Origin of the sequence: Cyanobium sp. ATX 6A2 (assembly GCF_024346355.1) — a bacterium.
Taxonomy (GTDB): Bacteria; Cyanobacteriota; Cyanobacteriia; order PCC-6307; family Cyanobiaceae; genus NIES-981.
The window spans coordinates 165,111-218,616 of record NZ_JAGQCU010000003.1 but is presented as its reverse complement, the minus strand read 5'-3'; the positions used below and the strand labels follow the sequence as shown (position 1 = coordinate 218,616).

The following is a 53,506-nucleotide window of genomic DNA, read 5'->3' as shown; positions in this document are numbered from 1 at the left end:
GTTGCTGACCACCAGCAGCAGCTGGGCGAGGACTTCCATGGCTTGGTGGGACGCGGGGAGAATGGGATGGAACGGATTGAACTCTATGCAGCCCGCGATGGCTGCGTCTGCATCTCCTCGGCCCGGACGGCGAAGGTGCGGTGGAACTTCTCGCTCAGATTCAGCCAGTAGGAGCGGCCCGCACTCTGGCGCCGGCGCTCGATGAAGTTCTGGGCCAGCAGCTCCTTGATGTGCTCGTAGGCACCGGAGCCGCGCAACTCCACCAGCTCCGACTGGAGGATGCGCTTGCGCAGGGCGATGGTGGCCAAGGTGCGCAGGGTTGCGGTGGAGAGGTCCACCGGCAGCAGGTTCTGAACCAGCCCCGCCAGTCCGTCGCGCAGCTGCAGGCTGTAGCGGCGGCCCTCCTGGCGCACCTCCAGGGCGGTGTCGCGATGGGCGTAGTCGGCCATCAGCGTGATCAGCCCCAGCTCCGCCACGTCCCGGTCCACCCCGGCCAGCTCGGCCAGCTCGGCCAGGCTCAGGGGCCTGCCCTTGAGATAGAGGATCGCCTCAAGCCGGGCCGGCAGTGAGAGGCCGTCTGCAGGGTTGGTGTCGCTTGGGGGGCTGCTCAAGGGACTGCGCATCAGGCCGAGCCGGAGCTCAGGATCAGATAAGCAGCCCCGGGCCCGGGCTTCAACCCAGGAACAGCCGGTAGGCCGGATTGGCGCTCTCTTCCCAGTGCCGGTAGTCCAGTCCGTCCAGAAACGCCTGCCACTGCTGCCGCTCCGCCGGCGGCACCTGCACTCCCACCACGATCCGGCCCACATCGGCGCCATGGTTCCGGTAATGGAAGATGCTGATGTTCCAGCTGGCCTGAAGGGCGTTCACAAAGGCCATCAGGGCGCCCGGCTTCTCCGGAAACTCGAAGCGATACAGCAGTTCCTCTCCCTGTTTGAGGGCCGGAGCGGCACTGGCCGGCAGCCGGCCGCCCACCATGTGGCGCAGATGCAGCTTGGCGAGCTCGTTGGCGCTCAGATCCAGGCAGGGGAAGCCGGCGCTCTTCAGTCGGGCCATCAGGCCTTCGGTGTCGTTGCGGTCGCGGATCTGAACGCCCACGAAAATGTGGGCCAGCCGTGGATCGGCGAGGCGGTAGCTGAACTCGGTGAGGCTGCGCTCGCCCAGGGCCGCGCAGAACCGGCGCAGGCTGCCGGGCTGCTCGGGGATCTCCACCGCCAGCATCGCTTCGCGTTCCTCCCCCAGCTCGGCCCGCTCGGCCACGAAGCGCAGCCGGGCGAAATTCATGTTGGCGCCGCAGGCCACCGCCACCAGGCAGCGGTTGCGCAGCTCGCGGTTGGCCACATCGATCTTCATGCCCGCCACCGCCAGGGCGCCGGCGGGCTCGAGGATCGAGCGGGTGTCCTCGAACACGTCCTTGATGGCGGCGCAGATCTCATCGGTGGTCACGGTGACCATCCGGTCCACATGGCGCTGGGCCAGGGCGAAGGTGTGCACGCCCACCTGGCGCACGGCCACCCCGTCGGCGAACAGGCCCACCTGCTCCAACCGCACCCGCTCGCCGCAGGCCAGGGAGCGGGCCATGGCGTCGGCATCCACCGGCTCCACGCCAATGATCTCCACCTGCGGCCAGAGCGCCTTCACGTAGGTGGCGATGCCGGCGATCAGGCCGCCGCCGCCCACGGCCACGTAGATGGCATCGGGTGGAGTGGAGCACTGGCGCAGGATCTCCAGAGCGATGGTGCCCTGGCCGGCGATCACCTCGGGATCGTCGAACGGATGGATGAAGCTCAGCCCGCGCTCGGCGGCCAGGCGGGTGGCTTCGGCGCAGGCGGCGTCGTAGTTGTCGCCGTGCAGCACCACCTCCGCTCCGCGGGCCGCCACCGCCCTCACCTTCATCTCCGGCGTGGTCACGGGCATCACGATCACGGCCCGGCAGCCCAGCCGCTGGGCGCTGAGCGCCACGCCCTGGGCATGGTTGCCGGCGCTGGCGGCGATCACGCCCCGCTCCAGTTCCGCCGGGCTGAGGCCGGCCATCTTGTTGTAGGCGCCGCGCAGCTTGAAGCTGAACACCGGCTGCAGGTCCTCACGTTTGAGCAGCACCCGGTTGTGCAGCCGGGCGGAGAGGTTGGGCGCCTCATCGAGGGGCGACTCGATCGCCACGTCGTAGACCCGGGCCCGCAGGATCCGCTGCAGGTAACCGTCGTTGGCTGGAAGCTCACCCATGGCGCCCAGTGTTGCAATCGGCACCGGCCCTCCGGAAGCCCCCCCTAGATTGCACCTCACTACAAGGGTCGGAATGCATCTCAGCGAGCTGAGCCACCCCAACCAGCTGCACGGCCTCAGCGTCACCGAACTCGAAGCGATCGCCCGCCAGATCCGCGAGCGCCATCTGGAGGTGGTGAGCACCAGCGGCGGTCACCTCGGGCCTGGCCTGGGGGTGGTGGAGCTCACCCTGGCTCTCTACCAGACCCTCGATCTCGACCACGACAAGGTGGTGTGGGACGTGGGCCACCAGGCCTACCCCCACAAGCTGATCACCGGCCGCTACCACAACTTTGACAGCCTGCGCCAGCAGGGCGGTGTGGCGGGTTATCTCAAGCGCGGCGAGAGCCGCTTCGACCACTTCGGCGCCGGCCACGCCAGCACCTCCATCTCGGCGGCCCTGGGCATGGCCCTGGCCCGCGATCGCCGTGCTGAGGACTTCAAGTGCGTGGCGGTGATCGGCGACGGTGCCCTCACCGGCGGCATGGCCCTGGAGGCCATCAACCACGCCGGTCACCTGCCCCACACCCGCCTGCTGGTGGTGCTGAACGACAACGACATGTCGATCAGTCCGCCGGTGGGGGCGCTCTCCACCCACCTCAACCGCATGCGGCACAGCCCGCCCCTGCAGTTCCTGCAGGACAACGCCGAGGAGGCGATCAAGCATCTGCCGTTCATGCACGGCGAACTGCCCCCCGAGCTCAAGAACCTCAAGGAGAGCATGAAGCGCCTGGCGGTGCCCAAGCTTGGCGCCGTGTTCGAGGAACTCGGCTTCACCTACATGGGCCCGATCGATGGCCACGACATCGCCGGCATGGTGAAGGTGTTCGAGCAGGCCCACGCCCACGACGGCCCGGTGTTGGTGCATGTGGCCACCACCAAGGGCAAGGGCTATCCCTACGCCGAAGCCGATCAGGTGGGCTACCACGCCCAGGGTGCCTTCGACCTCACCACCGGCAAGGCCCATCCCTCCAGCAAGCCCAAGCCGCCCAGCTACAGCAAGGTGTTCGGCCAGACGCTGGTGAAGCTGTGCGAGCAGGACCCCACCGTGGTGGGCATCACCGCGGCGATGGCCACCGGCACCGGCCTCGATCTGCTGGAGAAGGCGCTGCCGGATCAGTATTTCGATGTGGGCATTGCCGAGCAGCACGCCGTGACCATGGCCGCCGGCATGGCCTGTGAGGGTCTGAAGCCGGTGGTGGCCATCTACAGCACCTTCCTGCAGCGCGCCTACGACCAGCTCATCCACGATGTGGGCATCCAGAAGCTGCCGGTCACCTTCGTGCTCGACCGGGCCGGCATCGTCGGCGCCGATGGCCCTACCCATCAGGGCCAGTACGACATCAGCTACCTGCGGGCCGTGCCCAACTTCACGGTGATGGCCCCCAAGGATGAGTCCGAACTGCAACGCATGCTGGTGACGGCCATTCAGCACCACGGGCCCTGTGCCCTGCGCATTCCACGGGGTGAGGGCGAGGGCATGCCCCTGGCCGAGGAGGGCTTTGAACCGTTGCAGATCGGCCGCGGCGAACTGCTCACCAACGGCGACGACCTGCTGATCGTGGCCTACGGCGCCATGGTCCATCCGGCCCTGGCCACCGCCGGGCTGCTGCAGGAACAGGGCGTGCGGGCCGCGGTGATCAACGCCCGCTTCCTGCGCCCCCTCGATGAGGCCCTGATCCTGCCCATGGCCCGCCGCATCGGCCGGATCGTGACCATGGAGGAGGGCGCTCTCCCGGGTGGTTTCGGTGCCGCTGTGGTGGAGAGCCTCAACGACCACGGCGTGACGGTGCCGGTGCTGCGGATCGGCATCCCCGATTTGCTGGTGGACCACGCCAGCCCCGACCAGAGCAAGCAGGCCCTGGGGCTCACCCCGGCCCAGATGGCCGAGCGCATCAGCGACCACTTCGGTCAGGTGCTGCGCATACCAGGCAGCGCCCAGCCGGCCGTCGTCTGACGGTCGTCGTGTGGATGGCGATCAAAAACCGCCGGATGGGGTCATCCGGCGGACTTGGCCGCTGAGCTCAGACCACCCCGCGGGAGGCCAGGCCGAGGATCGCGCCGATGCCGAGGATGTGGCCGAGGCTCAGGGTGCCGAGCATGGCCCCGTGGCTGAGGCCACCGAACAGAGCGGCATTGGGCAGCTGCAGACCCACATTGGGCTGCTTGATCGTGGCCTTGCCGATGGCGATGGCGATCACGTTGCACACGATCATCACCAGGGCCACTTTCGGCGACCAGGTGAGGGTGGCGGGGGCCATGGCGAGGGGCTGAACCAGGAGTGGGGCGAGCATGAAGCACAAGCCGGGGCTCCATCTTCCCGGCAGCGCTGGTTCACCGACGCAGCGCCGTAAGAGTTGTTCACCGCCCACTGCTTCACCGCCCACCGCTTCACCGGCCGCGCTGCTCGAGCAGGGCGCGGCTGAAGCCGATGGCCACCAGCAGGTTGGCCAGGGTGAGAAAGGCTTCGGCGCCACCGTGCAACACGTCCACGTCGGCGAGCTGCCGTCCGGTTGTCTGCAGGGCCACGATCGAGGCGACGATGGTGACGGCCACGAACAGCAGGGTGAGCTGGAACCCGCGCCGGGCGAGCACGGGAAAGCCCTCGATCCGCCCAGCCAGCCACAGAAAGGCCAGATAGGGCAGCAGGGAGAGCACAAAAAAGGGAGCCGGGTCGATGCCCCCCAGCCAGGCCAGCAGGCCGAGGCCGAGGTCCCCCTCAGCCACTGGTCACCTCCACCGCCGCGGCGGCGCTGCGCTGGCGGCGCAGGATGTGCCAGGCGGCCAGGGCCAGGGCCCCGTTGCCGGCGGTGGTGAGGGCGGCCTGAACCACCACCAGGCCCCGCAGCTCCGCGGGGTTGTCGAACAGGTGCCAGGTGCAGGCGCAGGTGGCGCTCACCAGGGCCGGCAGCATCGCCAGCGCCAGCCAGCGCCAGGCCCCTTCAGCGCGCGCTCCGGCCAGGCGCTGCACGGCGGCCATGGCCACCACCCACTCCAGCACCGAGGTGATGTGGATCCACCAGGTGGGCAGCGAGAGGGCGTGCATCGGGGCCGCATCCGGAGGGCCAACTCTATGGATAGGGTGCGGGGATGGCGATGGTGATGGCTCGGGGTCTGCGCAAGACCTTCCGCGTGGCCGACAAGCAGCCTGGCCTGATGGGCACGCTCCGCCACCTGGTGCGCCGCCGCTGGCGCTCCGTGGAGGCCGTGCGCGATGTGAGCTTCAGCATCGAGGCGGGCGAGGTGGTGGGCTTCCTCGGCCCCAACGGCGCCGGCAAGACCACCACCCTCAAGCTGCTCAGTGGCCTGATCCATCCCAGCGCCGGCGAGGTGGAGGTGGCGGGCCATCGGCCCTTCCGGCGCCAGCGCGCCTTTCTTGAGTCCATCACCCTGGTGATGGGGCAGAAGCAGCAGTTGATCTGGGATCTGCCGCCGCTGGATTCCCTGCGCGTCAATGCCGCCGTGTACGGCATCGACGACCTGGAGGCCCGCCGGCGGGTGGGGGAGCTGGCCGAGATGCTGGAACTGGGCGAGGAGCTCACCCGGCCGGTGCGCAAGCTCTCCCTGGGGCAGCGGATGAAGGCGGAACTGATGGCGGCGCTCCTGCACCGTCCTCAGGTGCTGTTCCTTGACGAGCCCACCCTGGGGCTGGATGTGAACGCCCAGGCGCGGGTGCGCCAGTTCCTGGCCGACTACAACCGCCGCACCGGTGCCACCGTGCTGCTCAGCAGCCACTACATGGCCGACATCACGGCCCTCTGCCCACGGGTGCTGCTGATCCATCAGGGCCGGCTGTTCCACGACGGCGCTCTGGCCGAGCTGAGTGAGCGGCTCGCCCCCTGGCGCCAGGTGCGCCTGGAGCTGGCCACACCCTTGCCGGTTCACCAGCTGGAGGCCTACGGGGAGATCGAGAGCCTGGAGGGCTGCGAGGTGCGGCTGCTGATCCCCCGCGAGCATCTCACCGCCATGGTGAGCCGGCTGCTGGGGCAGCTGCCGGTGCTCGACCTGGAGGTGAGCGATCCGCCGATCGAGGAGCTGATCGGCCGCCTGTTCCGCCAGGGATCGCTGGAGCCATGAGATGGAGGCTGGCGCGCACGCTGTGGCTGGTGCAGTTCGCCTACATGGCCGAATACCGGGCCGAGATCGCTCTCTGGGCCCTCTCGGGGGTGCTGCCATTCATCATGCTCGGACTCTGGAGTGCGGCCGCCGGCAGCGGCGCCGGCGGCGGCCTGGATCTGGGCCTCAGCCCCGCCGAGCTGGGCCGCTACTTCCTCTGCGTGTTCGTGGTGCGCCAGTTCAGCGTGGTGTGGGTGGTGTGGCAGTTCGAGGAGGACGCTCTGCAGGGCCGCCTGTCTCCCTACCTGCTGCAGCCGCTGCACCCGCTGTGGCGCTACGTGGCCGCCCACCAGGCCGAGCAGGCCACGCGCCTGCCCTTCGTGCTGCTGATCGCCTCGCTGTTCTTTCTGCTCCAGCCCCAGTCCTTCGCCTGGCCGGGGCCGGCACGGGTGCTGCTGGGGGTGCTGGCGGTGGGTCTGGCCTTCGCGATCAACTTCCTGCTGCAGAGCCTGATCGCCACCCTCTGCTTCTGGAGCGAGCGGGCCAGTGCCCTGGAGCGGCTGCTGTATGTGCCCACCGTGTTCCTCTCCGGCCTGGTGGCGCCCCTGCAGGCCTTCCCGCCGGAGCTGCGCCGGCTGGCCCTGCACACCCCCTTCCCCTATCTGATCGGCTTTCCCGCCCAGGTGCTGGCCGGCAACCCCATGGGTGAGGGGCAGCCCTTCGGCCTGGCGGCCGGCTTCGCGGCCATGGCCCTGTGGATCGCCCTGCTGCTGCCCCTGTTGGTGCTGCTCTGGCGGGCCGGGGTGCGGCGTTATTCGGCCATGGGAGCATGATGCGGCTGTCGCTGGCTCTGGCCCTGCGCTACGGGCGCACCCTGCGGCGCTTCTGGGGCACGGCCCTGGCCACCCAGCTGGAATACCAGCTCAACGCCCTGATCGAGCTGCTGGCGATGGCGGGCAACCTGGCCGGCAGCCTGCTGGTGCTCTGGCTCTTCTACCGCCAGGGGGTGGCGCTGGGCGGCTGGAGCTGGAACAGCGTGCTGGTGGTGCTGGGCGCCTACACCTGTCTGGATGGTCTCACCAGCACCCTGCTGCGGCCCAACCTCAGCCGCATCGTCAACCACGTGCAGGAGGGCACCCTCGATTTCGTGCTGCTCAAGCCGATCGACAGCCAGTTCTGGCTGTCGCTGCGCACCCTCAGCCCCGCCGGCCTGCCGGAGCTGGTGGTGGGGGTGGCCCTGATGCTCTGGGCCGGTCGGCGGGAACTCGGCACGTTGCCCCTCAGTGCCGTTCTGCTGGCGGCGCTGCTGCTGCTGGCGGCCGCCGTGACCCTCTATGCCCTCTGGTTCGTGCTGGCGGCCACCTCGATCTGGTTCGTGAAGACCTGGAACGCCACCGAGGTGCTGCGGGCGGCGCTCACCGCCGGCCGCTACCCGGTGAGCGCCTATCCCTCCGGTCTGCGCACCCTGTTCACCCTGGTGTTGCCGGTGGCCTTCCTCACCACCGTGCCGGCCGAGGCGCTGCTGGGCCGGCTCACCCTGGCCGGCGCCCTCACCAGCCTGCTGGTGGCCGGCGGGGCCCTGGCGATCAGCCGGGCCTTCTGGACTTTCGCCCTGCGCTTCTACACCTCCGCCTCCAGTTGAGCCCAGCCCCCCGCGAGGGAGCTGGCACGCTGGAATGGGCGCAGCTGCCAGCCGCCTGCCATGGCCTGTCCCCACTGCGGCAGTGGGTCGGTGAAGGCCGATCGCAGCCTCGCTGGCCGGCTCGTGTGTGGGCGCTGCGGCAAGCCCCTGGGTCCAGGCGCCGCCCGTCGCGCCCGTGCCTCCGGTCCCACCGGCTTTCAGAGCCGCTCCGGCCGCCGCAGCCCCTGGCCGTGGCTGGCCGCTCTGCTGGCCCTGTCGGCCGGGCTGGCCTGGCTGGCGGAATCCAGCCCCCAGCGGCCACGCCGTTCGCCGGCGCCCGCTCCCGCCCGCATGTCTCAACCGTGGCAATGAACGATCACACCGCCCTCAACCCTGCCTGCAGGGCCCATCCCTCCCGATGGCGTGCTCTCATGCCCTCACCACGCACCGCCGCCTCCATGCCCGGAACCAGCTCAGCGGCAGCGGCCCCCTTCCGTGGCCTGGCGCTGCTGCTCCCCCTCGGCCTGTTGCTGCTGTCGTTGGCTGCGCCGCTGCCGGCCCAGGCGTTCCTGCTGCATCTGGAGGGTCCGGTGCCCGAGGAGCTCGGGGTTCAGGGCGGCCGCCTGTGGGATTGCCCCGCGCCCGACCACTGCGCCCGGGCCGACTGGCCCCTGGACGATCCCGCTGCGGCCCTGGATCAGCTGGCGGTTGTGCTTGCGGACACCCCGGCGATCAGCGTTCAGGAGCGCCGCGGCCCCTACCTGCATGCCACCGCCACCAGCCGCATCTTCGGCTTCGTGGATGATCTGGAGCTGCTGGCCGATCCCGACCACGGCCTGCTGCAGGCCCGCTCGGTGTCGCGGCTGGGGGATTCCGATCTGGGCGTCAACGCCCGCCGGCTGGAGCGGCTGTGCTCGGTGCTGGCCGCAGACCAGGCCTCCGATTGAGCGCCATGGTGCCCGGGTACGCCCGCAGCCGGCCCCTGCTGGTGGGCTACTACGGCGAACACAACCTCGGTGACGACGCCCTGCTGGAGGTGCTGCTGGCTCAGTTGCCGGGCCACTGCCGGGCCACGGTCACAGCCCGCGACCAGGCCGAGGTGCGGCAGCGCTATGGGGTGGCCACGGTGGATCGCCGCCGGCTGGGGGCGGTGCTGGTGGCCCTGAACCACGGCGACGCCCTGGTGTTCGGCGGCGGCAGCCTGCTGCAGGATGCCACCAGCTTCGCCAGCCTGCTCTACTACGCGGCCCTGGTGGCCGCTGCCCGTCTGCGGGGACGCAGCGTGCTGCTCTGGGCCCAGGGGCTCGGCCCGCTGCGCCGCCGCCGCAGCCGGCTGCTGGTGCGGGCCCTGCTGCGGCTGGTGAACGGCTGCTCCTGGCGGGATGCCCAATCCGCCGCCCTGGCCCGCGAACTCGGCTGGCGGCCCGACCGCCGCCAGCTGGCCTGTGCCGCCGCTGCCAGCTCCGCCAGCTCCCACGACATTGCAGGGCAGGCCGGTGTGGGCAGCGATCCGGTTTGGAGCCTGGAGGCGCCGGCCTGGAGCGGACACGGCGGACCGCTCGTGCTCTGTTTCAGGCCCACAACCCAGCTCCAGGGCTCGCGCTGGCGCCCCTGGCTGCAGGCCCTCGAGCAGCTGGCTCCGGAGCGGGAGCTGCTCTGGCTGCCGTTCCACCGCCACCAGGACCGGGGTCTGCTGGAGCAGCTGCGTGCCGAGGGCCTGCTCGGCGCGGGCCTGGTGGCCCGCAGCCGCGAGCTGGCCCCCGAAGGGGTTGAGGATGCGCTGGCGGTGGCTGCCGGCAGCGGCCTGGTGCTGGCGATGCGGCTGCACGGTCTGATCCTGGCGGCGGTGAGCGGGGCGCCCGTCGCCGCCCTCAGCTACGACCCCAAGGTGGCCGCCGCCGCCCGCGCCCTCGGCTGTCCCCTGGCGGAGCTGGATGGTGCCCCCGAGCAGGCCGGATTGTTGCGCCAGTGGCGCGCCTGCCTCGACCAGCCGCCGCCCCGCGAACGGGTGCGGCAGCTGCGCCAGGCCACGGAGGTGCACCGCCAGCTGCTGGTCGCCACGTTCAGTTCCCGCGGTTGAACAATGGGCCGGCCTCTCTGACCCGGGTCTCTGAGGTGAGTCAGGCCTGCAGCCTCCGCAGTTCCTCGAGCACCTCGCGGCTGTGTCCGCTGGGCCTCACCGCCACCCAGCGGGAGCGGATCACCCCTTTGGGATCGATCAGGAAGGTGTGGCGCTGGGAGAAGGGGGCGATCCAGGAGCCGTAGCGCTGGCTCACCGTGCCACCAGGATCGCTGAGCAGCGGGAAGGCCAGTCCCTCCTCGCTGCAGAAGGAGGCGTGGGAGTCGGGGTCGTCGGCGCTCACGCCCACCACGGCGGCGCCGGCCCGCTGGAAGGCCTTGAGATCCTTCTGGAAACCGCGGGCCTCGAGGGTGCAGCCGCCCGTGAAATCGCGGGGGTAGAAATAGAGCACCAGCCAGAGTCCGGCGAAATCAGCGAGAGCCAACTGGGTGGCCTGCGCAGCGCCCTGGCCGCTGCCAGGGCCCGGGGCCACCCCAGGCAGGTTGAAATCCGGCGCCGGCGCGTCCAGCGCCGGCAGGCTGCCGCCCATGGCGTGGGCGCGGGCGGGACGAACGACAAGCCCGGTGGCGGTGAGTGCCGCCCCCAGCAGGCTGGTGCGCAGCAGCTGACGACGACGCATCGGGGGGAATGATCTCGGGGCCGGAGTGGACTCCAGCTGTGTCAGCTCAGAGACGGGCCAGGTTCACGCCTAGTTCACGGGCGTAGGCGCCAAGACCCTTCTTCTGAATGGTCTTGAGGGCCTTGGTGGACACCCGCAGCTTCACGAAGCGGTTGCCCTCGGCCCACCACAGCCGCCTGTCCTGCAGGTTCACCTGCTGGAGCTTTTTGGTGCGCACGTGGGAGTGCGAGACGGCCATGCCGTTGTTGGCGCGTTTGCCGGTGAGCTGGCAGACCCGTGACATGACCTTCAACCTGACAATGACGACATGGCGACGGTGCGAACACCGGCGCAGGTGGCGACACTAGCAACCAGCCTGCGTGCAGTTGGGCCAGGCCCTCACAGCCCCCGCTGCATCAGCCGGCCCATGAGCTCGGCGCTGCGCTGCTGAAAGCCCGACAGCTGGTTGGGCTCCAGCCCGCCCACGGCCAGTCGGGCCAGATCGTAGACATGGCAGGCCAGGTCGTCGGCCAGTTGCTGGCTGGGCGAGGCGCTGCCCGCCCCGGGCGTGGTGATCACGGCGCCGGCAGACAACGTGAGCAGCCCGGCCACCAGCGGGTGGCGGCGGTTCACCAGCAGCACGTGGTGCTCCGGCAGGCCGGGCAGGCGCTGCTCCATCAGGGCACCCATGTCGTTGATGCGCCGCATCTGTTCAGGCAACAGGATCAGGGCAGCCGGTGCCTCCTCGCCCTTGAGGGCCTGCACCTGGATGGTCACCTTGTCGTTGGCGAGCGCGGTCTTGAACAGATCCCGGAGTTTCTCGGAGCTGTCCTTGCCTTCGGCATCGGCCAGTTCGCTCTCCTGCTCCTTGAGGGTGTCGTCGAGTTCGGCGTCCACCCGCTGGAAGGTGAGATCCTCGTGGCGGTACTCCAGCCAGGGGATGAACTGGGTGTCGATGAAGGTGTCGGCGAGCAGCACCTCGGCCCCCTGGCTCTTCCACAACGCCAAGGCCCCGGCCTGGCCCGCCTCGTCGGTGCAATAGAGGATGCGCTTGGCGTTGTCGGTGCTGAGGCGGCTGCGGTAGCCGGCCAGGGTGGTGTAAGCGCGGCCGTCGCCGGCGGGGATGGGATCAAGGCTGCCGGTTTCGGCTTGCCCGTCGCCCTCGGCAGGGGCGCCCTCGCCATCGTCCGCCGTGCCGCTTTCGGTGGCCGGGGGGGCGGTGCTGCCGAACAGCACGAGCTCCGCCACCTGATCGGCGAACTTCTCATCCTCCATGGCGCCGATCTTGATGAAGGGAGCCACGGAGTCCCAGATCTCGGCATACCGTCTGGGCTCGTCGCGGTGCAGTTGCTTGAGCCGGTCGGCCACCTTCTTGGCCACGAAGCCGCCGATCGAGCGCACCTTGCGGTCGGTCTGCAGGGCCGAGCGGCTCACATTGAGGGGAATATCGGGTGAGTCGATCACACCTCGCAGTGGCAGCAGATAGCGCGGCACCACCTCCTTGATGGAGTCGCTCACGAACACCTGGTTGCAGTAGAGCTTGATCTCACCCTTCTCCCAGTCGGCCCGGCCGCTGGATTTGGGGAAGAACAGGATGCCCTGCAGTGTATAGGGGTAATCGGTGCTCAGGTGCACCCAGAGCAGGGGATCGCCCTGGAAGGGGTAGAAATAGCGGTAAAGCTCAATGTAGTCCGTGTCGCTCAGTTCGCGGGGGCTCTTGCGCCAGGGCGCCTCGCGCTTGTTGACGGTTTCTCCCTCCAGCTGCACCGCCACCGGCAGAAAGTCGCAGTAGGTGCTGATCAGGGTGCGGATCCGTGCCGGCTCGATGTATTCGAGCTCCTCCTCCATCAGGTGCAGGATCACATCAGTGCCGGGTTCGCTGCGCTCGGCGCTCTCCAGACTGAAGCTGGGGGAGCCGTCGCAGGTCCAGCGCACCGCTTCACTGCCCTCACGGGCACTGAGCGTCACCAGCTCCACCTGAGCGGCAACCATGAAACTGGAATAGAAGCCCAGGCCGAAGTGGCCGATGATGGCGTCGCCGTCACTCTTGTATTTCTCGAGAAAGTCTTCGGCGCTGGAGAAGGCCACCTGGTTGATGTAGCGCTTCACCTCGTCGGCACTCATGCCGATGCCGTTGTCGGAAATGGTGAGTGTCTTCTGCTCCCGGTCGATCCGGATCTGGATGCTGCCCTCGGATCCCTCGCTGCAGTCGCCTGCCATGGCGGCCATGCGCCGCTTGCTGATGGCATCGACGCCATTGCTCACCAGTTCCCGCAGAAACACCTCGTGGCCGCTGTACACGGCCTTCTTGATGATCGGGAAGATGTTCTCGGTATGGATCTGAATCTGGCCCTTCTCTTCCAGCACCGGCATGGCAACGTGAAATCAGTGCCGGCACCGTAGGAGCGCCGGCGGGGCGCGCTCAACAGGCTGCGGGGAGGGGTGACCGAACCGCGGCCGGGTTCAGGGCGGGGCGCTCAGCCCGCCCGCTGCAGGTCGGGCTTCTCCTCGGGAAGGATGGCCCCCTGCACCGGACACACCTGCAGGCAGATGCCGCAGTCGATGCAGGTGTCGAAATCGATCCAGTAGAAGGCCGTGCCCTTGCTGTTGGCCCCCTGTCCGGGGTGGATGCAGGCCACCGGACAGGCATCCACGCAGTCGGCCACCCCTTCGCAGATGTTGCTGACGATCGTGTGGGCCATGGTCTGACAGGGGCTGGGCGGATCCTAGGCAGCGATCCAGGTGGCCCGGCAGCAGCCGCGCTCGCCGGCCAACCGATCGGCCTCGGCCTGGCTGGGTACCGGATGGCCCAGAAGTTCGGCGCACTGGCCCTGACGATGGAAGGTCTCCAGGGCATCGAGGGCCGCCGCCAGGGCCTGCTCGCCGCTGTAGCCCACCAGCACCGGCTGCGTGGCGGAGGCGGCGTCCGCCGGCAGTCCAGCCAGCTCGCGCACCGCCTCCACATCGAAGCCGAACCCCACCCCGGCGGCCTGGCCCGGATCGGCGCCGAAGCGCCCCACCAGGGCGTCGTAGCGGCCGCCGCTGGCGATCTCCACGGGCCCGTTGGCCCCCTGGCACACCAGCTTCAGCACCAGGCCGTCGTAGAGGGCGAAGTGCGGCTGGAAGCTGGGATCAAGGCGCAGGGCCACCTGCTGCCGGGACGCCGCCGGAGCCACCGCTGCCAGGGTTGCGGCCAGCTCACTGAGCAGGGGGACGGGCCCGAGCCACTGTTCGAGGGCATAGAGCACCTCGGGCGGCTCGCCGCGCAGGCGCATCACCGCACTCAGCCGCTGGCGCAGGAGATCGCTGAGAGGGAGCTGGGCCAGGGCCAGGGCATCGAAGCCGGTGAGGGCGGCCCGCACGGCACCGCGCTGCTGCTCGGGCACCTCGGCCAGCAGGGCCGTGAGCAGGCCCTGGTGCCCCACCAGCAACCGGGGGCGGTGCTGGAATCCCAGGCCCAGGCGGGCGGCGGCCGCGAGCAGCAGCCGCATCAGTTCCACATCGGCCGCCGCCGAGCGCTCGCCCAGCAGCTCCACCCCGCTCTGCCACTGCTCGTGGATGCGCTGGTTGCCGCTGTCTCCCGTGCTGCTGCGGAAGGTGGTGCCTTCGGCCCACAGGCGCAGGGGCCGGGGCCGTTCGGCCATGCGCGTGCAGGCGGCACGGGCGATTGAGGCGGTGAGTTCGGGGCGCAGGCCGAGGGGCTCATCGGCGGCCAGCCGCACCAGCTCGCGGCCGTCGATGGCGCCACCGGCCTGGAGGGTGTCGAGGCGCTCGAAACTCGGCGGCGCCACCGCCTGGTACCCCCACAGCCGGTAGACGCCGGCGAGGGTGGCGCAGATGGCCCGGTTCTGTTCCACCTCGCGGGGATTGAGATCCCGGGCGCCGGCGGCGGGTTGCAGGGCCATGGGACGGGCCGAGGGGGGGCGAGGGGGGGATCCTATGGAGCGGCGGTGGCGTCGAGCTCCGGCGCCCCGAAGCTGGCGCCGCTGAGGGGCTGGCAGGTCTGCAGGCCGGCCACCAGCGCCGGGTGCAGGCGCCGGCCGGCGGCCACCACCCTCCCGCTGCCCAGCTCCAGGGGGCCGCCGTCGTAGGCGGACACCACGCCGCCCGCCTGCTCCACCAGCACCACCCCGGCGGCCAGGTCCCAGGGGGCGAGCCCCCGCTCCCAGTAGCCGTCCAGTCGGCCGGAGGCCACGAAGGCCAGGTCCACCGCCGCTGCCCCGCCGCGCCGCACCCCGTGGGTGCGGTGGGTGAAGTAGGCGAACTCGGCGTAGTTGTTGTCGAGGCGGCTGTGGCGGTCGTAGGCGAAGCCGGTGACCAGCAGCGCGTCGGCCAGCCGCTCACAGCCGCTCACCTGGATGCGGCGGCCGTTGCACCAGGCCCCCAGCCCCGGCGCCGCCCAGTGCAGTTCCTCGAAGCTGGGGATGGCCAGGGCGCCCAGCAGGGGCACGCCGCGCCAGCACAGCCCCACCGAGGTGCCAAAGAAGGGATAGCCGTGGGCGTAGTTGGTGGTGCCGTCGAGGGGGTCGACACACCACTCCAGCTCACCGCCGCGCTGGCGCCGGCCGCTCTCTTCCGAGAGCACGCCGATCTCGGGTGTCTCCGCCTCCAGCAGAGCCAGCACGGCGGCTTCGGCAGCCAGGTCGGCCTCGGTGACCAGATCACCGCAGCGGCCCTTCTCGCGGATCTGCTCAAGGCGCCCGAAGTGGGCGCGGAGCTGCACCCCGCCGGCCTCGGCAGCCCGGCGGGCCACATCCGCGAGGCGCTCCACGGCTCCGGTGGCCAGTCCCGACTGGTGCAGTGCCCGATCGGAGTGGCCTTGGGGGCCCAGCTGGGCTTCACGCCCAGAGGCGGTGTTGTCGGTCATGGCGTGACAGCTGGGGGCGTCGTGGTGGCGTTGCGTTGGCGCCTCGTCGCGGTAGGGAGCCGTGGCGGCCGGTCAGTCCTCCTCGAGCGGCAGTCCGGGGCGGATGGGACCCCGGCCGAAGTAGCGCCCGAACTGCAGCTCGTAGACCTCATCCTCATCCTGGGTTTCCACCTCCAGCGGGCCGATGGCCCGGGCCACGCAGAGCAGGCCGTAGCCCCGGCTGCGCAGCTCCTTGGAGAGCCCGAGCGCCTCACGCTGATCGATCGTGCCGTTCAGCACCCGCACCGCGCAGGTGGTGCAGCAGCCGTTGCGGCAGCTGAAGGGCAGCGGGTCGCCCTGTTGTTCGAAGCTGCGCAGGATGTAGTGGCCTTCGGGCACCTCGTGACAGATCACGCGACCGGCCTGGCGCCAGTGGACGGTGATCGGAAACGTGAGCATGGGGCTGCGGGTCGTTGACTGCTACATTGCCATCTCGTTGCCCCATTTAGCCGCTGGAGAGGTGGCCGAGTGGTCGAAGGCGCAGCACTGGAAATGCTGTATAGGGGCAACTCTATCGAGGGTTCGAATCCCTCCCTCTCCGCTGATCACACCAAAGCCGGCCCAAGGGCCGGCTTTTCTATTGAGTGCGGTTGATTGATGGTGCGTTGAATCAGCCGAAGCGGCCGGTCACATAGTCCTGGGTGGTCTGCTGTTTGGGGGCGTTGAAGATGCGCTCTGTTTCGGCGAACTCCACCAGGTAGCCCACCTTGCCGCTGCCGCCTTCCACGGCTTCGGCGTTGAAGAAAGCGGTCATGTCCGCCACCCGCACAGCCTGTTGCATGTTGTGGGTCACGATCACAATCGTGTAGCTGCGCTTGAGCTCGTGCATGGTTTCCTCGATCTTCAGGGTGGAGATCGGGTCGAGGGCGGAGCAGGGCTCGTCCATCAGGATCACCTCCGGTTCGGTGGCGATGGCACGGGCGATGCAGAGGCGCTGCTGCTGGCCGCCGGAGAGGGCGAGACCGCTCTCCTTCAACTTGTCCTTGCACTCATCCCACACGGCAGCCTTGCGCAGGGAGCGCTCCACCAGCTCGTCCATGTCGCCGCTGTACCCGTTGATCCGGGCGCCGAAGGCGATGTTCTCGTAGATGCTCTTGGGGAAGGGGTTGGGCTTCTGGAACACCATGCCGATGCGGCGGCGCACCTCCACCGGATCGACGTTGGGTGCATAGAGATCCACCCCATCGAACACCACCCTTCCGCGCAGGCCGCAGCCGGGAATCAGGTCGTTCATCCGATTCAGGGCGCGCAGCACGGTGGACTTGCCACAGCCCGAGGGACCGATCAAGGCCGTGACCTGGCCATTGGGGATGTCCATGAAGACGTTCTTCACGGCTTCAAAGCTCCCATAGGAAATGGTTACGTCCTGCAGCGACATGCAGACATCGGTGGCAGGAATCTGGGAAATGCTGGCGGAAGGCATGATCAAAAGGGGTGACTAGTTGCGTGGGCTAGAGGTGAGGGGGAAAGAGAAGAGAGATGCTCTAGTTGCGGGATAGGCTGCTGATCCAGCGTGCTATAAGGTTGGCGGCGAGAATCATGATCACGAGAACGAACGAGGCGGCCCAAGCCAATTCGTTCTGGGCCTCGTAGGGCATGATCGAGAAGTTGAAGATCAACACCGACATGGTGGCGATCGGATTGAAGATCCCCTCGGGCCAGAATGGGGAGAACAGGGCCGTGAAGATCAGGGGAGCCGTTTCGCCAGCGGCCCGGGCAATCGCCAGCACCACTCCGGTGGCGATGGGGGTGAAGGCCGCCGGAAGGGTGACCCGCATGACGGTGACGAATTTGGAGGCGCCGATCCCGTAGGACCCCCAGCGCAGCTCCTGGGGCACCAGCTTGAGGCCCTCGTCCGTGGTTTTGATCACTGTGGGCAGCATCAACACGGCCAGCGCAAGGCCACCGGCAACGGCGCTGAAACTCTGGTTGAAGAACAGGCGCGTCGACACGACGATGCCGTAAACGAATACACCGGTGATGATGGATGGAACGCCGGCCAGGATGTCGTTGCCGAAGCTGATGAATTGAGAGAACCAGCCACGCGTTGAATATTCGTTCAGGTAGATGCCACCGCCAACGCCGATGGGAATGGCAATCACAGACGCGATCAGGGTGACCAGGATCGTGCCGATCACGGCGTTGCCGATCCCTCCCCCATCCAGGCCGGGTGGAGGCGGCAACTGGGTGAACAGGGTTGGGCTCAGCAATCTGCCACCCTGGAACAGCACGTACAGCAGCACCAGGAACAGGGGCAGTACGGCAAGGGCACCAAACACACCGGCGATGCTGGTGAGCACCCGGTTGATGCGATTGCGCTTGAGGGTGGGATCGAAGTTGAGTGGCCGCCGATCAAATAGAGCGTTGGGCTGGTTGTTTTTGCTGGAACGGATGCTGGTGGTGGCCATCGTCGTGGTGTTCAGTAGCGGAGGCTGAGGCGACGCACGATCCATTGCGCCAACACATTCACCGTGAAGGTGAGGATCATCAGGATCACGGCTGCATACATCAGGGCAGACACCTGGATGCCGTCCGCTTCGCCGAACTGGTTCGCCAGCATCGAGGCGATCGTGTTTCCCGGTGCCAGAAGGGAGATGTTGAAGTTGATGGAGTTGCCGATGATCATCGTCACGGCCATGGTTTCCCCCATTGCCCGGCCGAGAGAGAGCATCACCCCACCGGTGATGGCGGACACGGCGGCTGGCAGGATCACGCTGAAGATGGCGCCCCAGCGGGTGGTGCCCACTCCATAGGCGCCCTGGCGCAACTCGACGGGCACCTGATTGAGGGCGTCCCTCGAGATGGCTGTGATGATCGGCAGCACCATCACCACAAGAATAAGAATGGCAGGAGCCATGCCTGGCCCCTGGGCTGTGGTGTTGAAAAAGGGGCTCCAACCCAACCAGGCATGCAGCAGGTTGAGGGCTGGCCGGATTGCCGGTTCCATCACGAAGATCGCCCAGAGGCCGAGAACCACCGAGGGGATCGCCGCCAGCAACTCCACCATCAGGCCGACGGCATCGCGGATCGTCTTGGGGAGCACGTCTTCGGTGATCAGGATCGCCGTGCCCACACCCAGGGGGACGGCAATGGTCAACGACAGGATGGAGGTGACCAACGTGCCGTAGATGGCCACGAAGGCGCCGTACTGCTGGTTCACCGGGTCCCAGCCGGAGGTGGTGAGAAAGGCGAGGCCGAATTCGCCGATCGCTTCGCGGGCCCCTGTGAACACCACCAGGAAGATGGAGATGAGCACGACGGCCACCGTTGATGCCATCACCAGCGACAGCTGGCGAAAGCCGGTGTCGAGCAGCTTCTCGCTTGGAGGTCGTCGACGCAGCAGGTAGGCGTCGGCGGCGTGGGCAGTGGTTGCGGAATCCGTGGGCATGCAGTGAAACGCTGAGCTGCGGCGTGGCTTGGCCGCCCTGCGGCAGGCCCTTGGTGCGCTCGCCCCACCGAAGGCAGAGGCGACCGCCCGAAATGTACGGGCGTTCCCGCCAGGACGGTTTAAGCAGTGATTAACGTCTGGCCTGCCGGTACCTTGGGAGCGCCAGGCGGGTCAAGATTCCTCTCTCTGTATGGGGCGCATCGTCGGCATCGACCTGGGAACCACCAATTCGGTGGTGGCCGTGCTCGAAGGCGGCCGGCCGGTGGTGATCGCCAGTGCCGAGGGCAGCCGCACCACGCCGTCGGCCGTGGGTTTCAGCCGCGATCAGGAGCTGCTGGTGGGCCAGCTGGCCCGGCGCCAGCTGGTGCTCAACCCCCGCAACACCTTTGCCAACCTCAAGCGCTTCGTGGGCCGGCAGTGGGAGGAGCTGGACGAGGGCAGCCTCACCGTGGCCTACACGGTGCGCGCCAATGAGGCCGGCAACGTGCGCGTGGTGTGCCCCGCCACCGAGCGGGAATACGCCCCTGAGGAGCTGGTGGCCAGCATTCTGCGCAAGCTCTGCGACGACGCTGCCACCTATCTCGGCGAGCCGGTGGAGGCGGCCGTGATCACGGTGCCCGCCTATTTCAACGACGCCCAGCGCCAGGCCACCCGCGACGCAGGCCGGCTGGCGGGCATCAACGTGGAGCGCATCCTCAACGAGCCCACAGCGGCGGCCCTGGCCTACGGCTTCGACCGCAGTGCCGCCAAGCGGGTGCTGGTGTTCGATCTCGGCGGCGGCACCTTCGACGTCTCGGTGCTGCGCATCGCCCAGGGGGTGTTTGACGTCAAGGCCACCAGCGGCGACACCCAGCTGGGTGGCAACGACTGGGACCGGCGCATCGTCGACTGGCTCGCCGACGCCTTTCAGCGCGAGCATCAGATCGATCTGCGCCGCGACCGGCAGGCCCTGCAGCGCCTCACCGAAGCGGCCGAGAAGGCGAAGATGGAACTCAGCGGTGTGCAGAGCACGCCGATTTCGCTGCCGTTCATCAGCACCGGGGCCGAGGGTCCCCTGCATATCGAAACCACCCTGGAGCGTGTGGTGTTCGAGGGCCTCTGCCCCGATCTGCTCGACCGCCTGCTGCGGCCCGTGCAGCGCGCCCTGCGGGATGCTGGCCTCGCGGCCGACGACATCGACGACGTGGTGCTGGTGGGCGGTGCCACGCGCATGCCGATGGTGCAGGAGATGGTGCGCACCCTGGTGCCGCGCGACCCCTGCCAGTCGGTGAACCCCGATGAGGTGGTGGCGATCGGTGCGGCGGTGCAGGCCGGCATCCTCACTGGCGAGCTGCGCGATCTGATGCTCAATGACGTCACCCCCCTCTCCCTCGGTCTGGAGACCATCGGCGGGGTGATGAAGGTGCTGATTCCGCGCAATACACCGATACCGGTGCGCAAGAGCGATGTGTTCAGCACCTCCGAGGCCAATCAGAACTCGGTGGAGATCCACGTGCTGCAGGGGGAGCGGCAGATGGGCCCCGACAACAAGAGCCTGGGCCGCTTCCGTCTCTCCGGCATCCCCCCCGCCCCCCGCGGCGTGCCCCAGGTGCAGGTGTCCTTCGACATCGACGCCAATGGGCTGCTGCAGGTGTCGGCCATGGACCGCACCACCGGCCGCCAGCAGAGCGTGAGCATCCAGGGCGGCTCCAACCTCAGCGAGGAGGAGATCGGGCGGCTGATCGAGGAGGCCGAGCAGAAGGCCTCCGAGGACCGGCGCAAGCGCGCGGCCATCGACCGGCGCAACAAGTCGCTCACCCTGGTGGCCCAGGCGGAGCGCCGGCTGCGGGATGCGGCCCTGGAGCTCGGCCCCTACGGCGCCGAACGGCAGCAGCGGGCGGTGGAGATGGCCGTGCGCGAGGTGCAGGACCTGCTGGCCCTCGACGAGCGCGGCGAGAGCGATCCGGTGGAGCTGGACATGGCCGCGAGCCAGCTGCAGGAGGCCCTGTTCGGCCTCAACCGTCGCCTGCTCAGCGAGCGGCGTACCGAGCAGGGCCCCTTGCAGGGTCTCAAAAACACCCTCGGCAGCCTTAAGGACGAGCTGTTCTCCGACGACGACGACTGGGACGACTGGAACCGCCCCGGCCGCGACCCCTGGTCCAGTGGTGCGCCCCGCTCCGCCGGCCGCTACGGGACGGAGGACCGCTACGGGACGGATCGCTACCAGCCCGACCGTTACGAACGGGACCGCGACGACCGCGACCGCTATGCCCGTGACGACCGCGACCGCGACGAACCAGAGCGCTACGACCGTGAGCGCTACGACCCTGAGGGCTACCCGCGCGATCGCTACGCACCCGACGAGGACAGGGCTCCCGCCCCGGCTCCCCGCGGCGCTGACGAGGCCTATCCGCCGCGGATGCCGCCTGCGCGGGATCAATCTCCCGGGCGGGTCCGCTCCCGGGTGCCCGACGACGATCCCTGGGACGACAGCAGGCTGCCGTGACCTCCCGCACTGTCGCTGCCGGCGAGCCCGCCATGGACCCCTGGGCGGTGCTGGGGCTGGATCCCGGCGCCGACGCCGATGCCCTCAAACGCGCCTTCCGCCAGCAGGCCCGTCGCTGGCATCCCGATCTCAACGGCAATGATCCCGTTGCCGAGGACCGCTTCAAGCAGGTCAACGAGGCTTACGCGGTGCTCTCCGATCCGCGCCGGCGGCGGGCCTGGGAGCAGGGGGAACCGGACGCCGGCACGGGCGGCCACGCTGGCCCCGAGGATCCTTTCACCACAGGCTTTCCCAGCTTCGAGGACTATCTGGAGGTGCTGCTCGGAGGCCGGCGGCGGGAGCGCCCGGCCGACCGGGTTGACGATGGCGGCCGCCAGCCCGCTGCGGCTGAGTCCCGGGCTTCTGAATCCTGGGCTTCTGAATCCCGGGCTTCTGAATCCATGGCCGGCGGCACGGTGACCGCGGCGGCTCCCTCACCGCCTCCGGTGGCGGCGGCGGTGGACAGCGAAACCATCGTGGAGCTCAGCCCGGAGCAGGCCCTTGAGGGGGAACGGGTGGAGCTCGAACTCGCCGATGGCACCGCTGTGGAGGTGTGGACCCCGCCGCTGGCCGGGGATGGCTGGCGGCTGCGACTGGCGGGTGTGACCCCAGGGGGCGGCGACCACTTCCTGCAGCTGCGGGTCCGCACCCCCGAGGGCCTGCGGGTGGACGGCCTGCGGGTGCTCTTTCAGCTGCCCCTCAGCCCGGCCGAGGCCGTGCTGGGCTGCCGCGTGGTGGTGCCCACCCTGCGTGGGCCGGTGCAACTCACCGTGCCTCCCTGCTCCTCCAGTGGTCGGCTGCTACGCCTGCGCGGCCGTGGCCTGGAGTGGGGTGAGCTGCGGGGTGACCAGCTGGTGGAGGTGCGGATCATGGTGCCGGAGCAGCCGGGAGATGCCGAGCTGGCCCTCTATCGCCGGCTGCTGGAGCTGGCCGAGGACGAATGACACACTGAGGTGTCGCCCGCACCGCTGTCTGCGCCCATGTCAGTGCATGTGCTCCTCTTCGATGCCGGCTCCGAGCAGGAGGGCATCCATTCCCTCGAGATCAACGGCCGCACCGTGGTGCTGTTGTTCGAGGACAGCGATGACGCCGAGCGCTATGCCGGCCTGCTGGAAGCCCAGGACTTTCCCGTTCCCACTGTCGAGTGTCTCGATCGCCGGGAGATGGAGGAGTTCTGCAACCAGGCCGGCTACGAGGCACGCTTCGTGCCCACCGGTTTCGTGCCCAAGAACGCGGAGGATCGGTTGCTGATCGCTCCCCCCGAGCGCAACGTGGATGTGTCCCAGTGGCAGGAGGCCAGCGCCGCTGACCCTGAGCTGGAAGCCTTCCGCCGCCAGCTCGAGGGCCTGCTGTGACTGTGGGATCAGCCTCGAGCCCTGGATCTGGGGCCGTCGACCGCGGCCACCTGCTCACCGAGCAGGCCAACCCGCTCAGCGCCAACCTCGACCAGCTGCCCACCGACCAGTTGGTGGACCTGTTCTGCCGCAACGATCTGGAGCCCCAGCGGGCGGTGGCCGCCGCCGCACCCGCCCTGGCGGCGGCGGTGGATGCCATCGCCGCACGCCTGGCCGGCGGCGGTCGCCTGTTCTATCTGGGAGCCGGCACCTCCGGGCGGCTGGGGGTGCTCGATGCCGCCGAGTGCCCGCCCACCTTCTGCACGCCGCCGGAGCTGGTGCAGGGGGTGCTGGCCGGCGGAGCTCCGGCGCTGCTGCGCAGCTCCGAAGGTCTGGAGGATCTGCAGGAGGCGGGCCGCAGCGACCTGCAGGAGCGGGGTTTCAGCGCCGCTGACTGCCTGGTGGGGATCGCCGCCGGGGGCACCACCCCCTATGTTCTCGGCGGCCTGGGCCACGCCCGCCAGCTCGGAGCCCTGGCGATCGCCCTGGCCTGCGTGCCCACCGATCAGGTGCCGATGCCCTGCGACATCGACATTCGTTTGCTCACCGGTCCCGAGCTGCTCACCGGCTCCACCCGGCTGAAGGCGGGCACCGCCACCAAGATGGCCCTCAACATCCTCTCCACCGGCGTGATGGTGCGCCTGGGCAAGGTGTATGGCAACCGCATGGTGGATGTGGCTGTGACCAACAGCAAGCTCGAAGACCGGGCCCTGCGCATCCTGCGTGACCTGGCCGGACTGGAGCGCGCTGAGGGCGCCGTGCTGCTGGAGAGGGCCGGCGGTTCGGTGAAGCTGGCCCTGCTGATGGCCGCCACCGGCCTGGAGCCGGCTGCCGCCGCAGCGCCACTGGAGCAGCAGGGCAAGGATCTGCGCCGGGCCCTGGCGGCCTGCGGGGCGAGCCTCAGCCCTCCTCTGTGAGCGCTCCCCAGTAGGGGGCCGTGAACAGATCGACGCGACGGCGTGTGTCGGGTGGCACCTGCTCCTTCGGGGTCATCAGGGCGTGGCGCAAAGCCCGGTGGGTGCCGCTCCCCGGCCGCTGGGCGCCGATGCGCTCGGCGGCCACGCGCACGATCTCCTGGGCCAGGGTGGCGTTGGCGCGCAGGTTGTCGAGCACCAGCTCCACGCTCACCGAGGCGTGCTCCTGGTGCCAGCAGTCGTAGTCGGTGACCATGGCCAGGGTGGCGTAGGCCATCTCAGCCTCCCGGGCCAGCCGGGCTTCGGTGTGGTTGGTCATGCCGATCACCCCGCAGCCCCAGCTGCGGTAGAGCTCGGATTCCGCCCGGGTGGAGAAGGCGGGTCCCTCCATGCACAGGTAGGTGCCCCCCCGGTGCAGCTGACGGCCCGTGGGCATCAGGCTTTCACCCACATCGGCCAGCAGGCGGCTGAGGGTGGGGCAGAAGGGGTCGGCGGCGGCGACATGGGCCACCACGCCTTCCCCGAAGAAGGTGAGCGGCCGCTGGTGGGTGCGATCGATGAACTGATCCGGCACCATCATGTCCAGGGGACGGAACTGCTCCTGCAGCGAGCCCACCGCCGACACCGACAGGATCCAGCGCACCCCCAGGCTGCGCAGGGCCCAGAGGTTGGCCCGATAGGGCACCTCACTGGGCGTGTAGCTGTGATGCCGCCCATGGCGGGCCAGGAACACCACCTCCAGGCCCCCGATGCGCCCCAGGCGCAGGGCATCGGAGGGCTCGCCGAAGGGCGTTTCCACCACCAGTTCGCGCACGTCCTCGAGCCCCTCCATGGCGTACAGGCCGCTGCCGCCGAGCACGCCCAGGCGGGCCTGCTCAAGGTTGATGCCGGGAGCGGCGCTGGACTGGTCAGTGCTCATCGGGTGTGGAGGGGGCGTGGAGGGGCCGTTGGGGTGGGGCGAGGATTGAGGCGAGGAGGAAGGGGAGGGACCTGCCGCTGGGGACTCCATTTTCAGCACGGCCCCATACAGTCGCCCTTTCCCCCTGACTTGCCATGACCCGTGCCGTGATGGAGACCGACGCCGGCAGCATTGAACTGGAGCTGTTCGATACCGACGCGCCCAACACCGTGGCCAATTTCGTGAAGCTGGCCAAGGACGGCTTCTATGACGGCCTGGCCTTCCATCGCGTCATCCCCGGTTTCATGGCCCAGGGCGGCTGCCCCAACAGCCGTGAGGGAGCTCCCGGCATGGCCGGCACCGGTGGACCCGGCTACATGATCGACTGCGAGATCAACGGCCAGAAGCACCAGGCCGGCACCCTGGCCATGGCCCACGCCGGCCGCAACACCGGCGGATCGCAGTTCTACATCTGCCACGGCGCCCAGCCCCACCTCGATGGCGTGCACACCGTGTTCGGCCTCACCGGCAACATGGACGTGGTGCTGGGCCTCAAGAACGGCAGCCGGATCAACAAGCTGACGATCCAGGACTGAGCCTCAGCGCCACACCACCATCACCCCGGCATCGAGCCGGGGTCCCTGGCCACTGGGCTGCAGCAGCTCTGCCAGCGGGCGCTGCTGGGCCTCCAGGGAGGAGCTGGGATGGTTGATCCGCTGGGGTTCCGGGCTCAGCAACAGCCCCACCCGGCAACAGCCCGGGCTTGAGGCCAGCAGCTCGAGGGCCCGGCGCAGCAGCTGGGGTTCCAGGGAGGCACGCTCGCCGGTGCTCAGCAACAGCGCCAGCTGGGGCTGATTGAGCAGGGCCAGCAGTCTGGGATCGTCTTCCGGCTCCGCCAGGAGCCCCTGCTCCAGGGCCCAGCTCTGCAGCTGCTCCACCAGCTCGGCCGCCGAGCCGGCCTCGGGGTGTCCCTGCCAGGCCACCACGGCGGTGGGGCCCGCCACCGGGCAGGTGGGGCCCTCCCCTATCAGGTGACCCAGCTTGCTGCGCTTGACGGCCAGGTAGGCGGCGTTGTGGAGACCGGGATCGATGACCAGGGGCACCCGGTCCACCACCTGCAGGCCGTAGCCCCCCAGCCCGGCGATCTTGCGGGGATTGTTGGTGATCAGCTTCAACCGCTGCACGCCGAGGTCGCTGAGGATCTGGGCGCCCACGCCGTAGTTGCGCAGATCGGCGGGGAAACCCAGCCGTTCGTTGGCCTCCACCGTGTCCAGGCCGCTGTCCTGCAGGGAATAGGCCCTGAGCTTGTTGATCAGGCCGATGCCGCGGCCCTCCTGGCGCAGATACACCACCACCCCCTCGCCGGCGTCCTCGATCATGCGCAGGGCCGCCTCCAGCTGGGGCCGGCAGTCGCAGCGCAGGGAGCCGAAGGCATCGCCGGTGAGGCACTCGCTGTGCACCCGCACCAGCACTGGGCCGGTGGCCTGCTCGGGCCGGCCCTTGACGATCGCCACATGCTCGCTGCCATCGAGGTCGTTGCGGAACCCGATCGCCCGGAACATGCCGAAGGCGCTGGGCATCCGGGCCTCCGCCAGGCGCCGCACGAAACGCTCCGTGTCCAGCCGGTAGCTGATCAGGTCGGCGATGGAGATCAGCCGCAGCCCGTGGCGGCGGGCGTACTCGGCCAGCTGGGGCAGGCGGGCCATCGAGCCGTCCTGGTTCTGGATCTCGCAGATCACCCCGGCCGGATAGAGGCCGGCCAGCCGGGCCAGATCCACCGCCGCTTCGGTGTGGCCGGCGCGCTTGAGCACACCGCCCTGGCGGGCGCGCAGCGGAAACACGTGGCCGGGCCGGCGCAGATCGGCCGGCCGGGTCTGGGGATGGATCGCCACCTGGATGGTGCGGGCCCTGTCCTCCGCTGAGATGCCCGTGCTCACGCCGTTCTCAGGCCCCGCATCCACGCTCACGGTGAAGGCGGTCTGGTTGGCGTCGGTGTTGTGGTTCACCATCAGCGGCAGATCCAGCGCGTCCAGCCGTTCCGGCTCCATCGCCAGGCAGATCAGGCCGCGGGCCTCGGTGGCCATGAAGTTGATCTGCTCGGGGGTGGCGAACTGGGCGGCGCAGATCAGATCGCCCTCGTTCTCGCGGTTTTCGTCATCCACCACCACGATCGCGTCGCCGTTGCGGATCGCCGCCAGGGCATCGGCGATGGCGTCGAAGCGGATGGCGGGGGTGCTGCTGGTCGCAGAACTCATGGCGGGCGCCCCTGGTGGGCGACGAGGGCGCAATCTTCATTTATAAAGCCCTGTTCGTCTTCGCGAGAAGGGTTCCCCTTCATGGCCAGCTCGCCTCCAGCCAGCCCCCCACCCGCAGGTCAGCGGGTGGCCGTGATCGGTGCCAGCGGCTATGGCGGGCTGCAGACCCTGCGCCTGCTGCAGGATCATCCGCAGCTGAGCGTCACCTTCCTGGGCGGGGAGCGCAGCAGCGGCCGGCGCTGGAGCGAGATCACGCCCTTTCTGCCGCTCCCGGGTGATCCGCTGGTGCAGAGCCCCGATCCCGATGCGATCGCGGCGGCGGCCGATTTCGCCGTGCTCAGCTTGCCCAACGGCCTGGCGGCCCAGCTGGCGCCGCCATTGCTGGAGCGCGGTGTGCGGGTGGTGGATCTCTCCGCCGACTACCGCTACCGCTCCCTGGCCCGCTGGCAGGAGGTGTACGCAACGGAGGCCCGCCAGCTGCAGCGCCGGGACGCCGACCTCTGCGCCGAGGCCGTCTACGGCCTGCCCGAGTGGCATGGCGAGCGCATCCGCACGGCCCGCCTGGTGGCCGCCCCGGGCTGCTTTCCCACCGCCTCCCTGCTGGGACTGCTGCCCCTGCTCAAGCAAGGCCTGATCGAGACCGGGGGGATCGTGATCGATGCCAAGACCGGCACCAGCGGCGGCGGCCGGGCCGCCAAGGAGCACCTGCTGCTGGCCGAGGCGGCCGAGGCGGTGGCCCCCTACGGCGTGGTGGGGCATCGCCACACCAGCGAGATCGAGCAGATCGCAGGCCAGGTGGCCGGACGGGAGATCCAGCTGCAGTTCACCCCCCACCTGATGCCGATGGTGCGCGGTCTGCTGGCCACGGTGTACTGCCGCCTGCGCGACCCCGGCCTCACCGCCGACGACTGCAGCACCGTGCTGCGCTCCGCCTACCGCGATGCCCCGGCGGTCACCGTGCTACCGGTGGGCACCTACCCCTCCACGAAGTGGGTGCGCCAGACCAGCCGGGCGCTGCTCTCCCTGCAGGCCGACAGCCGCACCGGCCAGCTGATCGTGATGGGCGCCATCGACAACCTGGTCAAGGGCCAGGCCGGCCAGGGGGTGCAGTGCCTCAATCTGATGGCGGGTCTGCCGGAATGCCTTGGCCTGCCGCTGCTGCCCTTCTACCCCTGAGTGCCCGGGCCCTGATCAGCCGGACTGCTCAGCAGCCCCAGCCGCTGCGCCGCCAGCCGCACGGCCAGCGGCAGGATCCGGTGCTCCTGCCGCTGGATGCGGGCGGCGAGGCTGGCGTGGTCGTCGTCGGCCCGCACCGGCACCGCCGCCTGCACCAGGATTCGTCCGGCATCCACCTGCTCGTTCACCAGGTGGGCGCTGCAGCCGGTCAGCGTCACCCCGGCCTCCAGGGCCTGCCCCACCGCGTCCAGGCCCCGGAAGCTGGGCAGCAGGGAGGGGTGGATGTTCACCAGTCGGTGGGGATAGGCGGCCACCAGCCGGGGGCTGACGATGCGCATCCAGCCGGCCATCACCACCAGATCCACCGCCGCCTCGCCAAAGGCCTCGATCAGGGCGTCATCGAGGGCCTCCCGGCTGGGTTGGCGGCGGTGGTCGATCAGCCGGCAGGGCACCGCCAGCCGCCGCGCCCGCTCCAACGCCCGACAGCCGGGGTTGTTCACCACCAGCAGCAGCACATCGGCCGGGAGCTGATCGGCCCGGCAGGCCAGCGTGAGGGCCTCGAAGTTGCTGCCCTCCCCCGATGCCATCACCCCCAGCCGCAGCCGGCGGGGGGCCGTGGTGATGGCCGTTTCGGCCGCTGCCGGTGGCAACGGCCACTGGATCCCGTCCAGCTCCTGGCTAGGGTCTTGGCAAGCGGGCATCCGATTTCATGTCCCATCTCTCCATCCTGCCCACGGTGCTGCGCGACGCCGATCGTCTCGTCGCCAGCCTTGTGGCGATCGGGCTGCAGCCCCACTGGGGTGGCCAGCTGGATGGCTTCGCCGATGATTGCCAGGCCGTGGAGCTGCAGGTGCAGCTCGAGGGTGGCCAGCGGCTGGGCTGGGCTCGCCAGGCCGATGGCTCCCTCGCTCTGGTGGGCGACCTTCAGCGCATCAGCCGCAGCACGCGCCTGCAGGGCCTGCTCTCGGCCATCACCCGCCGTTATGCCGCCGAGAAGGCCCTGGCCGATGCAGCCAGCCAGCTGGCCAGCGCCCAGGTGAGCGTGAGGTCATGAGCGGCACAACGCGGTGATTTCCGGCCCTGCCGCGTCCACTCCGGCCGATCCCGGCGCCATCAGCCCTGCTTCCGTGGACCCGGAGTGCAGCGGCCCCGGGCCCCTGGTGTCGCTCGATCTTCGGGCCACCACCGCTCACCTGGTGGTGGTGACCCTGGAGCTGCAACCCGAGCAGCTGGAGCTGGCCTTCGCCCTGCCGGCCTGGACTCCGGGCTCCTACCTGATCCGCGACTACGTGCGCCAGCTCGAAGCCCTGGAGGTGTTTCAGGGTGATGCGGCGCTGCCCATCCGCCGCACCGGCGTCGCCGCCTGGTCGGTGCGTGTGCCCCGGCTGGCCCCGCTGCGCCTGCGCTACAGGATCCTGGCCACGGAGCTCACGGTGCGCACCTGCCACCTCACCGCCGAGCACGGCTTCCTGGCTCTGGCCGCGGTGGTGCTGCAGGTGGGCGGCCAGCGCTGGCTGCCCCATCGCCTGCGCCTGCAGCTGCCTGCTGGCTGGCAGGCATTCGTGCCCCTGCCAGCCGACGCCAACGGTGACTGGCTGGCCCGGGATTTCGATCAGCTGGTGGACACGCCGATCGAGGCCGGCCCCCATCCCTGCCACAGCTTCAGCGTGGCTGGTGCGCCGCATCGCTGGGTGAGCTGGGGCACCACCTTGGAGGGTGCCGATCTGCCGGCCGCTGACCCTCACTGGCTGGCCGATGTGGAGCGGGTGTGCCTGGCCTGCTGCCGCCTGATGGGGGTGGAGCGGCCGGCGGCGGAGCACTACCTGTTCGTGCTCCACCTCACCGACAACGGCTACGGCGGCCTTGAGCACGACCTCAGCACAGTGCTGCAGTACGGCCGCCGCCGCCTGGCGGACCCAGATGGCCGCCGCAAGCTGCTGCAGCTGGTGGCCCACGAATATCTGCACCAGTGGAATGTGCGCCGGCTTCGGCCCGCCGAGCTCTGTCCCTACGACTACGACCGGGCCGTGGTGGTGCCGAGCCTCTGGTTCGCCGAGGGGATCACCAGCTACGTGGACCAGCTGCTGCCCCATGCGGCCGGCCTCTGCAGCGAAGGGGAGGTGCTGGGCGACCTGGCCGCCGACCTCAGCCGCTACCGCCTCACCCCGGGCCGTGCCGTGCAGAGCCTGCGCCTGAGCAGCCAGGAGGCCTGGGTGAAGCTCTACAAGGCCGACGCCTATGCCGTTGACAACCAGGTGAGCTACTACCTCAAGGGAGCGGTGGTGGCGCTGGTGCTGGATCTGCACCTGCGGCGCCACCGCAGCGGCCTGCCGGCGGTGCTGCGCGGGCTCTGGCGCAGCCATGGCTGCCAGGGCCGGGGCTACCGGCAGGAGGATCTGCTCAACGCCCTGGCTGCCCTCGCTCCCGACCTGGCCACCCTGCTGCCGCGCTGGCTGGATGCCCTCGAGGATCCCCCCCTGGACGACTACCTGGACGATGTGGGCCTGGCACTGAGCGCGGAAACCAGCGAGGAGCCCTGGCTGGGCTGGCATCTGGAGATCGCCACCCAGGGCTTGACGACCAGGCGGGTCCTGCGGGACTCTCCTGCCGAGCAGGCAGGATTGATGGTCGGAGACGAACTGATCGCCCTGGCCGGCCAGCGGGTGCAGCGGATGGAGGACGTGTCCACCGTTCTGAAGGTTTGGCCCGGCGCCCCGCTGGAGGTGCTTGTGGCCCGCGATGGTCGCCTGCTCTCGACAGTGCTGACGCCGGCACCGGCCCGGGCGAAGGCCTGGCGGCTGGAGCCCCGGCCCGATGCCTCGGCCGAGGCCGCCGAGCGCCGGCGCCGCTGGCTGGCTCTGGAGCTGCCGTGAACCGCCGCCATCAGCCCCTGGTCCTGGCGGCGGTGGCTGTTGGTGTCATCGGCCTCGGCGGTCTGGGCTGGCTGGCCCGCGATGGATCCGTCCAGCTCGCCGGTGCCGGTGGCCGCCGCTCCCTGCTCGATCTGCTCGACGAGGTGCGTCAACCGTCCAGCCAGCCGCAGGGGGCAGCGGATCCGGCACCGCCGCCACCCCCCCACCCCAGCTGGAGCTCGCCCCTGCGCGCCGGCTGCCGGCCGGTGGATCCCCAGCGCCGCAAGCAGCTGCTCGCCCTGGCCAGCCGCTTGCGCACGGCTCCAGAGCGGATCCGCATCGATCCCAGCAACTACGGCCAGCGCCACAGCCGGGACGCCTACGGCAATCCGCTCGATCCCACCCCCCGGCTGGTGGTGCTGCACGAGACGGTGTACAGCATGGATTCAGCCATCAACACCTTCCGCACTCCCCACCCACGGGATGAGGACCAGGTGAGCTACCACGCCGTGATCGGCCTCGACGGCCGAGTGGTGAAACTGCTCGATCCCTCCCAGCGGGCCTATGGCGCCGGCAATTCCGCCTTCCGCGGCGAGTGGGCGATCACCAATCCCACGGTTCGGGGCTCGGTGAACAACTTCGCCCTGCATGTGAGCCTGGAAACCCCCTTCGACGGCGAGCACACCGGGCCTGTCCACAGTGGCTACAGCGCCGCCCAGTACGACGGACTGGCGGCCCTGCTGGCGGTGTGGATGGAGCGCTTCCCCATCCCTCCCGATCAGATCACCACCCACCGGGCCGTGGATCTGTGGGGCGAACGGGCGGATCCGCGCAGCTTCGACTGGGAGGCCCTGCGGGTGCGCCTCGAAGCCCTGGGTCTGCTCTGCTGATTGATCTGCTGTCCTGGGAGCGGGATCAGACCTGGGATCAGATGAGTGGAGACACCGGGCGGTTCTGGCGGCCGTAGATCAGGGCGTGGAGTTCGGGGTCCTGCATCAGGGCCAGGATCCCCCGCGGATAGTCGAGCTTGCCGTTGTGCAGGTAGGCGAGGGTGGCCAGACCCTTGGCATCCCTGGCACTGCCGCTGGCCTCGAGCATGCGGTCGCTGGGGAGGTCGAGGGCCCGCTTCAACCGGGCAAACTTGCCCACCAGCAGCGCCACATTCTGATCGGGGTCGAGCAGCTGATTGCGGGCGACCGTGATCTCTTCGGCGCTGGGGTCTTCGCTGAGCAGACCCTGGTGCACCAGTTCGCCCACGCCGATCTGGGCGGGCCCATGGGTGGTGAACAGCCCTGAATGGGCGGCGATGGGGTGGTCCTCTCCAGGCTTGGCGTGGCGCAACTCGTCGAACAGGATCGCCGTGACGAGCATCGGGTTGATCTGCTCCCGGGCGCATTCGCTCAGGATCACCGGCCGCAGGGTTTCGATCTGGCCGAGGGTGCGGGTGCGCAACGGCTGCAGCTGATTGATGCCACTGCTGAACAACTGGGCCAGGCGCGGCTGGGGGCCGTGGACCCCGAAGCGGCGATGCAGTTCCTGCAGTTCCTCGGGGCTGAAGCGCAGCGGGTCGCCGCTCATCAGATCGTCAGTGAGGTCGTCCCCATCGGCTGCCAATGCCAGAGGGGATTCCATCCACACCGGGGGCCCCTTCCCGGCCATGGGCAGGCTCACCGTGACCATCAGGGTCGCACCCACCCCCAGGGCCCGGCTGGCGCTGCGAGCGACAGCTGCGGCACGGCCGCTGGCATGGCCACGGGGGGAGGGGGGGGGCTGGATCAGGTGACGCACCGCTGCAAGGGGGTCTGCGGAAGGGCAGATGGAGAATCTTACGGACTGTTTCGGCGCCGGTCTGCGGCTGTGGAGCGGTTGCGGCGCCGGCTTCAGCCCTCGGTTTTGCCCTGAATCCCGGGGTTTCAGCCACGATTAGGTTGCGGGGACGTTCCCCTCCCCGGAGCAGCCGAGGCCATGACCGCTGCGTTCCACCCCACCGATCCCGGCCTCCAGTGGCAACGCTTCTGCGATCTGCTCTGGTTCGACGACGGCCTCGGCGTCTGGCTGGATGTGAGCCGGATGGCGATCGCTCCGGCCCACCTTGAATCCCTGCGTCCGCGCTTTGCCCAGGCCTTCGACGCCATGGCCGCCCTGGAGGCCGGGGCGATCGCCAATGCCGATGAGCAGCGCATGGTGGGGCATTACTGGCTGCGCGCGCCGGAGCTGGCCCCGGATGCCGCCACGGCGAAGCACGTGGCCGCCGAGGTGGAGCGGATCGCGGCCTTCGGGCGGGAGCAGCTCGCTGCCCACCGCTTCACCGATGTGGTATGGATCGGCATCGGTGGCTCCGGGCTGGGGCCACTGCTGATCGTGGAGGCCCTGGGCACGGTGGGCAGGGGGCTGCCGTTCCACTTCATCGACAATGTGGATCCCGAGGGCATCAGCCACACCCTGGCGGCGCTCGGTGAGCGTCTGCGCACGGCGCTGGTGGTGGTGGTGAGCAAGTCCGGCGGCACCCCCGAGCCCCGCATCGGCATGGAGCAGGTGCGCAGGTGCCTGGAGGCCCTCGGCGGCCACTGGAGCCAGCAGGCCGTGGCCATCACCATGGCGGGCAGCCGCCTGGATCAGCTGGCCAGCCAGCAGGGCTGGCTGGAGCGCTTCGACATGTTCGACTGGGTGGGCGGCCGCACCAGCATCACCAGTGCCGTGGGTCTGCTGCCCGCCGCCCTTCTCGGTGTGGACATCCATGCCTTTCTGGCCGGTGCCGCCGCCATGGACTGCCTCACCCGTCGGCCGCAGCTGGAGGACAACCCCGCCGCCCTGCTGGCGGCCGCCTGGTTTGCGGCCGGAGAGGGCCGCGGCCTGCGCGACATGGTGGTACTGCCCTACCGCGACCGGCTGGCGGTGTTCAGCCGCTACCTGCAGCAGCTGGTGATGGAGAGTCTGGGTAAGCGTGTTGATCGCCAGGGCCAGGAGGTGCACCAGGGCCTGGCGGTGTACGGCAACAAGGGCTCCACCGATCAGCACGCCTACGTGCAGCAGCTGCGCGACGGCATCGACAACTTCTTCGTGACCTTCATCGAGGTGCTGGAGGACAGCGGCGGTCTGCCGGCGATCAACGGCGAACAGCCCGGCGATGTGCTCGAGGGCTTTCTCCAGGGCACCCGCTCGGCCCTGCTCGAGGGCGGCCGCCAGAGCCTCTCGATCACCCTGCGGCGCTTTGATGCCACCGCCCTCGGCGCCCTGGTGGCCCTGTTCGAGCGGGCGGTGGGCCTCTACGCCGAACTGGTGAACATCAATGCCTACGACCAGCCCGGCGTGGAGGCGGGCAAACGGGCCGCCTCCGCGGTGCTCGACCTGCAGCAGCGCCTCGACGGCCTGCTGGCCGATGGTGAGGCCCGCAGCCTGGGGGAGCTGCAGCAGCAGCTGGGCACCGACAGCCCCGAATCCCTGTTCTGGATCCTGCGCCACCAAGCGGTCAACGATCCCGCCCTGCAGGTGCAGGGTCACTGGGGCCAGCCGACCAGCCTGCGCTTCAGCCGCGCCTGAGCTGGGATTCCACCGGGATGAGGCGGCAGCGCAGCAGCGCCAGGGCCTCATCCGGCAGCCCCAGGAAGCGGTCCAGCCAGGCATCGCCGCTGGGGGGCACCTGGGCCACACCCACCAGCACCCCCCTGCCGTCGCTGTCCAGCGCCGCGCCTCGGCAGCTGTGGCGCCGGCTGTTCACCGAGCCGGTGCTCAGTTCCGTTTCGATCGCCAGCGCCGCCGGTCGGTAGACCCCCAGGGCGCTGCAGTGGAAGCGGGCTCTGAAGCGCAACCGCAGCTCACCGCTGCGGGGTTCCAGGTGCCCGCTGAGCTGCCGTGGTTCGATGGCGATCGTCAGTCCGGGGGGCAGGGGCAGGCCGAGCACGCGGGTGCTGCGCCAGCTCAGGGGGGGGATGCGCAGCTCGCCGGGGCTGAACTCCAGGGGCCGGCCGCGGTCGTCGGCCTCGCCCAGCCAGCCGATGCCCCCTCCACCCTGGGGGTCGTAGGCAAAGCGTGGATAGGCCCCGATCGCCAGGGCGCAGCCGGGCAGGGTGGTGAGCTGCAGCTCCATGGGCGCTGCTCAGCGCTGGCGGAGGGGTTCGAGCTCCCCCCGTCCGTGCAGATCAGCCAGGGCGTCATAGCCGCCGATCTTCATCCCGTCGATGAACACCTGGGGCACCGGCCCCCGGTCGGTGTGCTCAACGCTGTGGGGAATGGCCAGGGTGCGCAGCATGCGCAGGGCCCGGGCGCTGTAGGGACAGCCGCGGGCCACCACGATCTGCACACGTGGCTCCTGCTGCCGCTGGCTGGTGGGGGTGGGCGCCTGGCCCGCCGGGTCGGCTCCCTCGAGCAGTCCCACCAGCACGTCGGCGCCCTTGAGCACCAGGGTGCCCGGCTCCAGATGGCCTCCCCACACCTCACAGTTGCCATCGGAGAGGCTGAGGTGCAGATGCACGCCCGCCGGCGCGATCGTGCCCTGCAGGGTGATGATTTCCAGCTCCCCCCGCACCAGGGTGGGAGCGCTCTGCCCCGGACACTGGAAAGCGGCCTGGGAGAGGTTGCCCACCACACTGAGCACGAAGCCCGCGGCCTGCTGGGCTGCGGCCAGCTCCGCCAGGCTGCGCAGCACGTCGCTCCCGGCATCGAGGTGCAGCGGCACGGCACGCATGGGCTGAGGCGATGACGTTCAGAGGGCCAAGCTACGCGCCGGGCCCGCCGCGGGGCTCTGCCAGCCTGGTGATGGAGATCCTGCCGCGATGGTCATGCCATGTGTTTTTCCAGTGAGGCCAGTTTCATCGCGGCGGGATCCCTGGTTCCTGCCGGCGCCTGGGCGCTGAGGGTGTGCCAGGCCCGGCAAAGGCCCGACCTGCTGCCCCTGGCCCTGTGCCCCTGGCTGTTTGCGCTGCAGCAGGCCCTGGAGGGGCTGGTGTGGCTTGGACTGGATGCCCCGCCACCACAGGCCTTCGCCCATCCTGCCGCTGTGGGCTTTCTGTTCTTCGCCCATGGCTTCTGGCCCGCCTGGATGCCCTGGTGCGCACTGCGGGCGGCCCAGACCCGGCGCCCCCAGCTGCTGCCGCTGCTGCGCTTCTGCTGCGCCCTCGGGGTACTGATGGGACTCTGGCTCTGGCTCCCCCTGCTGCTGGATTCCAGCCGGGTGCTGCCGGCCATCGCCGGTGGCTCGATCAACTACCAGGCCCGTCTGCTGGGTGATGGTCTGCTGTCCCATGAGCTGGGGGTGAGCAGCTACGCCCTGGTGGTGCTGGCGCCGCTGCTGCTGTGCGGCTGGCGCCGGCTTGCCTGGTATGCCCTGGCCCTGCTCGTGACGGTGGTGCTGAGCTGGATCGTCGCCACCCAAGCCTTCACATCGGTGTGGTGCTTCATGGCGGCGCTGCTCGCTCTGCTGATTCCCTGGGTTGCTGCCGAGCCGCTGGGTTCGCCCAGCCCCGACCCGGCGACAGCCGGGGCGGCCTGAGGGCGGCCTCAGTCGGCGCCGTCAGGGCGATCGCCGCCGGACCTCTGGGAGGGTCGGAACTGCTGGGCCAGCAGGCCTCGCTGGTATTCCACCGCCAGGCTGGTGAGGTGGTGGCGGGCCTGTTCCTCCAGGTCCTCCCCCACCTGCTCGAGGGCCATGCCCTTGGGAATGCGCATGCGCAGCACCAGCGCCAGGGCATCGAAGAGGCGTACCTGGTCGCTCTGCCAGCCCTGGTAGTCGGCCGCCATGGCCTGCAGTGCTTCCTGGGGCAACTGGCCGTCGGCCACCCGCTGGCGCACCTCCTGCAACTGGCTGAAGCGGGCCGAGCTCACCAGGGCGTGGGCCGATCCGAGGGCGGCCAGGGCGTCGCCCGCCTCGCGGCGCAGCACGCTGAGGCTGCGCTCCAGTACCGCCTGTTCCACCGACAGCGGCTCCCGGGTGGCAGGGCAGGCGGCCAGGGGCGCAAGCATCGGGGGGGCAGAGGCGGCCTCGCCAGGATCCTGGCGAGGCGGCGGTGGGGTTCGTGGACTGGAGGGAGGCGCCACGGCGGTCGCCCAGCCACGCAGGCGCTGGGCCAGCCGCCGGCGCAGCTCCAGGAGCAGGCGTGGCATTGGCGCGGGGTCAGATTGAGGAACTCTGGTGCCCCTCTACCGCCATGCCAAGGCGGGACATCCGCCTCGCCGTTGGCCTCGCCATGCGCCGGGCCATCCGGCTCAGTTGACGGTGACGCCCTTCCAGAAGGCCACGCGGCCTTTGATCTCGGCCGCCGCTGGCTTGGGATCGGGGTAGAACCAGGCGGCATTGGCGTTCACCCGGCCGTCCACCACGACGTCGTAGTAGTGGGCTTCCCCCTTCCAGCCGCAGACGCTGCGGTGGTCGGAGGGGCGGAAGCAATCGGCACTGAGCGACTCGGCCGGGAAGTAGGCGTTGCCCTCCACGGTCACGATGTCGTCGCTGCTGGCGATCACGCCGTTGTTCCAGCTGGCCTTCATGGTGTTGCCGTTGCTGCACCCATGATGGGATGGATGGACCGGTAGCTGGGGTGCCAGCGGGCCCGCTGCAGACAGGCCCGGGCCTCTTCGGCTGTGGTGGCCAACCGGGCCACGCCCTCCTGCACCGCCGCCAGGGCCACCGCTTCGGCCACCGCTGCCCCCACCGCCTGACTGTGGGCCATGGGCGGCATCAAGGGCCGCTCGGGATCCCGGCTGGCGGGGATCTGCTCCACCAGGGCCGCCAGGGCGGCATCGATCATCGCCTCACTCACCGTGGTGGCGCCTATGGCCACGCAGGCAAAACCCAGCCCCGGGAACACAAAGCAGTTGTTGCACTGCCCGATCGGCCGCTCCCGCCCCTGATGCCGCACCGGCGCAAAAGGACTGCCGCTGGCCACCAGGGCCTGGCCGCCGCTCCAGGCGATCAGATCCGCCGGAGTGGCCTCGGCCAGGACCGTGGGGTTGGAGAGGGGCAGGATCACCGGCCGTCGGCCGCCACTGGTGCGCTCCTCCCCCAGCCCCGCCGTCATGGTTTCCACCACCTCTTGGTTGAAGGCCCCGGCCACCGCCGAGGTGCCGATCAGCACGGTGGGTCGCACCCGCCGCACCACCTCCAGCAGGTCGATGCGGCCCTCGGCGTCGGTGTCGAAGCCGGCAGCGTCGCCGGCGGGCCGGGCGTAGGGGCGGGCCACCGGAGGGATGGCCTCCTGGTTCTCCAGCAGCAGCCCCTGGCGGTCGATGGCCCAGATCCGGGAGCGGGCCTCCTCGAGGCTCAGCCCCCGGGCCTGCAGCAGCCGCAGCAACCGCTTGGCAATCCCGCAGCCGGCGGTGCCCGCCCCGAAGATCACGAGGCGCTGGTCCTCCAGCCGTACCCCCTGCCCCCGGCAGGCGGCGAGCACAGCCGCTGCGGCCACCACGCTGGTGCCCTGGATGTCGTCGTTGAAGCTGGGCAGGCGCTGGCGGTAACGGTCCAGCACCTGCCGGGCCTGGGGGCTGCCGAAATCCTCCCAGTGCAGGAATGCCCCCGGGAACACGGCGTCCACGGCGGCCACGAAGCTGTCCAGCACCGCGTCGTAGGCCTGGCCCCGCAGCCGCCGCTGGCGCAGGCCGGGGTAGAGGGGATCGCTGAGCAGGCTGGGGCGATCGGTGCCCACATCGAGGGTCACGGCCAGCACCCGCTCGGGATTGAGGCCGGCGCAGAGGGTGTACACGGCCAGCTTGCCCTGGCAGATGTGGATGCCGCCGATGCCCTGGTCGCCGATGCCCAGGATCCCCTCCGAGTCGGTCACCAGCAGCAGATCCACCCCGTCGGGGGCTGCGCGGCGCAACAGCCCGGGAAGCTGCGGCAGCAGCTCAGGGGTGAGGTAGAGGCCCTGAGCGCCGGGCAGATCGGTGTGGCTGAAGGCCTCGATCACCGCCCCCACGGTGGGGGTGTACACCACCGGCAGCACGGCGTCGATGTGCTGCTGCAGGAAGTGGTGAAACAGGGTGAGATTGCGCTGCCGCAGGCCGCTCACGTAGAGGAAGCGGGCCAGGGGATCGCCAAGACGCTGGAAGCCGTCCCACACCCGCCGCACCTGCTGTTCGATGGTCTCCACCGCGGCGGGCAGCAGGCCGTCGAGTTCCAGAGCGTGGCGCTCGTCGGGGCTGAAGGCGGTGTCCTTGTTGAGTGCCGGCTGGGCCAGCAGCGCCGGCCCGCGCAGGGCGGTGAAGCGCACCGGCGGATCGGGTGGCTGGGCGTCCTGGTGTGGAGAGACCTGGGAAAGCGAGACCATGGCAGGCGGCGGCGTGCCGCTGGAGTCAGGGCACGAGGTTGACCAGCTTGCCCGGCACCACGATCACCCGGCTGGGGGGGCGGCCCTCCAGCCATTTGGCGGCGATGTCGCTGTTCAGGGCTAGCTGCTCGAGGGTGGCCCGGTCGGCATCGGCCGGCACCTCCAGGTTGCCGCGCACCTTGCCCTTCACCTGAATCACCAGGGGGATGGTGTCGCGCACCAGGGCGGCGGGGTCGGCCTGCGGCCAGTGCTGCCGATGAATGCTGCCGGCGGCGTCCAGGCGGCTCCAGAGTTCCTCGGCCATGTGGGGGGCGAAGGGGGCGAGCAGCAGCAGCAGGCTGCGCAGAGCCTCGAGGGCCAGCGCATCGGAGGCACTGGCCAGGTGCTCGCCCATGGCATTGCTGAGTTTCATCAGCTCTGCCACCGCGGTGTTGAACTGAAACTCGCCCTGCAGGTCGTCGCTCACCGCCACGATCGCGCTGTGCACCGCCCGGCGCAGATCACGGTCTGCCGCGGAGGTCGGAGTCAGGCGATCAGAGGCCACCCCACCGGATTGGGCAGCGAGGCTCAGCCCCCGCTGAAGGGCGCCGTCCACCAGGCGCCAGAGCCGCTGCAGAAAGCGGTACTGGCCTTCCACATCGGCGTCGTCCCACTCCAGGTCTTTTTCCGGTGGCGCCTTGAACAGGATGAACATGCGCGCCGTGTCGGCGCCATAGCGGTCGATCACCACGGCCGGATCCACGCCGTTGTGCTTCGACTTCGACATCTTTTCGTAGAAGGTGTCGAGCCGCTCACCGCTCTCGGGGTCGCGGGGATCACTGGGGTCGGCCACATCGGCGGGGGCGATGTGGCGGCCGGTGTGGGGGTTGCGGTAGGTGATCCCCTGCACCATCCCCTGGGTGAGCAGGCGGGAGAAGGGTTCGGAGAAACCGAGCAGCCCGCGGTCGCGCAGCACCTTGGTGAAGAAACGGGCGTAGAGCAGGTGCAGGATCGCGTGCTCGATTCCACCCACGTACTGATCCACCGGCAGCCAGCGATCCACCGCCGCACGGCTGAAGGGCAGGGTGTCGTTGTGGGCGTCGCTGTAGCGCAGGTAATACCAGCTGGAGCACATGAACGTGTCCATGGTGTCGGTCTCGCGCCGGGCGGGCTTGCCGCAGCAGGGACAGGGCACGGTGACCCAGCTTTCGAGCTGGGCCAGGGGGGAGCCGCCCCGGCCCTCGAGGGGCACGTTCCGTGGCAGCTCCACCGGCAGCTGGTCGGCCGGCACCGGCACCACGCCGCAGCTTTCGCAGTGGATCACCGGGATCGGGCAGCCCCAGTAGCGCTGGCGGGAGATCAGCCAGTCGCGAAGTCGGTAGGTGGTGCGGCCCCGCCCCCAGCCCTCCTGTTCGGCCGCCACCACGATCGCGTCCCTGGCCGAGGCGCTGGACAGCCCATCGAAGCGGCCGGAGTGGATGAGGATGCCGTCAGCGCACCAGGCCCCGCCCTCGAAGGCGTGCTCGTCGCTGCCTGCGGGGATCACCACCTGCTGCACCGGCAGCTCGTACTGGCGGGCGAACAGGAAGTCGCGCTGGTCGTGGGCGGGAACCCCCATTACCGCGCCGGTGCCGTACTCGGCCAGCACGTAGTCGGCGATCCACACCGGCACCAGCTGGCCATTGGCGGGATTGCGCACCTGGGCACCGATGGGAATGCCGCGCTTGGGCTTGTCCTCGGCGGTGCGTTCCTGCTCACTCTGGCCGCTCACCAGATCCCGGAATGCCGCCACCGCCAGGGCCTGATCCGGCGTGGTGAGCCGCTCCACCAGCTGATGCTCGGGGGCCAGCACCACGTAGCTCACCCCGTGCAGGGTGTCTGGCCGGGTGGTGAACACGCTGATCTGCTCGCCGCTGTCGTGGCCGGCGGCATCCACCAGCGCAAAGCTGATCTCGGCGCCGCGGCTGCGGCCGATCCAGTTGGCCTGCATGGTGCGCACCCGCTCCGGCCAGCCCGTCAGGCCGTCGAGGTCATCGAGCAGCTGGTCGGCGTAGGCCGTGATCTTCAGGAACCACTGGCGCAGCTGGCGCTTCTCCACCACGGCGCCTGAGCGCCAGGAGCGCCCCTCGCTATCCACCTGTTCATTGGCCAGCACCGTCTGGTCGATCGGGTCCCAGTTCACGGTGGCCTCCTTCTGGTAGGCCAGACCGGCTTCCAGGAACTGCAGAAACAACCACTGGGTCCAGCGGTAGTAGTCGGTGTGGCAGGTGGTGATCTCCCGGTCCCAGTCGATCGAGAGCCCCAGGCGCTGCAGCTGGCTGCGCATGGAGGCGATGTTCTGATCCGTCCAGTCGCCGGGGTCCACACCACGCTCGATCGCCGCGTTCTCCGCCGGCAGCCCGAAGGCGTCCCAGCCCATCGGGTGAAGCACCTGGTGGCCGCGCATGCGCGCCACCCGGGCGATCACGTCGGTGATCACATAGTTGCGCACATGGCCCATGTGCAGGTTCCCCGAGGGATAGGGGAACATCGAGAGGGCCATGTAGGAGGCCTCGCCGGGATCGGGAGTGTGGTGCAGCCGGGCGTCGTTCCAGCGCTCCTGCCACTGCCGCTCGATGGCCTGGGGTTGGTAGCGGCTGCTCTCGCTCACGACAGGCCCGGTGCTGAGATCAGCGATGGTGCCACAGGCCGCTTCAGGCCTGTTCCCGCAGCAGAACCACGGCCTGGCGGTTCACCAGGGTGAGCTGTTGGTCACCACCGGGATCGAGGGCCAGGAAGTGCAGATCCTGCCAGCGGATCACCCCCTCCAGCTGCCGGCCGGCATCCATCTCCAGCAGCACGGCGGCCTTGCGGCGGATCAGGGTCTGGATGTGCCGGGTGCTGGGTTGGTCGGTGTCGAGGCTGGCGCCGCGGTTGGGCGTGCGTGCTTCGAAAAAGCTCTGCATAGGATTTCAGCCCGGTTGCCGTGACTCAATCGTGCTCCAGTTCAGCAAATACCAGGGTCTGGGAAATGATTTCCTGATGGTCGACGGCCGCGGATCGGCCGGCGCCGACGACAGCCTGGGCCTGACCCCCGAGCGCATCCGCCGCATCTGTGATCGCCGCTTCGGGGTGGGGGCCGATGGCCTGATCCTGGCGCTGCCCCCCCAGGCCGACGGAGAGCTGCGCATGCGCATCTTCAATGCCGATGGCAGCGAGCCGGAGATGTGCGGCAACGGCATCCGCTGCCTGGCCCGCTTCCTGGCCGACAGCGACGGCGATGCGGCCGGGCGCCGGTGGCAGGTGGAGACCCTGGCGGGCCGGATCGTGCCTGAGCTGCAGGAGGACGGCACGGTGCGGGTGGACATGGGAGCGCCGTTCCTGGCCCCTGAGGCCGTGCCCACCACCCTGGCGAGGGGAGAGGCCGGCATTCCCCAGGGCCAGCTGGAGGTGGATGGCCAGATGCTGGCGGTGGGCGCGGCCGGGATGGGCAATCCCCACGTGGTCATCCCCGTGGACCAGGTGGCGGCGGTGGATCTGGAACGGCTGGGGGCGGCCCTGGAGGTGCATCCCGCCTTCCCGGCCCGCACCAACGTGCACTTCGTGCAGGCCCTGGCCCCCGATCATCTGGTGATGCGGGTGTGGGAACGGGGTGCCGGCCCCACCCTGGCCTGCGGCACTGGTGCCTGCGCCACCCTGGTGGTGTGCCACCGCCTCGGCCTGGTGGAGCGAAGCGCCCGGCTCGACCTGCCCGGAGGTCCCCTGTGGATCGACTGGGACCAGGCCAGCGACCATCTGTTCATGACCGGTCCGGCCGAGGCGGTGTTCGACGCCGTGGTGACTCCGGCCCTGTGGGGTGATGACCCTTTTGGAGATGACCGTGCGGCCGCCGCGTGCGTCAGCACGAGCTCTGCGGAGCTTCCCACTGCCACTGCGACTGCCACTGCCACCGCCGCAGTCCCTGCAGCCGAGGTGCCGCCGATCGACTGCGCCACCGCCTGCGTCAATGGCTGCATCCGCCCCGAAGCCTGCCCCTCGGCGGAGGCGCGCTCGCGGGTGGAGGCCCTGCTCAGCAGCAGCTCCCTCGACGACCTGGTGGCGCTCGCCACCAGGTCCCTGGAGGCGCGCACCAAGGCCCGCTTCGAGCGGGAGATGGGCCGGCCGCTGGAATGACGGCCGTCCCGACCCCAGCCGCCGCGGGAGTGTACCTGGACGCCTGCGCCAGCTCGCCCCCGGCTGAGGAGGTGCTGGTGGCCATGGCGGCGGTGCAGGCGGAGGCCTGGGCCAATCCCTCCAGCCTGCATGGCTACGGCCTGGCGGCGGCGGAGGCCCTGGAGCGCGCCCGCTGGCGCTGCGCCGCCCTGCTCGGCTGCTGGCCCGAGGAGCTGGTGTTCACCTCCGGTGGCAGCGAGGCCATCCATCTCGCCCTGCTGGGGGCAGGCGCCGCCCTGCCGCCCGGCCGGCTGCTGATCTCAGCGGTGGAACACCCCGCCACCGAGGCGGCCGCCGCCGCGCTGCAGCGCCAGGGCTGGCAGCTGCAGCGGCTGCCGGTGAACCGGGAGGGCCTGCTGGATCTCCAGGCCCTGGAGCGCTGGCTGGAGCCCCCCACCCGGCTGGTGTCGCTGATCTGGGGACAGAGCGAGGTGGGCAGCCTGCAGCCCCTGGAGGCCATCGCCGCCCGCTGCCGTTGCGCCGGCGTGCTGCTGCACGTGGATGCGGTGCAGGTGGTGGGCCACCGGCCCCTCAATTTCCAGGCCCTGTCCGTGGATCTGCTCAGCCTGGCGGCCCACAAGCTGCAGGGGCCGCGAGGCGTCGGCGCCCTTCTGGTGCGCTCCGGGGTGGCGCTGGTGCCCCAGATCGCCGGCGGCGGCCAGGAGGGTGGCCGGCGCAGCGGCACCGAACCTGTGGCTTTGGCGGCCGGGCTTGCCCGGGCCCTGGAGCTGGCCGGCGAGCGGCTGCAGCGCCATGGTGGAAGCGATCCGCTGGCAGCCCTGAGGGACGCCGCCCTGGAGCGACTGCTGCCGCTGAGCGGTCTGCGGTTGAGCGGTCCCGACCCCCGCCTCACCCCCTCGGCTCGCCTGCCCCACCACCTCAGCCTGCTGGTGTCCACCCCTGACGGGGTGCCTCTGCAAGGCCGCCCGCTGGTGCGGGCCCTGTGGCGGGAGGGCTATGCCGCCAGCAGCGGCTCAGCCTGCAGCAGCAGCGGCTCGGCCGCCAGCCCGGTGCTGCGGGCCCTGGGGTTTGGGGAGGTGGAGGCGGCCAGCGGGCTGCGGCTGGGGTTTGGCCCCTGGCTGGCAGCGGCGGATCTGGAGGGGCTGCCGGCGGCCTTGGAGCGGGCCCGCCAGCGCCTGGTCGCCGCCCCGTAGGGTCGGGCTGCCCCGAAGCCCAGCCATGCTTCCTGCGGATCTGCGCCAGGCCGAGAGCCAGGCCCTGGCGGCACTGCTGGAGGCCCTGCCCAGCAGCGAGCGTGGCCGCTGGAGCGTCGATTGGCGCTTCGAGGGGCTGCGGCTGCTGCCGGTGGCGCTGCGTTTCTGCCAGTCGCTGCTGGAGGCCGGCCAGTCCACCCGGCTGGTGTTTCCCGATGCCGGCGCCTGCGCCCTGGCCAAGCGCGATGCTCCCGATCTGGCGGCGGTGATCACCGACTTCCGCGGCCAGAAGCGCCGCAGTGCGGACACCGCAGACGGCACCACCGGGACCGAAGGCGAAACCGGGACGGAAGGCGAAACCGAGCAAGAAGGCGCCAGCGATCTCCTGCTGGCCGTGGCACCGGCCCTGCCCGACTACGAGGAGTTCGAGCAGCTCTGCGCCGTCCACCGCGGACCGGTGGTGATGCTCAACGGCCGCCTCGAGGATGCCGCTGTGGGCATCGGCAGCGTCGCCCGGGAACGGCGGCGGGGATTCGTGGCCGAGTGGCAGGCGGCCTACTGGCTGCAGCCTCTGGCGGGCAGCGCCCTGTGCCGGGCCTACCCCGGAGCGTGGGAGCTCTACCGCCAGGACGCCGACGGGTTCCGGCTGGCGGCCCGCTTCGAGCAGAAGCCCGATGGCGAGGCCCAGGCTGAGGCCCTCGCCGGTGAGGGCGGCCTGGGGGTGGGGGCCAACCTGCGCTCCCTGGAGACGTTCATCGAGGGACTGCGCAGCTGAGGGTTGGGCCTCGTCGGAACGGGCTGCCCTCCGTACACTTCGGCCACCACCGTTCTGTCCGGCTCCGCCGGTGCGCGCCCATGCCTTCGGAGTCTTCCCAGCCGTCTCCTCTGCGCTTCGGCCTGGTGGACGTGGCGGCCATCGGCGCGGTGCTGGTGGCGGCTGTCGGGGTGGTGTGGAGTCCCAAGCTCTCCAGCACCGTGGCCCAGGCCACCGGTGGCCTGGTGCCCGTGACGGTGCTGGTGGACGTGCGCGGCATCCCGGTGGCCGATCCGGAGGGCTTGATCGAGGCCTCCCGTCGCGAGGGCCGGGTGGCGATCGTGATCCGCAACCAGCCCCACGGCAGCGTCAGCGTGGAAGAGATCATCCCGCTTGAGCGCCAGCTGGTGGCCCTGCAACCCGATGGCAGTGTGGTCACCGCCACGGCCCCGAGCGGCGCCTTCCCCAACCTTGATGCGCGCTTCGTGCTCCAGGGCCAGGGGCGCCGCGGTGAGGGGGGCGTGGTGTTCGGCAACCAGAGCATCAAGGTGGGCGCCCCGGTGGAGATCGAGGGCGACACCTTCCGCGTCACCGGCACGGTGACCGGCATCCAACTCAACAATGGGGCCTGAGATGACGTTCCCTTTCGCCATCTCCGGCCCCCGCCGGCTGCGCTTCGCCAGCTCCGGTTTCAGTGGGCTGGCGCTGCTGCTGGCCCTGCAGCCGGCCGCAGCCCTGGCCCAGACCCGCCCGGCCGTTCCCGCTCCTGGCCCTGTCACCCCGCCGGCCCTGGCTCGACTGCCGGCACCCCCACCGCCCTCGGGGCTGCCGCAGCTGCAGAGCCAGGTGAGCTGCCCGGCACTGCAGCAGCGCATCCAGGCCACCCTGGGCGGTGAGGCCGGCGCCTGGAGCATCAGCGTGGCTGACCCCAGCGGTCGCCTGCTGGCGGAGGTGAACGGCCGCACCCCCCGGGTGCCGGCCTCCAACCAGAAACTGATCACCACCGCCTTCGCCCTCGACCAGCTCGGTCCCGACCACCGCCTCTCCACCCGCCTCTGGCAACTGCCCGATGGCCGCTTCCGGCTCACCGGGGAAGGCGATCCGGATCTGGCCCTGCCGCACCTGCAGCGCTTCGCCCAGCTGGCCCTGCGCAATGGTGGCTCCAGCGGCACCGCCACCGGCGTGGTGCGGCTGGAGCTGGCCGAGGAACCCAGCCAGGTGTGGTGGCCCAGCGGCTGGAATCCTGCCGACCGCGCCTACGCCTACGGCGCTCCGATCACGCGTCTGGCGGTGACCAGCAACGCCATCCAGGATGCGGTGCAGAACCCGCCCGCCCGCTTGCAGACGCTCCTGCAGCGCTCCATCACCCAGCAGGGTGGCCAGGCCCAACTGCAGCTGGTGTCGTCGCGTTCACCCCTGCCTGATGGCGCGGTGCTGCTCTACGAGCAGCCCTCGGCACCGATGCACAACCTGCTCAGCCTGGCCAACAGCGAGAGCCACAACTTCACCGCCGAGGTGCTGATGCGCCAGACCGCCGGCAGCTGGGATCTGGCTCAGGCCCAGCAGCGCACCACCACCTGGCTGATGAGCCAGGGCCTCCCGCTGCAGGGCATCCGCATCATTGATGGCAGTGGTCTGGACCGCTCCAACCGGCTCACCAGCCACTTCATCGCGGCCCTGCTGCTGCGCATGGATCAGCACCCCTACGCCCGTAACTATCTGGCCTCGATGGCGGTGTCCGGCCAGCGCGGCACCCTGCGCAATCTCTTCACCGATCCGGCGCTGCAGGGGCGCTTTTACGCCAAGACGGGCACGCTGCGTGGTGTGCGCGCGATCAGCGGTGTGCTGCTCACGTCAGATGGGGCCCGCTACGTGGCCGCCATCAGCAATGGCAGCGCCCAACCGAATACGGTCATCGGTCAGGTGCTGCGTCAGGTGCAGAGCGGTACAAGCCTCTGCCCTCTCTGAACTGAGCCGATTAGAGCAGAGGCCTCCTGTGCGGAGGCTGATACCGCGTCAGCCCGCCAACTGGCGCAGGCTGTTCGCCATCCGGCGGCGGCGGCTGCCGGGGGTGCGCGCGGCTGGGCCCTTGCTGCCCTTGCCATTGGCGGCCCGAATCAGGGTATCGCCGCCGCTGGCGTCGCCGGACAGGGAGGAGCTGTTGCCGCTCACCACTTCAGGCACCTGGAAGCGCACCAGCTCACGGCGGCCGGCGATCACCACCTGGGCCAGCTCCTTGATGCGGCCCTCCAGTTCACCCAGCACCTGCTCGGCGTAGCGGTTGGCGCCCTCGCTGATCTCCACGGCCTCGTGACGGGTGCGGGCCACAAGCTGGTCGCACTGCTGCTGCGTCTGCTGACGGAACTGCAGGGCGTCGTTGTGCAGGCGCTCGGCCTCGGCCTGGCTGTCGCGCTGCAGGCGCAGTCCCTCCTGGCGGATCTGCTCCAGTTCGGTCATGGCCTGCTGGCGGCTGCGCTCGTGCTGCTCCACCAGCTGGCGGTTGCGCTCGCCAATCTCCTGCTCGAGCTGCTGGCGCCGGGCGGCGAACTGCTGCTCCATCTGGGCCAGGCGGGTCTGGTGCTCCTGCTCGGCCTGGGCGGCTTGCTGCCGGCCCTGGAGCAGCAGCTGTTCGCACTGCTGGCGGGTCTGCTCCCGCAGTTCGGCCACCTGCCGCTCGGCATCCTGGCGCACCGAGGAGTTGCTGATCAGCTGCTCCCGTTCCCGCTGGGCATTGGCCACGATCTCCTCGGCCTGGCGGCGGGCCTGGGCAATGAACTCCTCGCGCTGACGGAGCAGATCGGCGGCCTGGTTGATCTGGCTTGGCAGCGCCTCCCGCACCGCATCCATCATCTCGATGGCGTCCTGCTCGTTCACGAGCCGGCCGCCGCTGAAGGGAACGCGGGTGCCCTCCAGCACGACTTCCTCGAGCTGATCGAGCTGGTCGAGAACGGTGATGCTGGCCTCAGCCATTGCGGTTCTGGCTCGAATTCATCCGATTAAAGAGCCTGGTGAGGTCGTCTGCCACTCCGGTGGGCACCAGATGACTGACATCGCCACCGAAGCGGGCCACCTCCCTCACCACCGAACTGCTGAGAAAGCTGTGGTGGACGGCCGTGGCCAGGAACAAGGTTTCCACATCCGGGGCCAGGCTCTTGTTGGTGTGGGCGATCTGCAGCTCGTATTCGAAGTCGCTCATAGCCCGCAGACCGCGCAGGATCACTTCGGTGCGCTGCTGCTGGGCGAAGCTCACGGTGAGCCCCTCGAAGCTGCCCACCTCCACGCCCTGGAGGTGGCCGGTGGCCTGGCGGATCTGGTGCAGCCGCTGCTCGAGGCTGAAGGCCGGCGTTTTCAGCGGATTGCGCAGCACAGCCACCACCACCCCCTCGAACAGGCTGCTGGCCCGCTCGATCAGGTCGAGGTGGCCGAGGGTGAGGGGGTCGAAGCTGCCGGGATAGAGGGCTCGCATGGGGGCAGCCTATGGGTCTTCCGGTGGTTTCTAGAGTCCTGGGGCCCTTCTCTCCCGCCCGATGGCCCTCAACGCTGACGCCAAGAAGACGCTGCTGCGCAAGATCCCCCATGGGGTGTTCATCTGCGGTGTGGCCGAGGGCGAGGAGGTGAACGGCTTCACGGCCAGCTGGGTGACTCAGGGCTCCTTCGAGCCGCCCCTGGTGGTGATGGCGGTGCGGGCCGACAGCACCAGCAACGGCATCATCCAGCGCACCGGCAAGTTCTCCCTGAATGTGCTCGCCGCCGACCAGAAGGACCTGGCGGCCGTGTTCTTCAAGCCCCAGAAGGCCATCGGCGGCCGTTTCGACGCCGCCCCCTTCAGCCTGGGTGAGCTCGGTCTGCCGGTGCTCGATGCCGCCCTCGGAGCCGTGGAGTGCGAGCTGGTGGGCCACGTGGCCCACGGTGATCACACCGTGTTCGTGGGCGAAGTGAAGAGCGCCGTGCTCAACCGCGATGGGGAGGCTCTGGAGCTGTCGAGCACCGGCTGGCAGTACGGCGGTTGAAGCCGGTGCCCCGGCCCCCGCTGATCCAGGAGCCCGAACGTCTGCGGGGCCGGCTGGCGGAGCTGCCCGGGGAGCCGGGATGTTACCTGATGCGGGACGGCGAGGACCGCATCCTCTACATCGGCAAGGCCAAGGTGCTGCGCAACCGCGTGCGCAGCTACTTCCAGAGCGGTAACGCCCACGGCCACAGCCCCCGCATCCGCCTGATGGTGCGGCAGGTGTGCGAGATCGAATTCATCGTCACCGACAGCGAAGCCGAGGCGCTGGCGCTGGAGTCGAACCTGATCAAGCAGAACCAGCCACACTTCAACGTGCTGCTCAAGGACGACAAGAAATACCCCTACCTGTGCATCACCTGGAGCGAGCCCTATCCGCGCATCTTCATCACCCGCCGCCGTCGGTTCCGTTCCCCCCTGGATCGCTTCTACGGCCCCTACGTGGATGTGGGCCTGCTGCGCCGCACCCTGGCCCTGGTGAAGCGGGTGTTTCCCCTGCGCCAGCGCCCCCAGCCGCTCTACCGCGACCGCACCTGCCTGAACTTTGACATCGGCCGCTGCCCGGGCGTGTGCCGGCAGAAGATCAGTTCCGACGACTACCACCACACCCTGCGCCAGGTGGCGATGGTCTTCCAGGGTCGCAACGAAGAGCTGCTGCTCTTGCTGCGTGAGCAGATGGAGCGCTATGCCGAGCGGCTGGATTTCGAGAGCGCCGCCCGGGTGCGCGACCAGATCCAGGGGCTCGACACGCTCACCGCCGACCAGAAGATGAGCGTGGGCGACAGCTCGGTGAGCCGCGATGTGATCGCCCTGGCCGCCGACGATCGGGTGGCGGCGGTGCAACTGTTCCAGATGCGCGCCGGCAAGCTGGTGGGGCGGCTGGGCTATCTGGCCGATGCTGTGCATGGCCTGGAGTCACCGGGCCTGATCCTGCAGCGCGTGATCGAGGAGCACTACAGCCAGGTTGAGGGAGTGGAGATCCCGCCCCAGCTGCTGCTGCAGCACCCCCTGCCGCAGCAGCAGCTGATCGAGGACTGGCTGAGTGAGCAGCGCGGGCGCAGGGTGAAGCTGGCGGTGCCCCAGCGGCAGCAGAAGGCTGAGCTGATCGAGCTGGTGGTGCGCAACGCCAGCTACGAGCTGCAGCGCGCCCAGCGGGCCAGCGAACAGAACCTGCTGGCCACCGAGGACCTGGCCCAGCTGCTCGACCTCACGATTCCGCCGCGGCGGATCGAGGGCTACGACATCAGCCACATCCAGGGCAGCGACGCGGTGGCCTCCCAGGTGGTGTTCATCGATGGCCTGCCCGCCAAGCAGCACTACCGCAAATACCGGATCCGCAGCAGCTCGATCCACGCCGGCCACTCCGACGACTTCATGGCCATGGCCGAGATTATGCGCCGCCGCTTCCGCCGCTGGGCCCAGGCCAAGGCGGAGGGGGCCGACCTGGCTGAGCTGCGCCGCAACGCCGCCACCAGCCTGCACACCGATGGCATGGGCGACTGGCCCGATGTGGTGATGATCGACGGCGGCAAGGGGCAGCTCTCAGCGGTGATGGAGGCCCTGAGGGAGCTGGATCTGGCGGAGGACCTGGTGGTGTGCTCCCTGGCCAAGCAGCGCGAGGAGGTGTTTGTGCCCGGTGCCGGCCAGCCCCTGGAGAGCGAGCCCGAGCAGCTGGGGGTGCAGCTGCTCCGTCGGCTGCGGGATGAGGCCCACCGTTTCGCCGTGAGCTTCCACCGCCAGCAGCGGGGTGAGCGCATGAAGCGCTCCCGCCTGTCCGACATCCCCGGCCTCGGCCCCAAACGGGTGCGCGACCTGCTGGCCCACTTCCGCTCCATTGATGCCATCCAGCTCGCCGGGGTGGAGCAGATCGCCGCCGCTCCCGGCATGGGCCCAGCCCTGGCCCGCCAGGTGTGGGAGTACTTCCATCCCCAGAGCGATCGGTCTGAAAGCGATCGCTCGGGGGGCGATGCGCCCGAATCCGATCCCGTGCTCAGCGAGCTGGCCAGTTGAGGGCCCTGCTGCGCGCACTGCTGCTGCTCGGCCTGCTGCTGGGCCTGCTGCTGACACCGCTCCCCCTGCGCGGGGCGGCCACCTCCCCACCTGCCCTGGCTGCGCCGGGCCTGTGTGTGGGTCCGGTGTGCGGCGATGAGATCACCCGCAGCGCCAAGCACCACTGGCAACTGCGGCTGCGGCTGAGCGATCAGCAGGGCCATCGCGAACGCCTGGTGGTGGACTGCCGCAACGGGCAGATCAGCCCCCAGGACGGGGCCGTGGACCGGGGCTACGCCGCGGCCGTGGCGCGGCGGGCCTGTCGGTTGGCGTGATCCATGGGGCCAGCTGTCAGAGCCGTGCCAGCAGTTCGGCCTTCTTGCGGCTGAATTCCTCCTCGGTGAGGATTCCCTTGGCCTTGAGTTCGCCAAGGCGCTCCAGGGCGGCATAGGGATCGTCCGAACCGCTGGCGGCAGGGGCGGCGGCAGGAGTGGCAGAAGCGGCTGTCGGCTCGGACGCGGGGGGTGGTTCAGGTGCGGGCTGTGCTGCCACACCCACCTCCGGGAACTGGGCGAGCGGCCGCTCACCCTTCGGGGTGGAGAGCATCAGCTCGCCGGAGGCGCTGTTCAGGGACAGGCCGCTGATCGTCTCGCTTCCCACGTCGAACACGCGGCAGTGGCCGCTGTGCTCCACGGCCAGCCGGCCCCTGGCGGGGAAGGTGGCGTAGCGCAGATCGTTCTGGGCGCCGCAGGACGCGGGCTCACCGAGCTCAGCCGGCCACCAGCTCTGCTGCTGCATGGCCGGCATGGCCGCCATGGGCTGCATCCCGGCCATGGGCGCCATCGACATCGGGGCCATGGTCATGGGCGCCATCGCCGCGGCCTGCTGGGAGGCGAAACTGCTGCTGCTCTGCTGGTGCAGGCCGCCAGCGCTGCTCTGCTGCTGGGAGCCACCGCCACTGCTCTGCTGCTGAGCGCCGGCACCGCTCTGCTGTTGCTGGCCGAAGCCGCCGCTGGGCGAGAAGCTGCTCAGGCTCACATGGCCTGACGGGGTGGAGAACACCACGCCGCCGCCGCCCTGTTGCTGGGAGAAGCCGGCGATCTGGTGGCCGCCGGTGTCGTAGACGCTCACCTGGCCGTTGATGTCCACCGCCAGCCTGCCGGCATCGGGGAAGAGGGCATAGCGCACGTTGTTCTGCTCGCCGGTGGCGGTGGGGGCCCCCAGCTCCGCCGGCCACCAGGTGTCACGGGGGTCGGGCACGAACAAGGGTGCCGACGACGGCGCCGCCATGGCCGCCATGGCCGGCATCGGCGGATAGCCGGAGGGTGAAGCGCCGCCGCTCTGCTGCTGGAAACCGCCGCCGCTCTGCTGCTGGAAGCTGTGGCTGGCGCCTGGGGCCGCCATCGGCTGGCCGGCGAGGGCCGCCGAAACGTCACGGCAGAGCCCGTCGACCCGGGCCTTGAGGGCGTTGTTGAACATGTCGCTGATCATCAGCATCCCGCCGGGCATCCACTGGCCGGAGCCCCCGAACTCGGGATGGTTGAACTGGGCCATGCCGCCGCGGCTGCGCAGCATCGCCTGCATCATGTGGGCCACGGCGCCGGCACTGAACCCGTGGCGCTGGCCGAGCTCCTGGGCCACCTGGAGCCCTTCCTGGGTGATCTGGTCCATGGCACTTTCTCCCTTCTTCTCACGCTATGCAGGTGGGGGATGAACGGACCGTCCCGTGCTCATCGGCAGACCGTTCCATGCGCTCAGCCCTCGCCGTGGCCCTCGCCCTGGCGGCAGCCGTTCACGGTTCTGCGGGCGCCGTTGCCGGATCCCTGCCGTTGCCCTGCCCCCCTGCAGCCGGCTGGGAGGTGGTGCGGGAGTTGGAGCTGCCCCGCCGGACGCCGGACGGCCAGCGGATCGGTGGCTTTTCCGCCGCCCATCACGCCCCCGGGACCGACCGGCTCTGGTTGCTGAGCGATCTGCCCCTGGGATCGGTGGCGATCTGGAGCGGCCTGAACGCCGCCCTCACGGGAGCGGCGCCCCTGCGGCTGGAGCGCACGCTGGAGCTGCGCAGTGGTCTGGAGCAGCCACTGCCGCCGGTGATCGATGGCGAGGGGATGGTGCGGCTGGCCGGGGAGCTGTGGGTGGCCAGCGAAGGGCGGCGCCTGCCTGAGTTTCCGGCCCAGCTGCTGCGCTTCGATGAACGCAGCGGCCTGCTGCAGCAGGCGCTGGAGCTGCCAGCCGACTGGCAACCGGGCCAGGGCCG

At 69.8% G+C, this 53,506-nt stretch carries 57 protein-coding genes and 1 tRNA gene (2 of these 58 only partly in view); 28 read left to right on the top strand and 30 right to left on the bottom strand.

Translation table 11 applies throughout. The annotated features are described in order from the left end of the window. The 3 genes in view from KBY96_RS05025 to ilvA are tightly spaced (at most 49 nt apart) and all read right to left on the bottom strand, a layout consistent with a single transcriptional unit that may run on beyond the window. Positions 1–39, bottom strand: the beginning of a protein-coding gene (locus tag KBY96_RS05025) for a YggT family protein (RefSeq protein WP_254978120.1). The gene continues 249 nt to the left of window position 1, outside the view; the window shows 39 of its 288 coding nt (coding positions 1–39); it begins with the start codon at positions 37–39; its stop codon lies off the left edge, out of view. Between the two features lie 44 nt (positions 40–83). Continuing rightward, positions 84–623 carry an SMC-Scp complex subunit ScpB gene (gene scpB / locus KBY96_RS05020; protein WP_254978119.1) on the bottom strand — a complete coding sequence of 180 codons (540 nt, stop codon included), beginning with the start codon at positions 621–623 and terminating at the stop codon, positions 84–86. Between the two features lie 49 nt (positions 624–672). After that, positions 673–2,220: a threonine ammonia-lyase, biosynthetic gene (ilvA, locus tag KBY96_RS05015; protein WP_254978118.1), complete on the bottom strand. Its 1,548-nt coding sequence runs from the start codon at positions 2,218–2,220 to the stop codon at positions 673–675. Between the two features lie 73 nt (positions 2,221–2,293). Between ilvA and dxs the strand changes: the two genes are divergently transcribed. Beyond that, on the top strand, positions 2,294–4,216 hold the full coding sequence (gene dxs, locus KBY96_RS05010) for a 1-deoxy-D-xylulose-5-phosphate synthase (RefSeq protein ID WP_254978117.1): 1,923 nt from the start codon (positions 2,294–2,296) through the stop codon (positions 4,214–4,216). Positions 4,217–4,283: 67 nt separating this feature from the next. Here the strand turns inward: dxs and psaK are convergent, their stop codons facing one another. From psaK to KBY96_RS04995, 3 genes are all read right to left on the bottom strand, one after another. Then, on the bottom strand, positions 4,284–4,553 hold the full coding sequence (gene psaK, locus KBY96_RS05005) for a photosystem I reaction center subunit PsaK (protein WP_254978116.1): 270 nt from the start codon (positions 4,551–4,553) through the stop codon (positions 4,284–4,286). A gap of 97 nt (positions 4,554–4,650) precedes the next feature. Next, positions 4,651–4,986, bottom strand: a complete 336-nt coding sequence (locus KBY96_RS05000; protein WP_254978115.1) for a DUF3593 domain-containing protein — start codon at positions 4,984–4,986, stop codon at positions 4,651–4,653. Next, entirely contained in the window at positions 4,979–5,305 is a 327-nt protein-coding gene (locus KBY96_RS04995; RefSeq protein ID WP_254978114.1) for a DUF2499 domain-containing protein, read from the bottom strand. Before KBY96_RS04995 ends, KBY96_RS05000 begins: the two co-directional genes overlap by 8 nt. 50 nt (positions 5,306–5,355) lie before the next feature. Here KBY96_RS04995 and KBY96_RS04990 point away from each other — a divergent pair, with 50 nt between their 5' ends. The 6 genes from KBY96_RS04990 (at position 5,356) to csaB (ending at position 10,016) form a co-directional block, all read left to right on the top strand. Continuing rightward, positions 5,356–6,336 (top strand): ATP-binding cassette domain-containing protein, encoded by a 981-nt coding sequence (locus KBY96_RS04990; RefSeq protein WP_254978113.1) that lies wholly within the window; start codon positions 5,356–5,358, stop codon positions 6,334–6,336. Beyond that, positions 6,333–7,148 (top strand): ABC-2 family transporter protein, encoded by an 816-nt coding sequence (locus KBY96_RS04985; RefSeq protein ID WP_254978112.1) that lies wholly within the window; start codon positions 6,333–6,335, stop codon positions 7,146–7,148. Before KBY96_RS04990 ends, KBY96_RS04985 begins: the two co-directional genes overlap by 4 nt. After that, positions 7,145–7,957 carry an ABC transporter permease gene (locus KBY96_RS04980; RefSeq protein WP_396122253.1) on the top strand — a complete coding sequence of 271 codons (813 nt, stop codon included), beginning with the start codon at positions 7,145–7,147 and terminating at the stop codon, positions 7,955–7,957. The genes KBY96_RS04985 and KBY96_RS04980 overlap by 4 nt, the downstream gene beginning before the upstream one ends. Positions 7,958–8,017: 60 nt before the next feature. Continuing rightward, positions 8,018–8,308 carry a hypothetical protein gene (locus KBY96_RS04975; RefSeq protein ID WP_254978110.1) on the top strand — a complete coding sequence of 97 codons (291 nt, stop codon included), beginning with the start codon at positions 8,018–8,020 and terminating at the stop codon, positions 8,306–8,308. Positions 8,309–8,394: 86 nt separating this feature from the next. After that, positions 8,395–8,883 carry a DUF1499 domain-containing protein gene (locus KBY96_RS04970; protein ID WP_254978109.1) on the top strand — a complete coding sequence of 163 codons (489 nt, stop codon included), beginning with the start codon at positions 8,395–8,397 and terminating at the stop codon, positions 8,881–8,883. Positions 8,884–8,888: 5 nt separating this feature from the next. Then, positions 8,889–10,016, top strand: a complete 1,128-nt coding sequence (gene csaB, locus KBY96_RS04965; protein WP_254978108.1) for a polysaccharide pyruvyl transferase CsaB — start codon at positions 8,889–8,891, stop codon at positions 10,014–10,016. 40 nt (positions 10,017–10,056) lie between these two features. Here csaB and KBY96_RS04960 read toward each other — a convergent pair whose 3' ends face one another. The 7 genes from KBY96_RS04960 to KBY96_RS04930 all read right to left on the bottom strand — a co-directional run bounded on the left by KBY96_RS04960 (position 10,057) and on the right by KBY96_RS04930 (position 15,919). Then, entirely contained in the window at positions 10,057–10,635 is a 579-nt protein-coding gene (locus KBY96_RS04960; RefSeq protein WP_254978107.1) for a peroxiredoxin, read from the bottom strand. Positions 10,636–10,681: 46 nt separating this feature from the next. Beyond that, positions 10,682–10,918 carry a 50S ribosomal protein L28 gene (rpmB, locus tag KBY96_RS04955; RefSeq protein ID WP_254978106.1) on the bottom strand — a complete coding sequence of 79 codons (237 nt, stop codon included), beginning with the start codon at positions 10,916–10,918 and terminating at the stop codon, positions 10,682–10,684. A 95-nt stretch (positions 10,919–11,013) separates the two neighbouring features. Continuing rightward, the gene (htpG, locus tag KBY96_RS04950) at positions 11,014–12,987 is read right to left on the bottom strand and encodes a molecular chaperone HtpG (protein WP_254978105.1); all 1,974 of its coding nucleotides are present in this window, start codon (positions 12,985–12,987) and stop codon (positions 11,014–11,016) included. A 104-nt stretch (positions 12,988–13,091) separates the two neighbouring features. Then, positions 13,092–13,316, bottom strand: coding sequence for a ferredoxin family protein (locus tag KBY96_RS04945; protein WP_254978104.1), 225 nt, complete (start codon positions 13,314–13,316; stop codon positions 13,092–13,094). Positions 13,317–13,340: 24 nt separating this feature from the next. Then, positions 13,341–14,519 carry an ATP phosphoribosyltransferase regulatory subunit gene (locus KBY96_RS04940; protein WP_254978103.1) on the bottom strand — a complete coding sequence of 393 codons (1,179 nt, stop codon included), beginning with the start codon at positions 14,517–14,519 and terminating at the stop codon, positions 13,341–13,343. A gap of 32 nt (positions 14,520–14,551) precedes the next feature. After that, on the bottom strand, positions 14,552–15,481 hold the full coding sequence (locus tag KBY96_RS04935; RefSeq protein ID WP_254978102.1) for an inositol monophosphatase family protein: 930 nt from the start codon (positions 15,479–15,481) through the stop codon (positions 14,552–14,554). 72 nt (positions 15,482–15,553) lie between these two features. After that, positions 15,554–15,919 carry a 2Fe-2S iron-sulfur cluster-binding protein gene (locus tag KBY96_RS04930; protein ID WP_254978101.1) on the bottom strand — a complete coding sequence of 122 codons (366 nt, stop codon included), beginning with the start codon at positions 15,917–15,919 and terminating at the stop codon, positions 15,554–15,556. Positions 15,920–15,974: 55 nt separating this feature from the next. On the opposite strand from KBY96_RS04930, the gene KBY96_RS04925 reads away from it, so the two are divergent. Next, positions 15,975–16,061 (top strand) — tRNA-Ser (locus tag KBY96_RS04925). A gap of 69 nt (positions 16,062–16,130) precedes the next feature. Here KBY96_RS04925 and pstB read toward each other — a convergent pair. The 3 genes from pstB to pstC form a co-directional block, all read right to left on the bottom strand. Next, positions 16,131–16,943: a phosphate ABC transporter ATP-binding protein PstB gene (gene pstB / locus KBY96_RS04920; protein WP_254978100.1), complete on the bottom strand. Its 813-nt coding sequence runs from the start codon at positions 16,941–16,943 to the stop codon at positions 16,131–16,133. A gap of 61 nt (positions 16,944–17,004) precedes the next feature. Next, a complete protein-coding gene (gene pstA / locus KBY96_RS04915) occupies positions 17,005–17,928 on the bottom strand; it encodes a phosphate ABC transporter permease PstA (protein WP_254978099.1) in 924 nt (307 codons plus the stop codon). Between the two features lie 11 nt (positions 17,929–17,939). Beyond that, positions 17,940–18,908, bottom strand: a complete 969-nt coding sequence (pstC, locus tag KBY96_RS04910) for a phosphate ABC transporter permease subunit PstC (protein WP_254978098.1) — start codon at positions 18,906–18,908, stop codon at positions 17,940–17,942. 190 nt (positions 18,909–19,098) lie between these two features. Between pstC and dnaK the strand changes: the two genes are divergently transcribed. Genes dnaK through murQ form a run of 4 tightly spaced genes read left to right on the top strand, consistent with a single transcriptional unit; the run spans position 19,099 to position 23,743 of the window. After that, the gene (gene dnaK, locus KBY96_RS04905) at positions 19,099–21,393 is read left to right on the top strand and encodes a molecular chaperone DnaK (protein ID WP_254978097.1); all 2,295 of its coding nucleotides are present in this window, start codon (positions 19,099–19,101) and stop codon (positions 21,391–21,393) included. Between the two features lie 32 nt (positions 21,394–21,425). Further along, the gene (locus tag KBY96_RS04900) at positions 21,426–22,376 is read left to right on the top strand and encodes a DnaJ domain-containing protein (RefSeq protein ID WP_254978161.1); all 951 of its coding nucleotides are present in this window, start codon (positions 21,426–21,428) and stop codon (positions 22,374–22,376) included. A 36-nt stretch (positions 22,377–22,412) separates the two neighbouring features. Beyond that, positions 22,413–22,787: a DUF3110 domain-containing protein gene (locus KBY96_RS04895; RefSeq protein WP_254978096.1), complete on the top strand. Its 375-nt coding sequence runs from the start codon at positions 22,413–22,415 to the stop codon at positions 22,785–22,787. Between the two features lie 2 nt (positions 22,788–22,789). Next, positions 22,790–23,743, top strand: coding sequence for an N-acetylmuramic acid 6-phosphate etherase (murQ, locus tag KBY96_RS04890; protein ID WP_254978160.1), 954 nt, complete (start codon positions 22,790–22,792; stop codon positions 23,741–23,743). Here the strand turns inward: murQ and mtnP are convergent. Further along, positions 23,727–24,659 (bottom strand): S-methyl-5'-thioadenosine phosphorylase, encoded by a 933-nt coding sequence (gene mtnP / locus KBY96_RS04885; RefSeq protein ID WP_254978095.1) that lies wholly within the window; start codon positions 24,657–24,659, stop codon positions 23,727–23,729. The genes murQ and mtnP overlap by 17 nt on opposite strands. Positions 24,660–24,793: 134 nt before the next feature. Here mtnP and KBY96_RS04880 point away from each other — a divergent pair, with 134 nt between their 5' ends. After that, positions 24,794–25,234 carry a peptidylprolyl isomerase gene (locus tag KBY96_RS04880; protein ID WP_254978094.1) on the top strand — a complete coding sequence of 147 codons (441 nt, stop codon included), beginning with the start codon at positions 24,794–24,796 and terminating at the stop codon, positions 25,232–25,234. 3 nt (positions 25,235–25,237) lie between these two features. Here KBY96_RS04880 and ribBA read toward each other — a convergent pair whose 3' ends face one another. Next, a complete protein-coding gene (ribBA, locus tag KBY96_RS04875) occupies positions 25,238–26,893 on the bottom strand; it encodes a bifunctional 3,4-dihydroxy-2-butanone-4-phosphate synthase/GTP cyclohydrolase II (protein WP_254978093.1) in 1,656 nt (551 codons plus the stop codon). Positions 26,894–26,974: 81 nt separating this feature from the next. On the opposite strand from ribBA, the gene argC reads away from it, so the two are divergent. Further along, positions 26,975–28,069, top strand: a complete 1,095-nt coding sequence (argC, locus tag KBY96_RS04870) for an N-acetyl-gamma-glutamyl-phosphate reductase (RefSeq protein WP_254978092.1) — start codon at positions 26,975–26,977, stop codon at positions 28,067–28,069. Here argC and purN read toward each other — a convergent pair. Continuing rightward, positions 28,060–28,770, bottom strand: a complete 711-nt coding sequence (purN, locus tag KBY96_RS04865; protein WP_396122251.1) for a phosphoribosylglycinamide formyltransferase — start codon at positions 28,768–28,770, stop codon at positions 28,060–28,062. The two genes, argC and purN, sit on opposite strands and share 10 nt — an antisense overlap. An 8-nt stretch (positions 28,771–28,778) precedes the next feature. Here purN and KBY96_RS04860 point away from each other — a divergent pair, with 8 nt between their 5' ends. The 3 genes from KBY96_RS04860 to KBY96_RS04850 are packed head-to-tail and all read left to right on the top strand — an operon-like array spanning position 28,779 to position 31,811. Further along, on the top strand, positions 28,779–29,123 hold the full coding sequence (locus KBY96_RS04860; protein WP_254978091.1) for a DUF1257 domain-containing protein: 345 nt from the start codon (positions 28,779–28,781) through the stop codon (positions 29,121–29,123). Between the two features lie 13 nt (positions 29,124–29,136). Then, complete coding sequence (locus tag KBY96_RS04855; RefSeq protein WP_254978090.1) at positions 29,137–30,942, top strand: M61 family metallopeptidase; 1,806 nt, start codon at positions 29,137–29,139, stop codon at positions 30,940–30,942. Next, on the top strand, positions 30,939–31,811 hold the full coding sequence (locus tag KBY96_RS04850) for an N-acetylmuramoyl-L-alanine amidase (protein ID WP_254978089.1): 873 nt from the start codon (positions 30,939–30,941) through the stop codon (positions 31,809–31,811). The genes KBY96_RS04855 and KBY96_RS04850 overlap by 4 nt, the downstream gene beginning before the upstream one ends. Positions 31,812–31,848: 37 nt before the next feature. On the opposite strand, the gene KBY96_RS04845 is transcribed toward KBY96_RS04850, so the two are convergent. Next, positions 31,849–32,709, bottom strand: coding sequence for a helicase DnaB (locus tag KBY96_RS04845; RefSeq protein ID WP_254978088.1), 861 nt, complete (start codon positions 32,707–32,709; stop codon positions 31,849–31,851). A gap of 177 nt (positions 32,710–32,886) precedes the next feature. Here KBY96_RS04845 and KBY96_RS04840 point away from each other — a divergent pair, with 177 nt between their 5' ends. Continuing rightward, positions 32,887–34,461 carry a glucose-6-phosphate isomerase gene (locus KBY96_RS04840; protein WP_254978087.1) on the top strand — a complete coding sequence of 525 codons (1,575 nt, stop codon included), beginning with the start codon at positions 32,887–32,889 and terminating at the stop codon, positions 34,459–34,461. Here KBY96_RS04840 and KBY96_RS04835 read toward each other — a convergent pair. Next, positions 34,448–35,008, bottom strand: coding sequence for a hypothetical protein (locus KBY96_RS04835; RefSeq protein WP_254978086.1), 561 nt, complete (start codon positions 35,006–35,008; stop codon positions 34,448–34,450). The genes KBY96_RS04840 and KBY96_RS04835 overlap by 14 nt on opposite strands. 9 nt (positions 35,009–35,017) lie before the next feature. Further along, complete coding sequence (locus tag KBY96_RS04830) at positions 35,018–35,605, bottom strand: PCC domain-containing protein (RefSeq protein WP_254978085.1); 588 nt, start codon at positions 35,603–35,605, stop codon at positions 35,018–35,020. Between the two features lie 99 nt (positions 35,606–35,704). Between KBY96_RS04830 and KBY96_RS04825 the strand changes: the two genes are divergently transcribed. After that, complete coding sequence (locus tag KBY96_RS04825; protein WP_254978084.1) at positions 35,705–36,409, top strand: DUF6629 family protein; 705 nt, start codon at positions 35,705–35,707, stop codon at positions 36,407–36,409. Between the two features lie 8 nt (positions 36,410–36,417). Here KBY96_RS04825 and KBY96_RS04820 read toward each other — a convergent pair whose 3' ends face one another. From KBY96_RS04820 to KBY96_RS04800, 5 genes are all read right to left on the bottom strand, one after another. Further along, complete coding sequence (locus tag KBY96_RS04820; protein WP_254978083.1) at positions 36,418–37,020, bottom strand: hypothetical protein; 603 nt, start codon at positions 37,018–37,020, stop codon at positions 36,418–36,420. Between the two features lie 102 nt (positions 37,021–37,122). Next, entirely contained in the window at positions 37,123–37,401 is a 279-nt protein-coding gene (locus KBY96_RS04815; RefSeq protein ID WP_254978082.1) for a DUF427 domain-containing protein, read from the bottom strand. Then, entirely contained in the window at positions 37,398–39,176 is a 1,779-nt protein-coding gene (maeA, locus tag KBY96_RS04810) for an oxaloacetate-decarboxylating malate dehydrogenase (protein ID WP_254978081.1), read from the bottom strand. Before maeA ends, KBY96_RS04815 begins: the two co-directional genes overlap by 4 nt. 25 nt (positions 39,177–39,201) lie before the next feature. Next, a complete protein-coding gene (gene leuS, locus KBY96_RS04805; RefSeq protein WP_396122261.1) occupies positions 39,202–41,832 on the bottom strand; it encodes a leucine--tRNA ligase in 2,631 nt (876 codons plus the stop codon). Between the two features lie 16 nt (positions 41,833–41,848). After that, positions 41,849–42,100 carry an Hfq-related RNA-binding protein gene (locus KBY96_RS04800; protein WP_254978079.1) on the bottom strand — a complete coding sequence of 84 codons (252 nt, stop codon included), beginning with the start codon at positions 42,098–42,100 and terminating at the stop codon, positions 41,849–41,851. Between the two features lie 31 nt (positions 42,101–42,131). Here KBY96_RS04800 and dapF point away from each other — a divergent pair, with 31 nt between their 5' ends. From dapF to KBY96_RS04775, 5 genes are all read left to right on the top strand, one after another. Further along, the gene (gene dapF, locus KBY96_RS04795) at positions 42,132–43,307 is read left to right on the top strand and encodes a diaminopimelate epimerase (RefSeq protein WP_254978078.1); all 1,176 of its coding nucleotides are present in this window, start codon (positions 42,132–42,134) and stop codon (positions 43,305–43,307) included. Beyond that, entirely contained in the window at positions 43,304–44,500 is a 1,197-nt protein-coding gene (locus KBY96_RS04790) for a cysteine desulfurase family protein (protein ID WP_254978077.1), read from the top strand. Before dapF ends, KBY96_RS04790 begins: the two co-directional genes overlap by 4 nt. 25 nt (positions 44,501–44,525) lie before the next feature. After that, entirely contained in the window at positions 44,526–45,275 is a 750-nt protein-coding gene (locus tag KBY96_RS04785) for a DUF1995 family protein (RefSeq protein WP_254978076.1), read from the top strand. An 80-nt stretch (positions 45,276–45,355) separates the two neighbouring features. Further along, positions 45,356–45,886 carry a DUF4330 domain-containing protein gene (locus KBY96_RS04780; protein WP_254978075.1) on the top strand — a complete coding sequence of 177 codons (531 nt, stop codon included), beginning with the start codon at positions 45,356–45,358 and terminating at the stop codon, positions 45,884–45,886. A 1-nt stretch (position 45,887) separates the two neighbouring features. Further along, the gene (locus KBY96_RS04775; RefSeq protein ID WP_254978074.1) at positions 45,888–47,222 is read left to right on the top strand and encodes a D-alanyl-D-alanine carboxypeptidase/D-alanyl-D-alanine-endopeptidase; all 1,335 of its coding nucleotides are present in this window, start codon (positions 45,888–45,890) and stop codon (positions 47,220–47,222) included. A gap of 48 nt (positions 47,223–47,270) precedes the next feature. Here KBY96_RS04775 and KBY96_RS04770 read toward each other — a convergent pair whose 3' ends face one another. Both KBY96_RS04770 and coaD read right to left on the bottom strand, forming a co-directional pair. After that, a complete protein-coding gene (locus tag KBY96_RS04770) occupies positions 47,271–48,224 on the bottom strand; it encodes a hypothetical protein (RefSeq protein ID WP_254978073.1) in 954 nt (317 codons plus the stop codon). Next, complete coding sequence (coaD, locus tag KBY96_RS04765; protein WP_254978072.1) at positions 48,217–48,720, bottom strand: pantetheine-phosphate adenylyltransferase; 504 nt, start codon at positions 48,718–48,720, stop codon at positions 48,217–48,219. The genes KBY96_RS04770 and coaD overlap by 8 nt, the downstream gene beginning before the upstream one ends. A gap of 61 nt (positions 48,721–48,781) precedes the next feature. Here coaD and KBY96_RS04760 point away from each other — a divergent pair, with 61 nt between their 5' ends. The 3 genes from KBY96_RS04760 to KBY96_RS04750 are packed head-to-tail and all read left to right on the top strand — an operon-like array spanning position 48,782 to position 51,584. Then, the gene (locus KBY96_RS04760) at positions 48,782–49,264 is read left to right on the top strand and encodes a flavin reductase family protein (protein WP_254978071.1); all 483 of its coding nucleotides are present in this window, start codon (positions 48,782–48,784) and stop codon (positions 49,262–49,264) included. After that, complete coding sequence (gene uvrC / locus KBY96_RS04755) at positions 49,261–51,270, top strand: excinuclease ABC subunit UvrC (RefSeq protein WP_396122249.1); 2,010 nt, start codon at positions 49,261–49,263, stop codon at positions 51,268–51,270. Before KBY96_RS04760 ends, uvrC begins: the two co-directional genes overlap by 4 nt. Positions 51,271–51,308: 38 nt before the next feature. Further along, complete coding sequence (locus tag KBY96_RS04750; RefSeq protein ID WP_254978158.1) at positions 51,309–51,584, top strand: hypothetical protein; 276 nt, start codon at positions 51,309–51,311, stop codon at positions 51,582–51,584. 16 nt (positions 51,585–51,600) lie between these two features. Here the strand turns inward: KBY96_RS04750 and KBY96_RS04745 are convergent, their stop codons facing one another. Next, positions 51,601–52,920, bottom strand: coding sequence for an SHOCT domain-containing protein (locus KBY96_RS04745; RefSeq protein ID WP_254978069.1), 1,320 nt, complete (start codon positions 52,918–52,920; stop codon positions 51,601–51,603). A gap of 77 nt (positions 52,921–52,997) precedes the next feature. On the opposite strand from KBY96_RS04745, the gene KBY96_RS04740 reads away from it, so the two are divergent. Beyond that, positions 52,998–53,506, top strand: partial view of an esterase-like activity of phytase family protein gene (locus tag KBY96_RS04740; RefSeq protein ID WP_254978068.1) — the 5' end (the start) only. 550 nt of this gene lie beyond the right edge of the window; the window shows 509 of its 1,059 coding nt (coding positions 1–509); it begins with the start codon at positions 52,998–53,000; its stop codon lies off the right edge, out of view.

Excerpts from the sequence above, each read along its gene's own strand:
- scpB (WP_254978119.1), bottom strand. The coding sequence starts at position 623 with ATGCGCAGTCCCTTGAGCAGCCCCCCAAGCGACACCAACCCTGCAGAC.
- ilvA (WP_254978118.1), bottom strand. The coding sequence starts at position 2,220 with ATGGGTGAGCTTCCAGCCAACGACGGTTACCTGCAGCGGATCCTGCGG.
- dxs (WP_254978117.1), top strand. The coding sequence starts at position 2,294 with ATGCATCTCAGCGAGCTGAGCCACCCCAACCAGCTGCACGGCCTCAGC.
- psaK (WP_254978116.1), bottom strand. The coding sequence starts at position 4,553 with ATGCTCGCCCCACTCCTGGTTCAGCCCCTCGCCATGGCCCCCGCCACC.
- KBY96_RS04995 (WP_254978114.1), bottom strand. The coding sequence starts at position 5,305 with ATGCACGCCCTCTCGCTGCCCACCTGGTGGATCCACATCACCTCGGTG.
- KBY96_RS04990 (WP_254978113.1), top strand. The coding sequence starts at position 5,356 with ATGGTGATGGCTCGGGGTCTGCGCAAGACCTTCCGCGTGGCCGACAAG.
- KBY96_RS04985 (WP_254978112.1), top strand. The coding sequence starts at position 6,333 with ATGAGATGGAGGCTGGCGCGCACGCTGTGGCTGGTGCAGTTCGCCTAC.
- KBY96_RS04980 (WP_396122253.1), top strand. The coding sequence starts at position 7,145 with ATGATGCGGCTGTCGCTGGCTCTGGCCCTGCGCTACGGGCGCACCCTG.
- KBY96_RS04975 (WP_254978110.1), top strand. The coding sequence starts at position 8,018 with ATGGCCTGTCCCCACTGCGGCAGTGGGTCGGTGAAGGCCGATCGCAGC.
- KBY96_RS04970 (WP_254978109.1), top strand. The coding sequence starts at position 8,395 with ATGCCCGGAACCAGCTCAGCGGCAGCGGCCCCCTTCCGTGGCCTGGCG.
- csaB (WP_254978108.1), top strand. The coding sequence starts at position 8,889 with ATGGTGCCCGGGTACGCCCGCAGCCGGCCCCTGCTGGTGGGCTACTAC.
- KBY96_RS04960 (WP_254978107.1), bottom strand. The coding sequence starts at position 10,635 with ATGCGTCGTCGTCAGCTGCTGCGCACCAGCCTGCTGGGGGCGGCACTC.
- rpmB (WP_254978106.1), bottom strand. The coding sequence starts at position 10,918 with ATGTCACGGGTCTGCCAGCTCACCGGCAAACGCGCCAACAACGGCATG.
- htpG (WP_254978105.1), bottom strand. The coding sequence starts at position 12,987 with ATGCCGGTGCTGGAAGAGAAGGGCCAGATTCAGATCCATACCGAGAAC.
- KBY96_RS04945 (WP_254978104.1), bottom strand. The coding sequence starts at position 13,316 with ATGGCCCACACGATCGTCAGCAACATCTGCGAAGGGGTGGCCGACTGC.
- KBY96_RS04940 (WP_254978103.1), bottom strand. The coding sequence starts at position 14,519 with ATGGCCCTGCAACCCGCCGCCGGCGCCCGGGATCTCAATCCCCGCGAG.
- KBY96_RS04935 (WP_254978102.1), bottom strand. The coding sequence starts at position 15,481 with ATGACCGACAACACCGCCTCTGGGCGTGAAGCCCAGCTGGGCCCCCAA.
- KBY96_RS04930 (WP_254978101.1), bottom strand. The coding sequence starts at position 15,919 with ATGCTCACGTTTCCGATCACCGTCCACTGGCGCCAGGCCGGTCGCGTG.
- pstB (WP_254978100.1), bottom strand. The coding sequence starts at position 16,943 with ATGCCTTCCGCCAGCATTTCCCAGATTCCTGCCACCGATGTCTGCATG.
- pstA (WP_254978099.1), bottom strand. The coding sequence starts at position 17,928 with ATGGCCACCACCAGCATCCGTTCCAGCAAAAACAACCAGCCCAACGCT.
- pstC (WP_254978098.1), bottom strand. The coding sequence starts at position 18,908 with ATGCCCACGGATTCCGCAACCACTGCCCACGCCGCCGACGCCTACCTG.
- dnaK (WP_254978097.1), top strand. The coding sequence starts at position 19,099 with ATGGGGCGCATCGTCGGCATCGACCTGGGAACCACCAATTCGGTGGTG.
- KBY96_RS04900 (WP_254978161.1), top strand. The coding sequence starts at position 21,426 with ATGGACCCCTGGGCGGTGCTGGGGCTGGATCCCGGCGCCGACGCCGAT.
- KBY96_RS04895 (WP_254978096.1), top strand. The coding sequence starts at position 22,413 with ATGTCAGTGCATGTGCTCCTCTTCGATGCCGGCTCCGAGCAGGAGGGC.
- mtnP (WP_254978095.1), bottom strand. The coding sequence starts at position 24,659 with ATGAGCACTGACCAGTCCAGCGCCGCTCCCGGCATCAACCTTGAGCAG.
- KBY96_RS04880 (WP_254978094.1), top strand. The coding sequence starts at position 24,794 with ATGACCCGTGCCGTGATGGAGACCGACGCCGGCAGCATTGAACTGGAG.
- ribBA (WP_254978093.1), bottom strand. The coding sequence starts at position 26,893 with ATGAGTTCTGCGACCAGCAGCACCCCCGCCATCCGCTTCGACGCCATC.
- argC (WP_254978092.1), top strand. The coding sequence starts at position 26,975 with ATGGCCAGCTCGCCTCCAGCCAGCCCCCCACCCGCAGGTCAGCGGGTG.
- purN (WP_396122251.1), bottom strand. The coding sequence starts at position 28,770 with ATGCCCGCTTGCCAAGACCCTAGCCAGGAGCTGGACGGGATCCAGTGG.
- KBY96_RS04860 (WP_254978091.1), top strand. The coding sequence starts at position 28,779 with ATGTCCCATCTCTCCATCCTGCCCACGGTGCTGCGCGACGCCGATCGT.
- KBY96_RS04840 (WP_254978087.1), top strand. The coding sequence starts at position 32,887 with ATGACCGCTGCGTTCCACCCCACCGATCCCGGCCTCCAGTGGCAACGC.
- KBY96_RS04835 (WP_254978086.1), bottom strand. The coding sequence starts at position 35,008 with ATGGAGCTGCAGCTCACCACCCTGCCCGGCTGCGCCCTGGCGATCGGG.
- KBY96_RS04830 (WP_254978085.1), bottom strand. The coding sequence starts at position 35,605 with ATGCGTGCCGTGCCGCTGCACCTCGATGCCGGGAGCGACGTGCTGCGC.
- KBY96_RS04825 (WP_254978084.1), top strand. The coding sequence starts at position 35,705 with ATGTGTTTTTCCAGTGAGGCCAGTTTCATCGCGGCGGGATCCCTGGTT.
- KBY96_RS04820 (WP_254978083.1), bottom strand. The coding sequence starts at position 37,020 with ATGCCACGCCTGCTCCTGGAGCTGCGCCGGCGGCTGGCCCAGCGCCTG.
- KBY96_RS04815 (WP_254978082.1), bottom strand. The coding sequence starts at position 37,401 with ATGAAGGCCAGCTGGAACAACGGCGTGATCGCCAGCAGCGACGACATC.
- maeA (WP_254978081.1), bottom strand. The coding sequence starts at position 39,176 with ATGGTCTCGCTTTCCCAGGTCTCTCCACACCAGGACGCCCAGCCACCC.
- KBY96_RS04800 (WP_254978079.1), bottom strand. The coding sequence starts at position 42,100 with ATGCAGAGCTTTTTCGAAGCACGCACGCCCAACCGCGGCGCCAGCCTC.
- KBY96_RS04790 (WP_254978077.1), top strand. The coding sequence starts at position 43,304 with ATGACGGCCGTCCCGACCCCAGCCGCCGCGGGAGTGTACCTGGACGCC.
- KBY96_RS04785 (WP_254978076.1), top strand. The coding sequence starts at position 44,526 with ATGCTTCCTGCGGATCTGCGCCAGGCCGAGAGCCAGGCCCTGGCGGCA.
- KBY96_RS04780 (WP_254978075.1), top strand. The coding sequence starts at position 45,356 with ATGCCTTCGGAGTCTTCCCAGCCGTCTCCTCTGCGCTTCGGCCTGGTG.
- KBY96_RS04775 (WP_254978074.1), top strand. The coding sequence starts at position 45,888 with ATGACGTTCCCTTTCGCCATCTCCGGCCCCCGCCGGCTGCGCTTCGCC.
- KBY96_RS04770 (WP_254978073.1), bottom strand. The coding sequence starts at position 48,224 with ATGGCTGAGGCCAGCATCACCGTTCTCGACCAGCTCGATCAGCTCGAG.
- coaD (WP_254978072.1), bottom strand. The coding sequence starts at position 48,720 with ATGCGAGCCCTCTATCCCGGCAGCTTCGACCCCCTCACCCTCGGCCAC.
- KBY96_RS04760 (WP_254978071.1), top strand. The coding sequence starts at position 48,782 with ATGGCCCTCAACGCTGACGCCAAGAAGACGCTGCTGCGCAAGATCCCC.
- KBY96_RS04745 (WP_254978069.1), bottom strand. The coding sequence starts at position 52,920 with ATGGACCAGATCACCCAGGAAGGGCTCCAGGTGGCCCAGGAGCTCGGC.